This window comes from Mesorhizobium sp. B2-4-15 (assembly GCF_006658505.1).
Taxonomy (GTDB): Bacteria; Pseudomonadota; Alphaproteobacteria; order Rhizobiales; family Rhizobiaceae; genus Mesorhizobium.
Genome location: NZ_VFUZ01000007.1, coordinates 170154 through 225113, shown reverse-complemented (window position 1 = coordinate 225113; position 54960 = coordinate 170154). Strand labels below are relative to the sequence as shown.

The 54960-nt window shown below is 61.9% G+C and carries 61 protein-coding genes and 2 tRNA genes (1 of these 63 cut by a window edge); 38 read left to right on the top strand and 25 right to left on the bottom strand.

Translation table 11 applies throughout. The annotated features are described in order from the left end of the window. From FJ930_RS11405 to FJ930_RS11355, 11 genes are all read left to right on the top strand, one after another. Nucleotides 1–1640: the final stretch of an SPOR domain-containing protein gene (locus tag FJ930_RS11405; RefSeq protein WP_141837616.1), read on the top strand. The gene continues 1834 nt to the left of window position 1, outside the view; only the last 1640 of its 3474 coding nucleotides appear in the window; the start codon falls outside the window, past its left edge; it ends in the stop codon at nt 1638–1640. Between the two features lie 180 nt (nt 1641–1820). Next, nucleotides 1821–2840, top strand: coding sequence for a beta-N-acetylhexosaminidase (gene nagZ, locus FJ930_RS11400; protein WP_141837614.1), 1020 nt, complete (start codon nt 1821–1823; stop codon nt 2838–2840). Nucleotides 2841–2903: 63 nt separating this feature from the next. Next, on the top strand, nt 2904–3707 hold the full coding sequence (locus tag FJ930_RS11395) for a ScpA family protein (protein WP_140741282.1): 804 nt from the start codon (nt 2904–2906) through the stop codon (nt 3705–3707). After that, a complete protein-coding gene (scpB, locus tag FJ930_RS11390) occupies nt 3704–4471 on the top strand; it encodes an SMC-Scp complex subunit ScpB (RefSeq protein ID WP_141837612.1) in 768 nt (255 codons plus the stop codon). Before FJ930_RS11395 ends, scpB begins: the two co-directional genes overlap by 4 nt. 179 nt (nt 4472–4650) lie before the next feature. Continuing rightward, the gene (locus FJ930_RS11385) at nt 4651–4872 is read left to right on the top strand and encodes a twin-arginine translocase TatA/TatE family subunit (RefSeq protein ID WP_140607559.1); all 222 of its coding nucleotides are present in this window, start codon (nt 4651–4653) and stop codon (nt 4870–4872) included. Nucleotides 4873–4956: 84 nt separating this feature from the next. Beyond that, nucleotides 4957–5757 carry a Sec-independent protein translocase protein TatB gene (gene tatB, locus FJ930_RS11380; RefSeq protein ID WP_141837610.1) on the top strand — a complete coding sequence of 267 codons (801 nt, stop codon included), beginning with the start codon at nt 4957–4959 and terminating at the stop codon, nt 5755–5757. After that, on the top strand, nt 5754–6629 hold the full coding sequence (tatC, locus tag FJ930_RS11375) for a twin-arginine translocase subunit TatC (RefSeq protein WP_140741077.1): 876 nt from the start codon (nt 5754–5756) through the stop codon (nt 6627–6629). The genes tatB and tatC overlap by 4 nt, the downstream gene beginning before the upstream one ends. 204 nt (nt 6630–6833) lie before the next feature. Further along, entirely contained in the window at nt 6834–8138 is a 1305-nt protein-coding gene (serS, locus tag FJ930_RS11370) for a serine--tRNA ligase (protein ID WP_141837608.1), read from the top strand. After that, nucleotides 8138–8896, top strand: a complete 759-nt coding sequence (gene surE, locus FJ930_RS11365) for a 5'/3'-nucleotidase SurE (RefSeq protein ID WP_127281111.1) — start codon at nt 8138–8140, stop codon at nt 8894–8896. The genes serS and surE overlap by 1 nt, the downstream gene beginning before the upstream one ends. After that, nucleotides 8893–9546, top strand: a complete 654-nt coding sequence (locus FJ930_RS11360; RefSeq protein ID WP_140741081.1) for a protein-L-isoaspartate(D-aspartate) O-methyltransferase — start codon at nt 8893–8895, stop codon at nt 9544–9546. Before surE ends, FJ930_RS11360 begins: the two co-directional genes overlap by 4 nt. A 175-nt stretch (nt 9547–9721) precedes the next feature. Continuing rightward, on the top strand, nt 9722–11248 hold the full coding sequence (locus FJ930_RS11355) for a peptidoglycan DD-metalloendopeptidase family protein (protein ID WP_140741083.1): 1527 nt from the start codon (nt 9722–9724) through the stop codon (nt 11246–11248). 158 nt (nt 11249–11406) lie between these two features. On the opposite strand, the gene FJ930_RS11350 is transcribed toward FJ930_RS11355, so the two are convergent. Then, nucleotides 11407–12282, bottom strand: a complete 876-nt coding sequence (locus tag FJ930_RS11350) for an ATP-binding protein (RefSeq protein ID WP_140741085.1) — start codon at nt 12280–12282, stop codon at nt 11407–11409. Nucleotides 12283–12577: 295 nt separating this feature from the next. On the opposite strand from FJ930_RS11350, the gene yajC reads away from it, so the two are divergent. The 6 genes from yajC (at nt 12578) to FJ930_RS11320 (ending at nt 18255) form a co-directional block, all read left to right on the top strand. Further along, nucleotides 12578–12919 (top strand): preprotein translocase subunit YajC, encoded by a 342-nt coding sequence (gene yajC, locus FJ930_RS11345; protein ID WP_027043763.1) that lies wholly within the window; start codon nt 12578–12580, stop codon nt 12917–12919. 51 nt (nt 12920–12970) lie between these two features. Further along, entirely contained in the window at nt 12971–15520 is a 2550-nt protein-coding gene (secDF, locus tag FJ930_RS11340) for a protein translocase subunit SecDF (protein WP_140741087.1), read from the top strand. 25 nt (nt 15521–15545) lie between these two features. Then, entirely contained in the window at nt 15546–15941 is a 396-nt protein-coding gene (locus tag FJ930_RS11335; RefSeq protein ID WP_181763345.1) for an Mth938-like domain-containing protein, read from the top strand. 1 nt (nt 15942) lies between these two features. Beyond that, a complete protein-coding gene (locus FJ930_RS11330) occupies nt 15943–16791 on the top strand; it encodes a phytoene/squalene synthase family protein (RefSeq protein WP_181763344.1) in 849 nt (282 codons plus the stop codon). A 79-nt stretch (nt 16792–16870) separates the two neighbouring features. Then, nucleotides 16871–17305, top strand: coding sequence for a hypothetical protein (locus FJ930_RS11325; protein WP_141837604.1), 435 nt, complete (start codon nt 16871–16873; stop codon nt 17303–17305). Further along, nucleotides 17305–18255: a sterol desaturase family protein gene (locus tag FJ930_RS11320; protein ID WP_181763343.1), complete on the top strand. Its 951-nt coding sequence runs from the start codon at nt 17305–17307 to the stop codon at nt 18253–18255. Before FJ930_RS11325 ends, FJ930_RS11320 begins: the two co-directional genes overlap by 1 nt. Before the next feature lie 5 nt (nt 18256–18260). On the opposite strand, the gene trmFO is transcribed toward FJ930_RS11320, so the two are convergent. From trmFO to FJ930_RS11305, 3 genes are all read right to left on the bottom strand, one after another. Continuing rightward, a complete protein-coding gene (gene trmFO / locus FJ930_RS11315) occupies nt 18261–19679 on the bottom strand; it encodes a methylenetetrahydrofolate--tRNA-(uracil(54)-C(5))-methyltransferase (FADH(2)-oxidizing) TrmFO (RefSeq protein WP_141837599.1) in 1419 nt (472 codons plus the stop codon). 566 nt (nt 19680–20245) lie between these two features. Next, nucleotides 20246–20386, bottom strand: coding sequence for a DUF1127 domain-containing protein (locus tag FJ930_RS11310; RefSeq protein ID WP_141837682.1), 141 nt, complete (start codon nt 20384–20386; stop codon nt 20246–20248). A gap of 48 nt (nt 20387–20434) precedes the next feature. Continuing rightward, nucleotides 20435–20575, bottom strand: a complete 141-nt coding sequence (locus FJ930_RS11305) for a DUF1127 domain-containing protein (RefSeq protein WP_013531315.1) — start codon at nt 20573–20575, stop codon at nt 20435–20437. Between the two features lie 235 nt (nt 20576–20810). On the opposite strand from FJ930_RS11305, the gene FJ930_RS11300 reads away from it, so the two are divergent. Then, nucleotides 20811–21929, top strand: coding sequence for a DUF2157 domain-containing protein (locus FJ930_RS11300; protein WP_141837597.1), 1119 nt, complete (start codon nt 20811–20813; stop codon nt 21927–21929). Then, the gene (locus FJ930_RS11295; protein ID WP_141837595.1) at nt 21926–22510 is read left to right on the top strand and encodes a GDYXXLXY domain-containing protein; all 585 of its coding nucleotides are present in this window, start codon (nt 21926–21928) and stop codon (nt 22508–22510) included. The genes FJ930_RS11300 and FJ930_RS11295 overlap by 4 nt, the downstream gene beginning before the upstream one ends. A 24-nt stretch (nt 22511–22534) precedes the next feature. Here FJ930_RS11295 and FJ930_RS11290 read toward each other — a convergent pair whose 3' ends face one another. Next, entirely contained in the window at nt 22535–23239 is a 705-nt protein-coding gene (locus tag FJ930_RS11290) for a class I SAM-dependent methyltransferase (RefSeq protein ID WP_141837593.1), read from the bottom strand. A gap of 150 nt (nt 23240–23389) precedes the next feature. Next, nucleotides 23390–23474, bottom strand: a tRNA-Leu gene (locus FJ930_RS11285). 342 nt (nt 23475–23816) lie between these two features. Between FJ930_RS11285 and tig the strand changes: the two genes are divergently transcribed. The 5 genes from tig (at nt 23817) to FJ930_RS11260 (ending at nt 28830) form a co-directional block, all read left to right on the top strand. Beyond that, nucleotides 23817–25298, top strand: a complete 1482-nt coding sequence (gene tig / locus FJ930_RS11280; RefSeq protein WP_141837591.1) for a trigger factor — start codon at nt 23817–23819, stop codon at nt 25296–25298. A gap of 163 nt (nt 25299–25461) precedes the next feature. Beyond that, a complete protein-coding gene (locus tag FJ930_RS11275) occupies nt 25462–25986 on the top strand; it encodes a hypothetical protein (RefSeq protein WP_141837589.1) in 525 nt (174 codons plus the stop codon). A gap of 155 nt (nt 25987–26141) precedes the next feature. Continuing rightward, nucleotides 26142–26522 (top strand): cytochrome c family protein, encoded by a 381-nt coding sequence (locus FJ930_RS11270; RefSeq protein WP_140741107.1) that lies wholly within the window; start codon nt 26142–26144, stop codon nt 26520–26522. A 150-nt stretch (nt 26523–26672) separates the two neighbouring features. Further along, entirely contained in the window at nt 26673–27608 is a 936-nt protein-coding gene (locus FJ930_RS11265) for a heme o synthase (protein WP_141837587.1), read from the top strand. Between the two features lie 409 nt (nt 27609–28017). Then, complete coding sequence (locus FJ930_RS11260) at nt 28018–28830, top strand: DUF2189 domain-containing protein (protein WP_141837585.1); 813 nt, start codon at nt 28018–28020, stop codon at nt 28828–28830. Nucleotides 28831–28885: 55 nt separating this feature from the next. Here the strand turns inward: FJ930_RS11260 and FJ930_RS11255 are convergent, their stop codons facing one another. From FJ930_RS11255 to map, 10 genes are all read right to left on the bottom strand, one after another. After that, the gene (locus FJ930_RS11255) at nt 28886–29359 is read right to left on the bottom strand and encodes an aminoacyl-tRNA deacylase (RefSeq protein ID WP_140741115.1); all 474 of its coding nucleotides are present in this window, start codon (nt 29357–29359) and stop codon (nt 28886–28888) included. Between the two features lie 105 nt (nt 29360–29464). Next, nucleotides 29465–29863, bottom strand: a complete 399-nt coding sequence (locus FJ930_RS11250) for a cytochrome C oxidase subunit IV family protein (RefSeq protein ID WP_141837583.1) — start codon at nt 29861–29863, stop codon at nt 29465–29467. Nucleotides 29864–29872: 9 nt separating this feature from the next. Next, entirely contained in the window at nt 29873–30592 is a 720-nt protein-coding gene (locus FJ930_RS11245) for a heme-copper oxidase subunit III family protein (RefSeq protein ID WP_141837581.1), read from the bottom strand. A 13-nt stretch (nt 30593–30605) separates the two neighbouring features. After that, complete coding sequence (locus FJ930_RS11240; RefSeq protein ID WP_141837579.1) at nt 30606–31310, bottom strand: cytochrome c oxidase subunit 3; 705 nt, start codon at nt 31308–31310, stop codon at nt 30606–30608. Continuing rightward, nucleotides 31307–33076: a cytochrome c oxidase subunit I gene (gene ctaD / locus FJ930_RS11235; protein ID WP_141837578.1), complete on the bottom strand. Its 1770-nt coding sequence runs from the start codon at nt 33074–33076 to the stop codon at nt 31307–31309. Before ctaD ends, FJ930_RS11240 begins: the two co-directional genes overlap by 4 nt. Before the next feature lie 20 nt (nt 33077–33096). Beyond that, nucleotides 33097–33978 (bottom strand): cytochrome c oxidase subunit II, encoded by an 882-nt coding sequence (locus FJ930_RS11230; protein WP_140741125.1) that lies wholly within the window; start codon nt 33976–33978, stop codon nt 33097–33099. Between the two features lie 202 nt (nt 33979–34180). Beyond that, the gene (locus tag FJ930_RS11225; protein ID WP_141837576.1) at nt 34181–34402 is read right to left on the bottom strand and encodes a hypothetical protein; all 222 of its coding nucleotides are present in this window, start codon (nt 34400–34402) and stop codon (nt 34181–34183) included. 62 nt (nt 34403–34464) lie between these two features. Further along, nucleotides 34465–35235, bottom strand: coding sequence for a hypothetical protein (locus tag FJ930_RS11220; RefSeq protein ID WP_141837575.1), 771 nt, complete (start codon nt 35233–35235; stop codon nt 34465–34467). Nucleotides 35236–35552: 317 nt separating this feature from the next. After that, entirely contained in the window at nt 35553–36314 is a 762-nt protein-coding gene (gene radC / locus FJ930_RS11215) for a DNA repair protein RadC (RefSeq protein ID WP_141837574.1), read from the bottom strand. Nucleotides 36315–36370: 56 nt separating this feature from the next. After that, on the bottom strand, nt 36371–37198 hold the full coding sequence (gene map, locus FJ930_RS11210; protein ID WP_140607533.1) for a type I methionyl aminopeptidase: 828 nt from the start codon (nt 37196–37198) through the stop codon (nt 36371–36373). 277 nt (nt 37199–37475) lie between these two features. On the opposite strand from map, the gene FJ930_RS11205 reads away from it, so the two are divergent. The 8 genes from FJ930_RS11205 to FJ930_RS11170 all read left to right on the top strand — a co-directional run bounded on the left by FJ930_RS11205 (nt 37476) and on the right by FJ930_RS11170 (nt 41940). Continuing rightward, entirely contained in the window at nt 37476–37814 is a 339-nt protein-coding gene (locus tag FJ930_RS11205) for a hypothetical protein (protein WP_141837572.1), read from the top strand. A gap of 114 nt (nt 37815–37928) precedes the next feature. After that, nucleotides 37929–38165 carry a hypothetical protein gene (locus FJ930_RS11200; RefSeq protein WP_141837570.1) on the top strand — a complete coding sequence of 79 codons (237 nt, stop codon included), beginning with the start codon at nt 37929–37931 and terminating at the stop codon, nt 38163–38165. A 182-nt stretch (nt 38166–38347) separates the two neighbouring features. Then, nucleotides 38348–38644: a DUF982 domain-containing protein gene (locus FJ930_RS11195; RefSeq protein WP_140607530.1), complete on the top strand. Its 297-nt coding sequence runs from the start codon at nt 38348–38350 to the stop codon at nt 38642–38644. 168 nt (nt 38645–38812) lie between these two features. After that, nucleotides 38813–39076 carry a DUF6074 family protein gene (locus FJ930_RS11190; protein WP_141837568.1) on the top strand — a complete coding sequence of 88 codons (264 nt, stop codon included), beginning with the start codon at nt 38813–38815 and terminating at the stop codon, nt 39074–39076. Nucleotides 39077–39249: 173 nt separating this feature from the next. Beyond that, entirely contained in the window at nt 39250–39504 is a 255-nt protein-coding gene (locus FJ930_RS11185; protein WP_141837566.1) for an autotransporter domain-containing protein, read from the top strand. Between the two features lie 266 nt (nt 39505–39770). Then, entirely contained in the window at nt 39771–40997 is a 1227-nt protein-coding gene (locus tag FJ930_RS11180) for a pilus assembly protein TadG-related protein (RefSeq protein ID WP_181763342.1), read from the top strand. 6 nt (nt 40998–41003) lie between these two features. Then, a complete protein-coding gene (locus tag FJ930_RS11175; protein WP_181176318.1) occupies nt 41004–41444 on the top strand; it encodes a TadE/TadG family type IV pilus assembly protein in 441 nt (146 codons plus the stop codon). A 109-nt stretch (nt 41445–41553) separates the two neighbouring features. Then, on the top strand, nt 41554–41940 hold the full coding sequence (locus FJ930_RS11170) for a TadE/TadG family type IV pilus assembly protein (protein ID WP_141837680.1): 387 nt from the start codon (nt 41554–41556) through the stop codon (nt 41938–41940). Between the two features lie 70 nt (nt 41941–42010). Here the strand turns inward: FJ930_RS11170 and FJ930_RS11165 are convergent, their stop codons facing one another. The 9 genes from FJ930_RS11165 to phaC all read right to left on the bottom strand — a co-directional run bounded on the left by FJ930_RS11165 (nt 42011) and on the right by phaC (nt 49711). After that, complete coding sequence (locus FJ930_RS11165) at nt 42011–42262, bottom strand: hypothetical protein (RefSeq protein ID WP_246676869.1); 252 nt, start codon at nt 42260–42262, stop codon at nt 42011–42013. A gap of 139 nt (nt 42263–42401) precedes the next feature. Next, on the bottom strand, nt 42402–42947 hold the full coding sequence (locus tag FJ930_RS11160; RefSeq protein ID WP_140607525.1) for a J domain-containing protein: 546 nt from the start codon (nt 42945–42947) through the stop codon (nt 42402–42404). 550 nt (nt 42948–43497) lie between these two features. Then, nucleotides 43498–43740 carry a hypothetical protein gene (locus tag FJ930_RS11155; protein ID WP_141837564.1) on the bottom strand — a complete coding sequence of 81 codons (243 nt, stop codon included), beginning with the start codon at nt 43738–43740 and terminating at the stop codon, nt 43498–43500. Nucleotides 43741–43880: 140 nt separating this feature from the next. After that, entirely contained in the window at nt 43881–44027 is a 147-nt protein-coding gene (locus FJ930_RS30060; protein ID WP_181763341.1) for a hypothetical protein, read from the bottom strand. Nucleotides 44028–44487: 460 nt separating this feature from the next. Continuing rightward, nucleotides 44488–44769 carry a hypothetical protein gene (locus FJ930_RS11150; RefSeq protein WP_141837562.1) on the bottom strand — a complete coding sequence of 94 codons (282 nt, stop codon included), beginning with the start codon at nt 44767–44769 and terminating at the stop codon, nt 44488–44490. A gap of 838 nt (nt 44770–45607) precedes the next feature. Continuing rightward, nucleotides 45608–45901 (bottom strand): adenylate cyclase, encoded by a 294-nt coding sequence (locus FJ930_RS11145; RefSeq protein ID WP_141837560.1) that lies wholly within the window; start codon nt 45899–45901, stop codon nt 45608–45610. 191 nt (nt 45902–46092) lie between these two features. After that, nucleotides 46093–46167 (bottom strand) — tRNA-Glu (locus FJ930_RS11140). 249 nt (nt 46168–46416) lie between these two features. Next, nucleotides 46417–47661: a D-Ala-D-Ala carboxypeptidase family metallohydrolase gene (locus FJ930_RS11135; protein WP_141837558.1), complete on the bottom strand. Its 1245-nt coding sequence runs from the start codon at nt 47659–47661 to the stop codon at nt 46417–46419. A 214-nt stretch (nt 47662–47875) separates the two neighbouring features. Beyond that, the gene (gene phaC / locus FJ930_RS11130) at nt 47876–49711 is read right to left on the bottom strand and encodes a class I poly(R)-hydroxyalkanoic acid synthase (protein WP_141837556.1); all 1836 of its coding nucleotides are present in this window, start codon (nt 49709–49711) and stop codon (nt 47876–47878) included. 221 nt (nt 49712–49932) lie between these two features. Here phaC and FJ930_RS11125 point away from each other — a divergent pair, with 221 nt between their 5' ends. The 6 genes from FJ930_RS11125 (at nt 49933) to glpX (ending at nt 54744) form a co-directional block, all read left to right on the top strand. Next, nucleotides 49933–50202 carry a hypothetical protein gene (locus FJ930_RS11125; protein WP_246676868.1) on the top strand — a complete coding sequence of 90 codons (270 nt, stop codon included), beginning with the start codon at nt 49933–49935 and terminating at the stop codon, nt 50200–50202. Nucleotides 50203–50262: 60 nt separating this feature from the next. Continuing rightward, nucleotides 50263–51480 carry an LL-diaminopimelate aminotransferase gene (locus FJ930_RS11120; protein WP_140741153.1) on the top strand — a complete coding sequence of 406 codons (1218 nt, stop codon included), beginning with the start codon at nt 50263–50265 and terminating at the stop codon, nt 51478–51480. Nucleotides 51481–51522: 42 nt separating this feature from the next. Next, nucleotides 51523–52836, top strand: a complete 1314-nt coding sequence (locus tag FJ930_RS11115; protein ID WP_140741155.1) for a homoserine dehydrogenase — start codon at nt 51523–51525, stop codon at nt 52834–52836. 116 nt (nt 52837–52952) lie between these two features. Next, nucleotides 52953–53309 (top strand): hypothetical protein, encoded by a 357-nt coding sequence (locus FJ930_RS11110; protein ID WP_141837552.1) that lies wholly within the window; start codon nt 52953–52955, stop codon nt 53307–53309. A 68-nt stretch (nt 53310–53377) separates the two neighbouring features. Further along, on the top strand, nt 53378–53545 hold the full coding sequence (locus FJ930_RS11105) for a Thivi_2564 family membrane protein (protein ID WP_140610153.1): 168 nt from the start codon (nt 53378–53380) through the stop codon (nt 53543–53545). A gap of 215 nt (nt 53546–53760) precedes the next feature. Then, the gene (gene glpX, locus FJ930_RS11100) at nt 53761–54744 is read left to right on the top strand and encodes a class II fructose-bisphosphatase (protein WP_141837551.1); all 984 of its coding nucleotides are present in this window, start codon (nt 53761–53763) and stop codon (nt 54742–54744) included. Nucleotides 54745–54960: the final 216 nt, after the last annotated feature.

Sequence of the window (54960 nt, the reverse complement as noted above, 5' to 3'; positions counted from 1 at the left end):
CGGCATCCGGCTATGACGATCTTGACGCCGAGTTCGCCAGCCTTCTGACGGAAATGAATTCGGTGGACGTCGCGCCGGCTCCCGCTGCTGCCGCAAGCAGCGCGTCCCATGCGGATGAATCCTACAATGCGGGTTTCAATCCGGGATATGGGGGGCCCAATCCGGGATATGAGGGCCTCAATCCGGGATATGAGGGGCTCAATCCGGGATATGGGGAGCCCAATCCGGGATATGGGGAGCCCAATCCGGGATATGCGCTCAATCAGGGATACGAGCCCAAGCCGGCCTATCAGCCGGAAGCGCGGACCTATGTGGCGCGGCCGGCCGAAATGCCCGCCCGCGCGGCGGCGACCACAGGCTACGCCAATGCCACCGACGGCTTCGACCTCGACAGCCTGCCCGGCAGCCAGCCGGTCTCGCAGGCGGACGATTTTACCGTCGATGAACTCGACTACGATCCCGAACTGGACGAGGCCATGTCCGTTCCGGGGCTCGGCGAGCGGGAAGCGGCCAAGCCGTCGGGCCGGCGCGGCCTGTTCATCGCTGCGATCGTGGGTGCGGTGGCGGTTGCAGGCGGTCTTGGTGCCTTTGCCCTGTCTCTCGGCGGCAAGGGCGGCAGCGAGGCTCCTGTGATCGTGAAGGCCGACAATTCGCCGATCAAGATCAAGCCGGAAAATCCGGGCGGCACTGTGGTGCCGAACCAGGACAACAAGGTCTATGACGCGGTGCTCAAGGGTGCCAAGCCCGCCACGCCGGTGCAGCAGAAGCTTGTCACCAACACCGAGCAACCTGTGGATGTGCAGGCGAAGGACCCGGCCCGTGCCGTCGATCTTTCGTCTGACCAGAGTGCTGCCGCTGGCGCGACGGGCGACGGCAGTGCCGCCCCGACCTCCAATGCCGTCGCGACCGCCAATGCAGCACCGGCCGCCAGCGCGCCGGCCGACAATGCGGCACCGGCGCCCAAGTCCGAGGATCGCATCGCGCAGGTGCTGCAGGATACCGACAAGGGCACCAACACCGACGTCGTCGCCGTTGCGCCGCGCAAGGTGAGGACCATGGTGGTCAAGTCAGACGGCTCGCTGGTGCCGCGCGAGGATCCGGCACCGGCCGAACCGCAGGTGGCCGCCACTGAACCGGCCGATCCGGCGCCCCAGCATGTCGCCCCTTCGGGCCAGGCCGATGCCGACCAGACCGGTACCGTGGCGACTGCCGCCGCCCAGGCGGACGAGCCCGCGCTCAAGCCGGCAGCCAAGCCGCCGGCGAAGGCGCAGTCGGCCAACACGCCGGCCAAGGTTCCGGTGGCGCCGCAGCGTCCGTCCGACCAGCCGGTCGATGTCGTTGGCGAGGTCAAGCCCGATCAGGTCGCTTCCATCGATCCGGCAACGGCGGCGACCGGCGGTTCGTGGTCGATGCAGATCGCTTCGCAGCCGACCGTGGAAAGCGCGCAGTCGACCTACCAGGATCTGCAACGCCGCTACGGCAGCGTGCTTTCCGGCCGCACCGCCAACATCGTCAAGGCCGAGATCGCAGGCAAAGGCACATTCTACCGCGTCCGCGTTCCGGCTCAGTCGCGCAACGATGCCATCAGTTTGTGCACCAGCTACAAGGCAGCCGGCGGCAACTGCTTCGTGTCGCGTTAGACGCCGATCAACCATTCAAAAACCGGCGCGGCCCCAAGGCCGCGCCGGTTTTCGTAGAGGCGGCCCTTATGCGCCCGGCTTTTCATGTGCCCGTCTTTTTCGTGTGGGAGCGTATCTTGCGGACGCGGCCTGTGAGCCGAGATGATTCCCTTTGACCGCGCGAAGCCCTAGACTCCAGTCATGACCGAATCAAAATCCATGATCCTCGGCTGTGCCGGGAAGTCGCTCACCCGCGAAGAAATCAATTTCTATCGCAATGAATGCCCATGGGCCTTCATCCTGTTTGCCCGCAACATTGGCGAGACCGAGCAGATCCGCGATCTGGTCGCCGAGATGCGCGACTGCATCGGGCGTCCGGATGCGCTGGTGTTCATCGATCAGGAAGGCGGCAGGGTGCAACGCCTTCGGCCACCGCTGGCGCCAAACTATCCGGCGGGCGGGGCGCTTGGCGCGCTGTGGCGTGACGATCACGACGCCGGCGCCCGTGCTGCCTGGCTGATGGCGCGCCTGCACGCCTTTGACCTGCTGCGCTACGGCATCACGGCGGATTGCCTGCCGGTGCTCGACGTGCCGATCGAAGGCGCCAGCGACGTCATCGGCGCGCGCGCCTATGGCAAGGAGCCGCGCGCGGTCATCGAACTCGGCCGCGCCGCGGCCGAAGGCCTGATATCTGGCGGCGTGCTGCCCGTCATGAAACACATTCCGGGCCATGGCCGGGCCTTTGCCGACACGCACTTCGAGTTGCCCACGGTCGACGCCTCGCTCAGCGACCTGCAGCGGCATGATTTCGCCCCGTTCAGGGAGCTTAACCATCTGCCGATGGCGATGACCGCGCATGTCGTCTACAGCGCGATCGATCCCAAGAATCCGGCGACGACGTCCGGCAAGGTCATCGACGAGATCATTCGCCGCGACATTGGCTTTGACGGGCTCCTGATGAGCGACGACACCTCGATGAAGGCACTTTCTGGGGATTTCCCGACAAAGGCGGCCTCGATCCTTGCGGCGGGCTGCGATCTGGTCCTTCACTGCAACGGCGTATTCGAGGAGATGGCGGGCATCGCGTCGCGCACCAGGGGGCTTGAAGGCAAGTCGCTGGAGCGCGCAGAGCGGGCGATGACCTATATCAGCAAAAGCGACACGGCCGAGGAAACCGAGATACGCGCTGAATTCGCCACCTATTTCGATGCGGTGGCCTGACCAAGAGGAAGTGGAAGGACTGTGGCGGAAACATTGGAGAGCAAGGCCCCGAAGGCCGCACCGATGGACCGCCTGTGGGCCGAGAATGACGATTCAAGGCTGACCGGCGATCCGTCGCTGGTGGTTGACGTCGCCGGGTTCGAAGGTCCGCTCGATCTGTTGCTGCATCTTGCCCGCAACCAGAAAGTCGACCTGGCGCGCATTTCCATCCTGGCGCTGGCTGAGCAATATCTGGCCTTTGTCGAGACGGCGAGGGCGCTGCGCCTCGAGCTTGCCGCCGACTATCTGGTGATGGCGGCGTGGCTGGCGTTCCTGAAGTCGAAGCTTTTGATCCCCAAGCAGCCGGGCGAGGAGGGTGAAAGCGGCGAGGAGCTGGCGGCGGTGCTGCAATTCCGGCTGAAGCGGCTCGAGGCCATGCGCGACGCGGCGGCGCGTCTCGTCAACCGCAACCGGCTCGGCCGCGACGTGTTCGCGCGCGGCATGCCGGAAATGGTCATCATCGAAAAGCGCAACTCTTATTCGGCCTCGCTCTACGACCTTCTGACCGCTTACGCGCAGCAACGGCAGAAGCAGGCGATCACCAATGTGACGATCGCCAGGCGCGGCGTCTGGTCGCTCAAGGACGCCCGCGATATCCTGACGCGGCTGACCGGCTCGCTGCGGGACTGGACGGCGCTCGACAGCTTCCTCATCCAATATCTGACCAGCCCGGAAGAGCGGCGCACGGCGATCGCCAGCTCATTCGCGGCGACACTGGAGCTGGTGCGCGAGCGCAAGATGGACATGCGGCAGGACCAGGTGTTCGCACCGATCTATCTGCGCGACCACCGCGCACAGACAATCGAGCCAGTCGAGGTGGCATCATGAGCGAACGCGCCAACGCTTCGGTTATCCCCTTCAAGGTGGACGACGAGCAGGAAGAGGGCGAACTCGACCAGGCTTCAGCCCAGAATCCGGAACAGAATCCGGCCGAGCGCCTGCATATGGCCGAGGCCATGCGCATGGCCGAGGCGATCGTCTTCGCCAGTGCCGAACCGGTCAGCGAAAAGCAGCTTGCCGCACGCCTTCCAGATGGCATCAACACCGCGCTTGCGATGGTGGAATTGCAGCAGATCTACGCCCGGCGCGGCGTCAATCTGGTCCGGGTCGGCGATGCCTGGGCGTTCCGCACCGCCGGCGATCTTGCCTTCCTGATGAGCCGCGACACGGTGCAGCAGCGCAAGCTGTCGCGGGCCGCGCTCGAAGTGCTGGCGATCATTGCCTATCACCAGCCGGTGACGCGCGCCGAGATCGAGGACATCCGTGGTGTCGAAACCTCGAAAGGCACACTCGACACGCTGCTGGAGACGGAATGGGTGCGTATGCGCGGCCGCCGCAAAACGCCTGGCCGTCCCGTCACTTATGGTACCACCGAAACCTTCCTTGACCATTTTGCGCTCGAGGAAATCCGTGATCTTCCCGGCATGGAGGAATTGAAGGGCGCCGGCCTGCTTTCGGGCCGCATGCCGTCGAATTTCTCGATCCCGCTGCCGCCGGCCGACCCCGACGTACTGAGCGAGGACGAGGATCCGTTGACCGACATCGATCTCGAGGAGCTCGGCCTGCTGACGCCGCGCGTCACGGAAGATTGACCAAGGGCGCCTATCAAAAGCTGCTTTCCGGCTTTACATGCGCCGTTTGGTAGCGGGCCGCTTCGCTGAAAATGCGTGACATCCGTCACCCTTTCATAAACTCTGTCGCGGTTGTGTTTGAATCCCAACGCGAAAACGCATAGATCATCGCCAGGGAAAACATTCGAGAGAGATTTGCTATGGGTTCATTTTCGATTTGGCACTGGATGATCGTGCTGGTCATCGTGCTTCTGGTGTTCGGCCGCGGCAAGATTCCGGAGCTGATGGGAGACATGGCCAAGGGCATCAAGAGCTTCAAGAAGGGCATGGCCGACGACGACGTTGCCGACGACAAGCGCACCGTCGAGCACCGCGCCGACGAAACCGTTTCGGCAGCCAAGGAAAAAGTCAGCAAGAGCTGAGCCAACGGTGTTGCTTTGTGCATGTCGTTATCCCAAAACCGCTTCGCACTTTTGGGCGACAAGCACTAGTCGGAACTGATAGCCATGTTTGAAGTCGGCTGGACCGAAATGCTGGTGATCGCGATCGTCATGATCGTGGTCGTCGGGCCGAAGGATTTGCCCAACATGCTGCGCACCTTCGGCCGCACGACGGCGAAGCTGCGCACCATGGCGGCCGACTTCCAGAAACAGTTCAACGAGGCGCTGAAGGAAGCCGAGCTCGACGAGGTCAAGAAATCGGTCGACGAGCTCAGGGGCCTCAGCCCGGTTGCAGAGATCCGCAAGCAGCTCAATCCGTTCGAGCAGGCGGCGGCCGACGTGCGCGCCGGCGTCGACGCGGCGATGAAGCCGAAGCCTGCCGCTGATCCGGCGACACCTGCCGCCTCGGCACCGCAGGCGGCCGAGCCGTTGAAGAACGGTGCGACGGAAATGCCTGGTGTCAACGCGCCAGATGCCGCGCCGGCAACGCCGATTTTCCCGGCAATGACCGATGCTTCGGTGGTGCCGGCATCCACGGAACCTCCCGTGGCGCCGAAGGCACCTGCGGCAAAGAAGGCCGCCAGGACGGCGCCGGAGGCAAAAGGGCCGTCGAAGGCCTCGACACCCGCGAAGGCGGTGACGGCAAAAGCCGCACCAGCGCCCAAGGCGTCGGCAAAGCCCGTGACGGCGGCAAAGCCTGAGGCCGCCGCGACGAAGCCCGCCGCTGCCAAGACGACAGCTGCAAAGACGACTGCTGCAAAGGCGCCTGCTGCCAAGGTGACTGCGGCAAAGGCTGGGGCGAAAGCCGAACCGAAGCCTGCTCCGGCGAAGCCGGTGACCAGGAAGACGGCGGGAGCCGCCAAGTGAGCGTTTCGGACAAGGAAAAAGACGAGATCGAAAAATCGTCGGCGCCGTTGATCGAGCATCTCATCGAGTTGCGCCGCCGGCTGATCTGGTCGCTCGGGGGTTTCTTCGTTGCCTTCCTGGTGTGCTTCTTCTTCGCCAAGCGGCTGTTCAACCTGCTGGTCGTCCCGTTCAAATGGGCGACGAAATGGGCGGGGCTCGATCCGCACAAGGTCGAGCTGATCTACACCGCGCCGCAGGAATTCTTCTTCACCCAGGTCAAGCTCGCCATGTTCGGCGGCATGGTCATCGCTTTTCCGCTGATCGCCACGCAGATCTACAAATTCATCGCGCCCGGCCTCTACAAGAACGAGCGCAACGCCTTCCTGCCGTTCCTGATCGCATCGCCCGTCCTGTTCCTGATGGGCGCTTCGCTGGTCTATTTCTTCTTCACGCCGATGGTGATGTGGTTCTTCCTCGCCATGCAGCAGACCGGCACGGACGAGCAGGTCCAGATTTCGCTGCTGCCGAAAGTGTCGGAATATCTCAGCCTGATCATGACGCTGATTTTCTCCTTCGGCCTGGTGTTCCAGCTGCCGGTGGTGACCAGCCTGATGACACGCGTCGGCATGCTGTCGTCCAAGGCGCTTGCCGAGAAGCGCAAATGGGCGATCGTCATCGCCTTCGTCGTCGCCGCCGTGCTGACACCGCCCGATCCGATGAGCCAGATCGGTCTCGCCATCCCGACCATCCTGCTCTACGAGGTCGCCATCTGGTCGTCCCGGCTGATCGAACGCAGCCAGGAGCGCGAGCGCATGGCGCGCGAGAAGCAGGAGGCAGGCGAAACCGTCGCGGACAAGACCCCTGACGAACCTCCAGCGCCGGCAGCTTCGTAACGCACGCAGCTAGGCCCGAGACAGCGGCGGAAAACGACAACCGCCGCCCAGCCTCATCTTGCATCGATCAAGGATGCGGTTTACGCCCCTCAAACTGAAACGCATCGCCATCAAGGCGATGCGTTTCAGTTTTTGATTTGCATGTCGTTGTCCCAAAACCGCTGCGCACTTTTGGGCGACATGCTACCTGAGGACGGATAAACCATGCTTGACATCAAATGGATTCGCGACAACCCGAAAGCCCTTGTCGAGGCGCTCACCAAGCGCTCGTGGCCGGCGGGCGAGGCGCAATCCACTGTCGATGGGTTGATCGCCAGGGACGAGGCGCGGCGCGAACATGTGACCGAGCTGCAGATCAAGCAGGAGCGCCGCAACGCCGCCTCGAAGGAGATCGGCAACGCCATGCGTTCGGGCGATGCCGCCCTTGCCGAAAAACTGAAAGCGGAAGTCGGCGAGATCAAGACCTTCATCCAGAACGGCGAGGCGCGCGAGCGTGAGCTCGACAAGGCGCTCAATGATGCGCTGGCGGTGCTGCCCAATGTGCCGCTTGATGATGTGCCTGTCGGCAAGGACGAGCACGACAATGTCGTCAGGCATGTCGTCGGCAAGATACCGGCGCGACCGAACTGGGTGAAGGAGCATTTCGAGATCGGCGAAGCGCTCGGCATGATGGATTTCGAGCGGGCGGCCAGGCTTTCAGGCTCGCGCTTCACCGTGCTCAAGAGCGGCCTGGCGCGGATGGAACGGGCGATCGGCCAGTTCATGCTCGACCTGCATACGACCGAGCACGGCTATGAGGAAGTGATCCCGCCGCTGATGGTGCGCGACGAGGTGCTTTTCGGCACCAACCAATTGCCGAAATTCGAGGAGGATCTGTTCTTCACGCCGCACGGAGAGAGCAGGCTTGGCCTCATCCCCACCGCCGAGGTGCCGCTCACCAACCTTGTGCGCGAGGAAATCACCGCGCATGAAAAGCTGCCGCTGCGCTACACCGCGCTGACGCCGTGCTTCCGGTCTGAAGCGGGCTCGGCCGGGCGCGACACGCGCGGCATGCTGCGCCAGCACCAGTTCTACAAGGTCGAGCTTGTATCGATCACCGACCAGGAATCGTCGCTGGCCGAGCATGAACGGATGACGCAATGCGCCGAGGAAGTGCTGAAGCGGCTGGAACTGCCGTTCCGCACCATGGTCCTGTGCACCGGCGACATGGGTTTTGGCGCGCGCAAGACCTATGACATCGAGGTCTGGCTGCCCGGCCAGAATGCGTACCGCGAAATTTCGTCCTGCTCGGTCTGCGGCGATTTCCAGGCGCGCCGCATGGACGCCCGCTACAAGGACAAGGAAGGCAAGGGCAACCGCTTCGTCCATACGCTCAACGGTTCGGGCACAGCTGTCGGCCGCGCTCTCATAGCTGTCATCGAGAACTACCAGAATGAAGATGGCAGCGTAACCATTCCTGAAGTGCTGCGGCCTTACATGGGTGGCCTGGAAAAGATCGAATCGAAATAATGCGCATTCTCCTGACCAACGACGACGGCATTCATGCCGAGGGGCTGGCATCGCTCGAGCGCGTCGCCCGTACGCTGTCCGACGATGTCTGGGTGGTGGCGCCGGAGCAGGACCAGTCCGGTTATGCGCATTCGCTGTCGATCTCGGAGCCGCTGCGGTTGCGCAAGATCGGCGAAAAGCACTTTGCCGTACGGGGCACGCCGACCGATTGCGTCATCATGGGCGTGAAGAAGATCCTGCCCGGTGCACCCGACCTGATCCTGTCCGGCATCAATTCGGGCGCCAACATCGCCGACGACGTCACTTATTCGGGGACCGTCGCCGGCGCCATGGAAGGCGCGCTGCTCGGCATCAGGTCGATCGCTCTCAGCCAGGGCTACAGCTATGTCGGCGAGGACCGCGTTGTTCCTTACGAGACCACCGAGGCGCTGGCGCCGGCGCTGCTGAAGAAGCTCGTCGCGACGCCGCTGCCCGACGGCGTGCTGCTCAATGTCAATTTTCCAAACTGCCTTCCCGAGGAAGTCGCCGGCACCGTGGTCACCACGCAGGGCAAGCTGGTGCACAGCCTCTGGGTCGACGAACGCCGCGACGGGCGCGGCCTGCCTTACTATTGGCTGCGCTTCGGCCGTGAGCCGGTAGAGGGCAAGCAGGGCACCGACCTTTTTGCCCTGCGCAACCGTCTGGTGTCCGTGACGCCGTTGCAGCTCGACCTCACCGCGCATGAGATTCGTGACCAGCTGAGCAAGGCGCTTGCATGAACCATGGCATCGACGATCGCGAAGGCTTCGCCGCTTTCCTGCTGCGCCTGCGCGGCAGGGGGACCGTGCCGAAGGCGCTGATCGCGGCTTTCGAGGCGACACCACGGCGCGGTTTCCTGGCGCCCCACTTCCACCAGATCGCCTGGTCAGACCGAATGTTGCCGATCGAATGCGGCGAGGCGATCGAAGGCGCCGACATGCAGGCGGCGGTGATCGCGGCACTAGCCATCGAGCCCAGCAATCGTGTGCTCGAGATCGGCACCGGCTCGGGCTACACCGCTGCGGTGATGTCGCGGCTTGCCGCGCGCATCATTACCATAGATCGCTACAAGACCCTGACCGAACAGGCAAAACAGCGCTTCGAGGCGCTCGGCATCAGCAACGCCATTGCGCGCCAGGCCGACGGTTCCGCCGGTTTGCCCGCTGAAGGACCGTTCGATCGCATCGTCGCCTGGGCGGCTTTCGACAGCCTGCCGCGCTTTCTGCTCGACCAATTGTCGAGCGGCGGCATTGTCATCGCACCGATCGGCCCGGAGGAGGGCGAGCAGGTGCTGGCCAAGCTGACCAAGGTCGGCAGCCGTTTCGAGCGCGAGGATATCGGCCTTGTGCGCCTGCAGCCGATCCTGCGCAGCCTGGCAGCGGTGATGTAGCTTTTCGTCAGGCGCCGCCCGCCATCCGGGTGGGTTCAGCCTGCCGAAGTGCACGACCGGCCATCCTCAAATATTTTAAGAAAATTTATCTCGGATTCCATGGGGTTAACTGACCAGTAACATTAACGCGCTTTAATCCTGACCAGTTGGTGCAGAGTTTGTGCGGGTTAGTGCGATGCAACTCAATGTTTTGAAGGCAAACAGTCGCAATCTGGCGCGGGGCTGCGCTGTTCTCATGATTGCGGGCGCGGCGGCCGGATGCAGTTCCCAGGCTTCGCGGTTCAACAGTGTCGACGACGTTTTCACTTCCTCGACCAACAATCAGCGCGCGATCATCAACAAGCAGGATGCCGTACAGCCCTATCCGGGCGACGTCTCGGCAGCCCCGCTCGACGGCAGCCACACGCAATCGGTCGCCCGCTCCAGCCTTGAACCGGTTTCGAGCCGGCCGTTGCCGCCGCCGGTTTCAGCCCAGGCCGCTCCGGCGCTCGCGCCCGCCGCCAATCCGGTGCGTGTCGCATCGGCGCCGGCCCTGTCTCGGCCCGCTCCCCATGTCGACAGGACGACAACCGGCACCGTCGCGCCGGCCGCAAAGCCGTTCAAGAATGCCCAGCCCGACGAGCCGAAGATGGCCCAGGCCGGCACGCCGCACGCGACCGAGATCGTCGTCCGGGACGGCGAAACCATTTCCGGCCTGGCGGCGCACTACAAGGTGCCGGCCGAGGTCATCATGAAGGTGAATGGCCTGAGCCCGACCAAGGGGCTGAAGACCGGTCAGAAGATCGTCATCCCGGCCTATGCCTATTCGAGCAAGGCTGAATCGAAGGTCGCCGATGCAAAGCCGGCCAAGGACGGCAAGCACGACCTGCCGGCCACCGCGCCGGACAAGGTCGCCGTTCTGCCGCAGCAGCCGAAGCTCAAGGAGGGCAAGTCCGCGGCTCAGGTCGATGCGTCGGCCGCCACAAGCCAGCCCAAGGAGCCCAAGCCAGCGCAGGTGGCCAAGGCTGGCGGCGCCGCCGGCACCTATACGGTCCAGTCCGGCGACACGATGTCCTCGATTGCCAGGAAGACCGGCGTTGGCGTCGTTGCCCTGAAGCAGGCCAACGGCATGAAGGATGGCTTGCTCAAGATCGGCCAGACCCTGAAAGTGCCGGCCGGTGGAACCGCGACAGTCGCCAGCGCAAAGCCGGCCAAGGTCGACCCGGTGACCACGGCCACCACGCAGCCCGCCGCAAAGGCCACACCCTCGGAAACGCTGGCATCCTACACGCCGCCGAAGAAGGATGCGAAGGTCATCCAGCAGGCCGAGGACGACGAGGCGGTGGCGCCGGATGCCACGGGCATCGGCAAGATGCGCTGGCCGGTGCGCGGCCGGGTGATCTCCGGCTTCGGATCCGGCAGGGACGGCGTCGACATCGCCGTGCCCACGGGAACGCCGATCAAAGCGGCCGAGAACGGCGTCGTCATCTATGCCGGCGATGGACTCAAGGAATTCGGCAATACGGTCCTGGTGCGCCACGAGAACGGTCTGGTCACCGTCTACGGCCATGCCAGCTCGATCGAGGTGCAGCGCGGCCAGAAGGTCAAGCGCGGCCAGGAAATCGCACTCTCGGGCATGAGCGGCACGACGGACGCGCCGAAGCTGCACTTCGAGGTGCGCAAGAACTCGGCGCCGGTCGATCCCTCGACTTATCTCGAATAGAATAAAAAAAGCGATTTGCGGGCCGTCTGACCTCCAGTCCGGCCCGCCGGCTCAGCCCGTTCCGCAAGGAGCGGGCTCTTTCAGTTGGTTTCTTGGTTTAAGTCTTTGTTTCCGTGCATGTCGTGGTCGCGAGACCGAGCCCGCCTGGGCGACATGGATCAATCCTTCAATGGCTTGCCGAGCCGGCCCGCCAGGTCCTGGATGAACTGCCAGGCGACACGGCCCGAGCGGCTGCCGCGCGTCGTTGCCCATTCCAGTGCCTCGGCGCGAAGCTGCTCGGGGTCGATGTCGAGGCCATGATGGCTGGCATAGCCGTTGATCATATCGAGATATTCGTCCTGCGAGCATTTGTGGAAGCCGAGCCAAAGGCCGAAACGATCGGACAGCGAGACCTTCTCCTCGACCGCTTCGGACGGGTTGATGGCGGTCGAGCGCTCATTGTCGATCATGTCGCGCGGCAGCAGGTGGCGGCGGTTCGAGGTGGCGTAGAAGATGATATTGGCCGGGCGGCCCTCGACGCCGCCTTCGAGCGCCGCCTTCAATGACTTGTAGGACGTGTCGTCGTGGTCGAAGGACAGGTCGTCGCAAAACAGGATGAAGCGGAAGGGAGCGGCTTTCAGCAAACCCATCAACTTCGGCAGCGTGTCGATGTCCTCGCGGTGGATTTCGATCAGCTTCAGCGGCAGGTCGGACTTGGCCTTGGCGTTGATCTCGGCATGCACGGCCTTGACCAGCGACGATTTGCCCATGCCGCGAGCGCCCCACAACAGCACGTTGTTGGCAGCAAAGCCGGCGGCGAAGCGTTCGGTGTTGTCGACAAGGATGTCGCGGACGCGATCGACACCACGGATCAGGCCGATGTCGACGCGGTTGACCTTGCGCACCGGCTCCAGATAGCCGGGATCGGCCTGCCAGACGAAACAATCGGCCTCGCCAAGGCCGGTTTCAGGCACTGGCGGTGGGGCGAGGCGGCCGACAGCCTCGATCAGGCGGTCAAGTTTCTCGTTGAGGGCGTCGATGGTGCTGTCGGTCATTTCGGGTCTTCTTGGTTCGTCTCTTTGGGGCGGGCAGGTGGGACCCGTTCGATTCCGTCGGGTTCGAAACCGGCTCCAACCTTTTGTTCGAGCGTGATGTTTTCCGAAAACCGGCTCGCGCTTTTCGCGATCCTGCTCTAACACGGCCAAACAGGCCGGAAAAGCAGCCGATTTGCCCGGCCGCGCAGTTGCATTGACAACTTTACCGACTATATTCCGGCCAAATTTCGCGGGGCCGCCAAATTTTCACTGCATTCGGTTTGGCGGCCGTTTTTCAAAATTCAGGAGTACCTTGATGTTCGTGACACCGGCATACGCCCAAGGCATTGGCGGCGCCTCTCCCGATATGCTCATCAGCATTTTGCCGTTTGTCCTGATTTTCGTAATCATGTATTTTCTGATCATCCGCCCGCAGCGCACGCAGCTGAAGAAGCGCGGCGAGATGCTGGCGGCGGTCCGTCGCGGCGACACGGTCGTCACCGGCGGCGGTTTCGTCGGCAAGGTGACGAAGGTGATCGACGACAATGAACTCGAGATCGACCTTGGCGGTGGCACCAAGGTGACGGCGCTGCGCTCGACGATTGCCGACGTGCGCGTCAAGGGCGAGCCGGTAGCCAACCAGAACGCCAAGAAATAATCCAATTCCAGGCGGAGTGATCCGCGGGTACGCTCGGACGGACGACGCCATATGCTCTATTTTTCGCGCTTCAAGATGATCCTGATCTGGCTGGCCGTGGCCGCCACAGTGGTCCTCGCCGCGCCCAATCTCATCCCCGCAAGCACATTGGCCCAGCTTCCCAGCTGGGTGCCGAAGCGGCAGATGACACTTGGCCTCGACCTGCAGGGCGGCTCGCACATCCTGCTCGAGATGAATCAGAACGACCTGATCAAGGATCGGCTCGAGACGGCGCGCGATGAAATCCGCACGCTGCTGCGCGATGCCAAGATCGGCTACACCGGCCTTGGTGGAACGGGGCGGACCCTGCAGGTCCGCATCACGGACCCGGCCCAACTCGATGCCGCCAAGAAGGCATTGAAGTCGCTGACCGATCCGGTTGCCGCTGGCCTGTTTTCCGGCGGTTCCATCCAGGAAATGTCGCTGGATGATTCCGAGCCCGGCCTGCTGAAGTTCACCGTCACCGACGCCGGCATCAAATATCGCACGTCGACCGCATTGGCGCAGTCGATCGAGGTGGTCGGACGTCGCGTCAACGAACTTGGCACGACCGAGCCAATCGTGCAGCGGCAAGGCGAGGATCGCATCCTTGTGCAGGTGCCTGGCCTGCAGGATCCGCAGCGGCTGAAGGAAATCCTCGGCCAGACCGCGAAGTTGACCTTCCAGATGGTCGACCAGTCGATGCCGGTGCAGGACGCGCTCAAGGGGCGCCCGCCGGCCGGCGATTCGGTGCTCTATTCGCAGGACGATCCGCCAGTTCCCTACCTGATAGAGAACCGCGTCATCGTATCGGGTGAAAACCTCGTCGACGCGCAGGCGACTTACAATTCGCAGAACAACGAGCCGGTGGTGTCGTTCCGCTTTGATTCGAAGGGTGCTGCCCGGTTCGGCCAGGCCACCGCGCAGAATGTGGGCAAGCTGTTCGCCATCATCCTTGACAACCAGGTGATTTCGGCGCCGCAGATCCGCGAACCGATCCTTGGCGGAACCGGCCAGATCTCCGGCAATTTCACCGCCCAGAGCGCCAATGACCTGGCCGTGCTTCTGCGCGCCGGTGCGTTGCCGGCGACGTTGACGGTCATCGAAGAACGCACCGTGGGTCCGGGCCTCGGCCAGGATTCGATTCATGCCGGCAAGATCGCGGGCGTCATCGGTTCGATCCTCGTCGTTGCCTTCATGTTCGTCGCCTACGGGTTCCTCGGCTTTCTCGCCAACATCGCGTTGGCGGTGCACGTGGCGATGATTGTCGGGCTGCTGTCGCTGCTCGGCGCGACGCTGACCTTGCCCGGTATCGCCGGTATCGTGCTCACCATCGGCATGGCGGTCGATTCCAACGTGCTGATCTACGAACGTATCCGAGAGGAGCGACGCAACGGGCGCTCGGTGATCCAGGCGATCGATACCGGGTTCTCCAAGGCGCTGGCGACGATCGTCGATTCCAACGTCACATCGCTCATCGCAACGGTGGTGCTGTTCTATCTCGGCACCGGGCCCGTCAAGGGCTTTGCCATCACCTATGCCATCGGCATCCTGACCACGGTGTTCACCGCGTTCACCTTCACCCGAATGCTGGTGTCGATCTGGCTGCGCCGCGCCCGGCCGAAGGAACTGCCTCGGGCGCCGGTGACCTTCATTCCGCCCGGCACGAAGATCCCTTTCATGGGCATCCGACGGTGGACGTTCGCATTGTCGAGTGCGCTGTCGATCCTGTCGGTCGTGCTGTTCTTTACCGTCGACATCAATTACGGCATCGACTTCAAGGGCGGCTCGCTGATCGAGGTGCAGTCCAAGAGCGGTGACGCCAATCTCGGCGATATCCGCAGCAGACTGTCGGAGCTCAACATCGGCGAAGTGCAGGTGCAGCAGTTCGGCGCTCCCAACGACGTCCTGATCCGCGTCGGCACCCAGGGCGGCGGCGAAAACGCCGAGCAGACGGTGATCGACAAGGTTCGCGGCGAGCTGCAAGACAACTACGACTTCCGTCGCGTCGAGGTCGTCGGGCCGACCGTATCGGGCGAACTCGCAAAGCAAGGCACGATCGCGATGCTGGTCGCGCTGGTCGGCATCCTGGTCTATGTCTGGTTCCGGTTCGAATGGCAGTTCGCGGTCGGCGCTATCGTCGCGACCGTACACGACGTGGTCATGACGATCGGCTTCTTCGTCATCTCCGGGCTGGAGTTCAATCAATCATCACTGGCGGCGATCCTGACCATCATCGGCTATTCGTTGAACGACACGATCGTGGTCTACGACCGCGTTCGAGAAGATCTGCGAAAATACAAGAAGATGCCGTTGCCGCAGCTATTGAACAACGCCATCAACGAGACGCTGTCGAGAACGACGTTGACCTCTGTGACGACCAGCTTGGCGCTGCTCGCGCTGGTGCTGTTCGGCGGCGAGGTGATCCGCTCGTTCACCTTGGCGATGCTGTTCGGCGTTGTCTTCGGCACCTATTCGTCGATCTTCATTGCCGCACCGCTGCTGATCCTGTTCAAGCTGCGGCCGCAGGCTTCGGCCGACGAGGAGAAGCCGGTCAGCGGCGGCAAGGCGGTCGCGACCTGACGCGCGGCCCCGAAGGGGTGACAGAATGGTGACCGGCAAAGGCATCGTCATCCGCGAGGCGCATTTCCCCGGCCGCGCGCCGATCGAAGCCTACGGCAATGGCGGGTTTCGCTTTGCCGACATGTCGCATCGCGGCTCGCTGCTGTGCCTGCCATCCGGCATCCACGGCTGGGAGCCGGCGGACCCCCTGGCGCTGACGATGGCGGATTTCCACAAGCTTCTGGCTGAAGCGGACAAGATCGAGATCCTGCTGATCGGCATGGGCAGGGATCTCCGGCCATTGCCGGCGCCGCTGCGCGCTACGCTGAAAGAGGCAGGTATCGCGTCCGATGCGATGTCGACGGGGGCAGCGGTGCGGACCTACAATGTGCTTCTGGCCGAGGACCGCGCCGTGGCCGCCGCGCTCATCGCCGTCGACTGACATGCCGCAAAACACTGAGATCGTCATGAGCGCGGTGCGCGCCGCCGACCGCGACCGCTATCTCAGCGCGCTCTATGCGCCTGCCGACAAGCGCGACGCGCTGGTTTCGCTTTATGCCTTCAATGCCGAGATTGCGGGCATACGCGACCGCATCCACGAGCCGTTGCCCGGTGAGGTGCGGCTGCAATGGTGGCGCGATGTCATAGCCGCCGGCGCCGAGGCTGGCGCCGGTCACCCCGTCGCCGAAGCCTTGAACGCTACCATTGCCGCGTTCAACCTACCGAAACTGGCCTTCGAGAACATGCTCGAAGCCCGCATATTCGACCTCTACGACGATCCGATGCCGTCGCGCACCGACCTCGAAGGCTATTGCGGCGAGACGGCCGCGGCGCTGATCCAGCTTGCGGCGATGGTGCTTGATCCCGACGAGGCGCCCCGGTTTGCCGAACTGGCGGGCAGGGCAGGCTGCGCGCAAGCAATGACCGGCCTGCTGCTTCTGTTGCCGCTGCACCGCAAGCGCGGGCAGTGTTTCATCCCGGTCGACATCCTGGCGGCGGCGGGATCGTCGCCTGAGGAATTTGTTGCCGGCGATGGCGGGCCAGGTGCACAGCGCGCCGTGACGGCGATGAGAGCGCTGGCGCGCGAACACCTTTCCGCCTTCGAACAGGGCGCCGCGGCGCTGCCGGTGTCGTTGCGCCCGGCCTTTCTGCCCCTGGTCCTGTCGCGTGCCTATCTCGACAAGATGGAGGGTTCGCGCCATTCATCGCTTGATGGCGTCGTGCGGCTGTCCGCCTTGCGCCGGCATTGGTTGCTGTTGCGGCGCGCGAGCAGGGGCTGGCCGGCACTTTGACGTAAACGTCAACCGTGTTAAGGAGTCGGCCCAGCCGAGAACTGTCGCCGAAGACAGCAGGCCGGCCCGGAGGAAATCCATGAGTTTGCCTGTGCTGGTCGCGATCGTCGTCCTGGGCATTGCGCTGTCGGTTGCCGCCGTGCATTTCACCGGCGGCAGCAAGACGGCAACGCTATCCGGCGCGGATCAGGCACTGAGCCGCTTCGCGGAGGATTTTCCCGACGAGGCGGCCGCGAGCGTCCGGCTCACGGCTGACGCCAAGACCGCATTTCTGGACCTTGGGCGAGGACGCATAGGCATCGTCCACGGCATCGGTGACTGCTTTTTGACGCGGGTTGTCACGCCTCTGGATGTGAAAATGTCGCGCGTCGACGAGGCGAATACAGTTCTGCTCCGGCTGGCGGATTTCACCTGGAAGGGCGGGCGCTTCCGTTTTGCCAGCGCCGCCGATGCTCAGGCCCTGCTGAATACCCTTGGGCCGCAGCACCTACATTCCGTCTGGGAGGCCGCGTGATGGAGAGTTACGATTTTCCGCAGGTCACCCAACTGGCCATTCCGTTCTTCGTCGCCGCGATCCTGATCGAGCTCTGGCTCGTGCGCACCGGTCGCGCCAGCGGCTCGTTCGAGACGCGCGACACGCTGACCAGCCTGATGATGGGCACCGGCAATGTCGTCGCCGGGTTGCTGCTCGGGGTCGTCTCCTACTGGGCGCTGCTGTGGCTGTGGCAATTCCGCGTCTTTAATCTCGGCCTGTCTGTCTGGGTATTCCTGGCAGCCTTCCTGCTCGATGATCTGCGCTACTACGTCTATCACCGCATTGCGCACCGGGTCCGCTGGGTGTGGGCCGAGCATGTCAACCATCACTCGAGCCAACACTACAATCTGTCGACGGCGCTGAGACAAAGCTGGACCGGCCTGTTCACCTTCATGTTCGTGTTGCAGGCGCCGCTGGTGCTGCTCGGTTTCCATCCGGCGGTGATTGCCTTCACCTTCGGCTTCAACCTTGTCTGGCAGTTCTGGATCCATACCGAAACGATCGGCAAGATGTGGGGCTGGTTCGAATTCGTCTTCAACACACCGTCACACCACCGCGTCCACCACGCCACCAACCCGCGCTATCTCGACGCCAACTATGCCGGCACGCTGATCATCTGGGACCGCATGTTCGGCACCTTTGTCGAGGAGATGGAAGAGGACCGGCCGCGCTACGGCATCGTCAAGAACATCGGCACCTTCAACCCGCTGAAGGTGGCTTTTCACGAGTGGATCGGCATGTTCAAGGATGCGCTTTCGCCCGGGCTGACGCCGCGCGACCGCCTCAACTATCTGATCAAGCCGCCGGGCTGGAGTCATGACGGCTCGCGCGACACCTCGGAGAGCCTGAAGGCCGCTTATATCAGGCGCAATCCGGGTGAGGCGGGCAAGCCGGGACTGCCGTCGGCAAGTGTGGAGCCGGCCGAATAGGGATATTACTCCGCGGCTTCGGCGGCTTCCGTTTGCGCCGGTAACCCCAGCCATTCCCTGCAATCGGCCAGCGCGCGCGAGGTTATCGCGTGGCGCTTGGCGACGGTCTTGTCTTTCCCGCGCATCCGCTTGCCTTCGGTTTTGGGCGCCTCGACCGGCGGGAACAGACCGAAATTGACGTTCATCGGCTGAAACGAACGCTTTCCCGGTTCGTCGTCGGAAACGATATGGCCGCCGGTGATGTGGTTGAGCAGGGCGCCGAAGGCCGTGGTAAGCGGTGGCAGGGACGGTGTTTGGCCGAGCCGCTCGGCGGCGGCGAAGCGGCCGGCCAGCAGGCCGATGGCGGCACTTTCGACATAGCCTTCGCAGCCGGTAATCTGGCCGGCGAAGCGCAGGCCGGGCCGCGACTTCAGCTGCAGCGAGCCGTCGAGCAAGGTCGGCGAATTGATGTAGGTGTTGCGGTGCAGGCCACCCAGGCGTGCGAAATCGGCGTTTTCGAGGCCCGGAATGGTGCGGAAGATGCGCACCTGTTCGGCGTGCTTCAGCTTGGTCTGGAATCCGACCATGTTGTAGAGCGTGGCCAGCGCATTGTCCTGCCGGAGCTGGACGACCGCATAGGCCTTGACCGTCGGATTGTGCTGGTTGGTCAGGCCCATCGGCTTCATCGGCCCGTAGCGCAGCGTCTCAACGCCGCGTTCGGCCATGATCTCGATCGGCAGGCAGCCGTCGAAATAGGGCGTGCCTTCCCATTGCTTGAATTCGGTCTTCTGGCCGTCGACCAGTGCCTGCACGAAGGCGAGGTATTGGTCCTTGTCCATTGGGCAATTGATGTAGTCCTTGCCGGTGCCGCCTGGCCCGACCTTGTCGTAGCGCGACTGGAACCAGCAGGTCTCCATGTCGATCGTGTCGAAGTGGATGATCGGCGCGATGGCATCGAAGAAGGCGAGCGCATCGGCCCCGGTCGCTTCCGCGATCGACTGCGCCAGGGATGGCGCGGTCAGCGGCCCGGTGGCGATAATCGCCTGGTCCCAGTCCGCTGGCGGCAGGCCAGGCACTTCCTCGCGCTGGATGGTGATCAGCGGGTGCGCCTCGAGCTTTTTCGTCACGGCATCGGAGAACCCGTCGCGGTCGACGGCCAATGCGCCGCCGGCCGGCACTTGATTGGCGTCGCCGGCGCTCATGATCAGGGAGCCGGCCAGTCGCATTTCAGCGTGCAGCAGACCGACGGCGTTGTTCTCGGCGTCATCGGAGCGGAAGGAATTGGAACAGACGAGCTCGGCCAGCCCGTCCGTCTTGTGCGCATCAGTGCCGCGAACAGGGCGCATTTCGTGCAGCACAACGGGAACGCCGGCCTGCGCCGCCTGCCAGGCGGCTTCGGAGCCGGCGAGACCGCCGCCGATGACATGGATGGGATTTTTGCTCATGAGCGCCGGAATAATCGCTTGATGCCGCGATTGCAATTGCCGTGCGCAGGGTAGTGAAAGGTCAAGGGAGAAACCAACCCAGAAAAAACAACACCCGCCGGGGGAGGAGGTCCGGCGGGTGTCGTTTTGGGGGTCGACCCTCGGGAGGAGGTGAAGGCCGACCGTATTCGTCATCGCCGGGGAGGAGGTCGGCTTTGACGAAATCTCTTTCGCCTTTTGAAAAGGGGCGAAACCTCTGGAGCAAAATTCGTTTTGCTCCGGGGAAACAACGCCCGCCGCGGGAGGAGGTGCGGCGGGCGCCGTTTGGGTGGCCAACCCTCGGGAGGAGGTGAAGGTTGGGCCTATTCGTCATCGCCGGGGAGGAGGTCGGCTTTGACGAAATCTCTTTCGCCTTTTGGAAAGGGGCGAAACCTCTGGAGCAAAATTCGTGCTCCGGGGAAACAACGCCCGCCGCGGGAGGAGGTGCGGCGGGCGCCGTTTTGGTGGTCAACCCTCGGGAGGAGGATAAGGGCTGACCGTATTCGTCGAGGTCGGGGAGGAGGTCGACCTGGGCGAAATTTCGTCGGTTAGATCGCCTTGCGGGCGATGATCTTGATTTCGTCGCGGACGATACCGAGATCACGCAGCTGGCGGTTCGAAAGGCGACCCAGCTCGGTAACCGTCTCGCGATAAACGCGCCAGTTACGGTAGTTGCGGATCAGGTTCATTGTCATGCTCTTCTCAAAACTGGTTCGGACCATTCGCGGTCCGAAGGATTAGACCGCCTTGCGAGCGACGTAAGGGATATCGCTGCGGCTGATGCCGAGGTCGGTCAGTTCGCGGTTGCTCAGGCGGCTCAGCTCGGAAACGGTGTCCCGGTAGCGGCGCCAGTTGCGGTAGTTGCGGATCAGGTTCATGGTAGTTCTCGTTTCGTCTTTCTTGCGGATCATTCCGTTTGTGTACGAACCATAAATAGGCGGGCTCACATCGATTTAAAAGCGCTATGGCTGCATGGCAGCAATGCAAATTGTGCAATGCAACATTAACGCGCCTTCACGGACCTGACACAAAGAAGCCAAGAATCAGAAAGTGCCGTGACGTCAACGGTTTGGCAGCTTCGGCTGAAAAACCGGCCAAGCAGTGGGGGAGGATATGGCGGGCTATACGACACGGGTCAGGTCGGACATCGCACGATGGCAGCAGGCCGGCCTGATCGATGCCTCGACGGCCGATATTTTGGCGCGCGACGTCGAGGCCAACACGCGCAATTCGCTCAGCTTCGGCTCGATCGTGGCGATGATGGCGGCCTTGCTGTTCGGCGCGGCCATCCTGATTTTCGTTGCCGCCAACTGGGACGCGATCCCGCGACTGGCGCGGGTGGCAGCGCTCTTTGCCGTCATTCTTGGCGGCTATGTCGGCGGCGCGGTGCTGAAGACGCGCGACCATGCGGCGGCCGGCGAAGCCTTGTGGATCGTGGCGGCAGCCGCGTTCGGGGGCTCGATCGTCCTGATCGGGCAGATGTATCACTTGTCCGGCAACGAGGCTTCCGCGCTGATCACCTGGGGCACCGGCACGGCACTGGCGGCGGTCGCCTTGCGGTCAAACCCGCTGACCGTCGCCGCGGTCGCTATCGCCGACGCCTGGCTGTTCCTGAAGGAGTTCGACTATATCAATCGCAGCGCGTTTCCGCATGCCTTCGTTGCAATGGCGGCCGTGCTGTTCGCAGTCTCGTTCTGGACCCGCAGCCAGGCCGCGCGCCACCTGATCCTCCTATCGTTGCTCTTCTATCTCGTGCTGCTGGCCATGGACCACGCGACGCTGCCGGTGGCGATCCCCCTGGTCATTGTGTCTGTGGTGCTGTTCGCCACCGCCGTCTTTGCGCCGGAACCGGTCGACAGGATCGTGCGGCTCGGCGGTCGCTTACCCCTGCACGCGCTGCTCGGCTTTCTCACTGGGCTGGCCATCATCCAGTTCGAACTGGCCGATGAAAGCACCTACAACAGCGGTTTCGCCGTCGCCTCGGTCGTGGCGCTCGCCGGCATCGTCGCGGCTATCGTGCTGGCGGGGCGTGAGAGCCGTGGCCTGCGCTGGCTTGCCTATCTCGGCTTCGCCTTCGAACTCGCCATCATCTATGTCGTGACCCTGCAATCGATGCTCGACACCGCCGGTTTCTTCCTCGCGGCCGCCGTGCTGCTAGGCATCCTCGCACTCGTTGTCCTCCGCATCGAAAAGCGCATGAAGGCCCCGGTGGCCAGGGGAGCCGTGGCATGATGACCGGAAGGAGACTTGTCATCTTGGCGCTGGTGCTGGCGCTTGTCCAGATTGGCTTCCTGAGCTGGATCATCGGTGGCCGGGCGGCGATCCTGCGCAACGGCAAGGAAGTGCTCTTGAAGATCGAGCCAGTCGACCCGCGCGACCTGCTGCGCGGCGACTACATCGTCCTCGGCTACGATATTTCGCGCATACCGTTGAAAATGATCGCCAACATTCCGCCCGACAAAATCTCCAGCGACGACACGACGATCGTGGTGCGCCTGAAGAAGGGCGTCGACGGCTACTGGACGCCGACCACCGCCTGGTTCGGCAAGGCGCCGACCCCGGCCGCTGCCGACGAGGCGGACATATCGGGTCGTGTCGCCGAAGGCTGGGATCTGCGGAGCGAGGGAGCGACGATCGCGCCCGACTACGGCATCGAACGGTTCTATCTGCCGGAAGGCGAGGGACTGGCGATCCAGAACGACATGCGGGTGCGGCCGTTCGGGATACGCCTTGCGCTAGCCGCTGGCGGCAGCGCACAGATCAAGGCGCTGGTGGACGGCGACAAGACGCTGTTCGAGGAGCCGCTTTATTGATCCCCCTATCGTCCATGGTGTGATTTAGAGAAGCTTTCTGCGAAGCAGTCGAAAGTCGACAAGACGCAGGAGTCTGATTTTGTCGGCCATGAACTTGTCGAATGCGGCGTCGAAATCGTTACCAATCGCCCGCCATTCGTCTCGCAACCTGCGAGCGCGTCGGGCGCGCAGCCAGTTCTTTATCTTCGCAGCGGTTCCCTTGGGCTTCAGGATGACGCCACAGCCGTAGTCGGCATGGACAGTGAAATAGTCGAGATCCGGATTGCCCAGCACGAAATCAATGAACGCCTTGTAGGTCACGCCGCACCACTCACCGTGGAAAAAGGAGGGACTGGCTGCAGCCCGGTCCGGAGGCAGGCAGTCATGCACCACAACGGCGCCCCCGGGCGAGACCATGCGGAAGGCTTCCCTGATGTCGCGCGCCGAGCACTCGTATGTGTGATGCGGATCGACGAACACAATGTCGAATGTCTGCCCTTTCAGACGCGCGTCATCGAGACATGCCGCGATATTCTCATCCGCTGAGGTGAAATCGACAGGGAGGCCATCGAGCGGCGGTTCGATCGCCCGATAGACCAGGCGCATGCAGGGCTGAAACCCCAATTGCGATGCTTCCTTATATCGGAAGCCTGTCGTGCTCGTGTTGATCTCAAGGTAGCTCGTGAGCCCAAAGCGCACCGAGAGCAGCCCACAGATGTGCGCCTTGTTCCAGTATTCAAGCATCATCATTGTCCCGCCATTCCCGGCAACGAGTTGATCTCATCGTCGGCGATCCCTCAAGTGATCAATAGGCGGTGGACTCTGACCGACGCATGGCCAAGTCAACGAAGATCGAACTGGAGCCGGGAAGTGGCGGAGCGAAGCGGCCGCGCCGCTGCTTGGTGCGGATGAAGGGACTCGAACCCCCACGCCTTTCGGCACTGGAACCTAAATCCAGGGCGTCTACCAGTTCCGCCACATCCGCATGGTCCGGCAATCCCACGTAGCCATCATTCTGTCAATGTCGGAGCTGAAATGTTGGTTATTCGCCTAAACGCGAAGATGGTTGAAAATTAGGCTCGCCTGTGACAAAAGGCGTGTCGAATGTGACGGGACGCGACGATCCGCTTCTGCAGAATGTGATAAGAAGTAGGAAAAACAAGAACTTATTCACATCTTGGAACGCAGTTTGGAAGAGTTTGAGCCGTAATTTCGGTCAAATCGCCAGGTTCCGTACCAAAAGCCATTTCCGGCAAGACTATACCGGCAGGCTGTGAACGGCAGGGAGCCGTTTGGCAGCCTCATTGGTGAAAACAAAGGTTTTACGATGCAGGTCACCGAAACACTCAACTCCGGTCTCAAGCGCGAGATCAAGATCACCGTGCCGGCCGGTGACATGGAAGCCAAGCTGATGGCGCGGCTCACCGACGCCAGGAACAAGGTCCGCATCAACGGCTTCCGTCCGGGCAAGGTGCCGGTGCAGCACCTGCGCAAGGTCTACGGCAAGTCGTTCATGGCCGAAGTGGTCAACGAGATCCTCAACGATTCGACCCGTTCCATCATCACCGGGCGCGGCGAAAAGGCCGCCATGCAGCCCGAGGTCATCATGACCGAGGATGAGAAGGAAGCCGAGAAGATCCTGGCCGGCGGCGCCGATTTCGAGTTCCGCCTCAACTACGAGGTCATCCCGGCCATCGAGATCAAGGATTTCTCCGACATCAAGGTGACGCGTCAGGTATTCGACGTGCCGGATTCCGAAATCGACGAGCAGGTCAAGCGCGTCGCCGAATCGGCGCGCAGCTACGAGCCGAAGACCGGTAAGGCCGCCGAAGGCGACCGCGTCTCGATCGACTATGTCGGCAAGATCGACGGCGAGGCCTTTGCCGGCGGCGCCGGCACCGACCAGCCACTGGTGCTGGGTTCCAAGGAATTCATTCCAGGCTTCGAGGACCAGCTCATCGGCACCAAGGCCGGCGACGAAAAGCAGGTCACCGTGACCTTCCCGGAAAACTACCAGGCTGCGCATCTGGCCGGCAAGGAAGCCACCTTCGACGTCACCGTCAAGGAAGTGTCGAAGCCCGGCGAACTGGAAATCAACGACGAGACCGCCAAGAACCTTGGCTTGGAATCGCTCGAGCGCCTGCGTGACATCGTGCGCGGCCAGATCGAGAACCAGTTCGGCTCGATGACGCGCCAGAAGGTCAAGCGCCAGCTGCTCGACCAGCTCGATGCGGCCTACTCGTTCGAGGCACCGTCGAAGCTCGTCGAGGCCGAGTTCAACAACATCTGGGCGCAGGTCAACCGCGACCTGGAAGCCGCCGGCCGCACTTTCGCCGACGAAGAGACGACCGAAGAAGAAGCCCGCGCCGAATACATGCGCCTTGCCGAGCGCCGCGTGCGCCTCGGCCTGGTGCTGGCCGAGATCGGCGAAAAGGCCGGGGTCACCGTTTCGGATGAGGAGTTGCAGCGCGGCCTGTTCGAGCAGGTTCGCCGCTTCCCGGCCAACCAGCAGCAGGAAGCCTTCGAATTCTACCGCAGCAACCCCGAAGCGCTGAACGCGCTGCGGGCACCTATGTTCGAGGAGAAGGTGGTCGACCACCTGCTCGGGCAGATTTCGGTCACCGACGTCAAGGTCAGCAAGGAAGAGCTGATGGCCGACGACGAGGAAGCGGAAACCGCGACCAAGGCCAAGCCGGCGAAGAAGGCCGCGGCCAAGAAGACTGAAGCCAAGGCGAGCGAGGCCGGCGACGAGGCAGAGCCAAAGAAAAAGGCCGCGCCGAAGAAGAAGGCCGCCAAGGACGCCGAATAAGCTCCGCACCCGATGGAATCGATCAAGGCCGCCCCTGAGGCGGCCTTTTTCGTTGCGGAACTGCAACAGCTTATTTGCTTTGCGGGAAGCGGCCCTTGGCGATACCAAGCGTTGATCATTATCTGCGCTTCTGCTGCAAACCGTGTGGTTCCTGGAGGGGGCGTTGAGCCTATTCTTCGAAACGGGGCGTGCTGTCGCCTTGTCGCTTGTTCTGGCCTTCGCCTGTGATGTCGCCGACGCCGACGCGATTGGCGGCAGCTGGCGCTTTGCCACGGGTGACGATGGGCTTGCCACGGCTTCACTCCATGCCACCAACAAACTGATCACCGGGGGTGGCGCCTTGAGCTACAGCCCGGTCCTGACCATTGCCTGCCGGGCAGCCGGCGAACCGCGCTGGACCGAATGGCTGCAATTGAACGACGCGGTTTCGGCCGGCAGCAAGATCACAATGTCGGTTACCGTTGATGGTGGCGGCAAGTTCAACGAGAGCTGGTCGGTCGGGTCGCGAGGCCGATTGCTGATGCGCGACGGCGCCGACGGCATCAAGCGTCTTGTTCCCGCAAGCCGGCTGTTGCTCTCCTGGCGGTTCGGGTTGCTGTCGGGGCGCGGCCAGGCGGATTTCGACCTTGCGGGGCTCGATGAGGCGGTCGCGCAGATTGCCGGGAGCTGCAACACCGACCCGCCTTGAGCGCGCCCGGGTTCTAAACCTCAGCGATGCTTGGCTTTTTCTACCCGCCGCCTGGATTCCATGGTACATTGGTATCGCAATTCCACTGGGGAGGGCGGATATTCGGCCCAGACGCGATCGTCCAAGACACAAATGACGATCAGAGAGGAAATGCCATGCGCACTATAGCGTTTTTCGCTGCGGTGTCCGTTACGATCTTCGTCGCGCATCCGTCCCAGGCACAGGATGCCGCGGCTGGTGAGAAGGTCTTCACCAAATGCCAAGTCTGCCACATCGTAAATGAAGACAAGAACAAGATCGGGCCATCGCTGCACGGGGTCATCGGCCGCACCGCCGGGACGCATCCGGACTTTAAATATTCTGATGCCATGATTGCGGCCGGCAAATCCGGAGTCAAATGGGACGAACCAACACTCACGACCTACCTTCACGACCCAAAGGCTATGGTCAAAGGGACCAAGATGGCGTTTCCAGGCCTCAAGAACGATGCGGACGTGGCCAATGTCATTGCTTATCTGAAAACGTTTTCCAAGTGACCTGGCTTCTCCGCCATCCGTCCTTGCTCTACCGCGATTTTATCCGAACCGAAGGACAGCGTAAGCAAAAGCAGGGTACCAGTTCTCGCTTGCGCGGGCGTTCAGTTCGGGATCATGGCCCAGCTTGCCCGCTTCGATCGGTGGTCTGAGATGTCGACTGGGGAAAGCCGCCTCGACGATACCGTCATCCGCCCCTCGGAAGCGACGGCGGGTGATTTCTTCGCGCTTATGAAGCCGCGGGTCATGGCGCTTGCCGTATTCACCGCTTTCGTCGGTCTGATGGTGGCGCCTGGCGGGATGAATCCGGCCATTGCCCTGATTGCAATCGGCGCGATTGCGATCGGAGCGGGAGCGGCGGGGGCCCTCAACATGTGGTACGACGCGGACATCGACGCGTTGATGTCGCGCACATCAAGGCGGCCGGTTCCGTCGGGCCGCGTCACGCCGGGCGAAGCTCTCGGCTTCGGCCTTGTGCTTTCCGGGCTTTCGGTCATGACGCTCGGCGTACTGGTGGGCTGGCTTGCAGCATCGCTGCTTGCCTTCACCATCTTCTTCTACGTCGTCATCTACACGATGTGGCTGAAGCGCTCGACGCCGCAGAACATCGTCATCGGCGGCGCGGCTGGCGCCCTTCCTCCGATGATTGGATGGGCCGCCGCAGCTGGCGCCATCGGCATTGAAAGCCTCATCCTGTTTCTGATCATCTTTCTGTGGACGCCGCCGCATTTCTGGGCGCTGGCGCTGTTCAAGGTTGGCGACTACGCCGCTGCCGGCATTCCGATGATGCCGAATGTGGCAGGCCCTGCTTCAACGCGAAGGCAGATCCTTGCCTATGCGCTGCTTTTGGCGCCGGTCGGCGTGCTGCCTTGGCTCTTCGGATTCGCCAGCGGCTACTACGGAATTGCCTCGGCCGCATTGGGTGCCGCTTTCATCTGGCACGCCTGGAAGGTTCTGGCCGCTCCCGAAAAGGAACTGAAACCGGCCAAGGCGCTGTTTGCCTATTCAATCTTCTATCTTTTCGTGATCTTCGCCGCGCTGCTTGCCGACACCATTGTCACGCGCACTTTGATCTCAGCCGGAGTTTGAGCGCGGATCGCCGTTCGTGAACCGCTCTCCGGCGGCCGGTCGGCACGTGCCGTGCTAAAGGCGTCTTTGCGTCCATGGTCGTCACTTTCGACCAGCGCATGATCCTGAAAATCGGGATCGATTTTTGCTTCGCCGACCTCTGGTTGGGAAAGGATCATGCGCCAATCCAACGGGTACAGCGTCTTTGCGTGCCCCAAAAAGGGTGCGCGGCGCCGCACAAGCATATCGAAGAAGTGCCGCCAGAGGCAGCCGAGCCGCTCGGTCCTCCTATCCTTGCCAACAACGGGCGACAAGTCCCGCGCAGGGGAGTATGTTGATGGCGGTGCAGGTCGCGGTCTTGCGTGGCCAATCATGCAGACGACAGCACCGCGAGACCGCGACCTTCCGGACCCGGTCTGGAGGAACGGTCATGGCAAGCTTTCATGTGATAGCAGGCGCCAGCGAGACGCTGGAACATACCAAAATTCGGAAAATCGGTGTTTCCGACCTTTTCGACGCGCTCAAACGGGGCGTCGATGATTTCATGGTCAAACCGTCGCATATCGTCTTTCTCTGCCTGATCTATCCGCTCGTGGGCGTCGTGCTCGCCGCTTGGACTTCAGGCGCCAATGCTTTGCCGTTGTTGTTTCCGCTGGTTTCTGGTTTTGCGCTGATTGGCCCATTCGCGGCGATTGGCCTCTATGAAATCAGCCGTAGACGGGAGGCCGGACTCGACACCTCCTGGCGGCATGCATTCGAGGTCAGGAATTCTCCGGCGCTGCCGGCCATCGCGGCGGTCGGGATCATGCTGTTTGCAATTTTCATCACCTGGCTTTTGACGGCGCAGATGTTCTACCAATACCTTTTCGGCCCGGCTCCGCCGGAATCGATATCCGGCTTCATCAATGCAATATTCGCCACCGGACGTGGCTGGACGCTGATTGTCCTGGGACATGCCATCGGTTTCGTCTTCGCTGCGGTGGTGTTGTGCACGACGGTCGTCGCCTTCCCATTGTTGCTCGACCGCGATGTCGGCGCCTATGAAGCGATCTACACCTCGGTGCGCGTGGTCCTGGCGAACCCGATCGTGATGGCCGTCTGGGGGCTGATCGTGGCCGTCGGCCTGATCATCGGCTCGCTGCCAGTATTCGCCGGGCTCGCCGTCGTGTTGCCGATCCTCGGTCACGCCACCTGGCATGTCTACCGCAAGGTTGTGGGGCCGCCCGCCAGACCGGCGAGTTGAGGAGGTTTTGCGTCATCGCACCGGCCAGAGTGCCGGTGCGAGCTTGATCGACCCGTCAATAAGCCCGGTGACTGAAGCGGGCCTGATGTGCACCCATGGTCAGGTTGCGGAAATCCTTGCCGCTGACATGCACCAGCGTTCTGTGGTCGCCGCCTTCGAAGTAGATGTCGGCGGCATCGCCAAGGCTTTCATCGACAATCACCGGCACATCGTAGGCTGCGCCGATCGGCGGGATGGCGCCGGTGTCGCAATCACCGAAGAGCGAAATCACCTCGTCTTCGGAGGCGAGCCCGAGACGCTTGTCCATGACGTCTTGCAATGTGCCGAGTTCTATCCTGTGGGTGCTGGGCACCACGGCCAGCGCATAGCCGAGCTCGTGGTGAACAACCACCGATTTGGCCACTATGCTGCCGGGTACATGCGCGGCAATGGCGGCCTGTCTGCTGGTGGATGTGCGATGGTGGGCGACAGTGTCGTACGAGATTCCCTTCTGGTCGATAAAGTCCTTCAGTCTGGCTGCGATCGTCATCTTGGTCTCCCTTTGCCGGAGTTCATGACGCGTGGGGAAACGAGGGAAATCATTCTCCCAATGTCGTTTCGGGTACTAAAAATGGACCGGTGCTGATGGTTCGCGTCAGGGCCCGGCTCCGAAAAACGCCATCCGCGTGAAAAGCGTGTAATCCGCTTCGAAGACCATCATTGTCACAAACACCAGGACCAATATTGGCGGTAAGATGATGGCATATGCCAAAGCCAACCGTTCCCAAGCCATGTGCATGAAGACGGCGACGATCAATCCTGCCTTGAGGATCATGAAAATCAGGATCAGCGACCATCTGAGATAGCCGTGGAGGCCGAAATAGTCGACCAGGTAGGAGCAGGTGCTGAGGATGAACAGCCACGCCCACACCACCAGATAGAGCTTGATCGGGTGCTCCTGGTGAACCTCCGTATAGGTGATGCGAGTCGCCGGCGCTTCATGCGCGGCGTGAAGTGCGTCTTGCCCGAGGCCGTTTGCGGTTGCTTCAGCCATGTCTGCCTCTCACCAAAGATAGAAGAATGCGAAGATGAACACCCAGACCAGATCGACGAAGTGCCAGTACAGCCCCATGATCTCCACGTTCTCGTAGCGACCCGTACGGCTGGTGAAGAAGCCGCGCCGTCCGACGTCGTAGTCTCCGCGCCAGACCTTGCGCGCCACGATGATCAGGAAGATCACACCGATGGTCACATGCGTGCCGTGGAAGCCGGTAATCATGAAGAAGCATGAGCCGAATTGCGCGGCACCCCAGGGATTGCCCCAAGGCCGCACCCCTTCGGTGATCAGCTTGGTCCATTCGAAGGCTTGCATGCCGACAAAGGTCGCACCGAGTGCAGCAGTCAGAAGCATGAGAATTGCCGTCTTGCGGCGGTCGCGGCGGTAGCCGAAATTGACTGCCATGGCCATCGTTCCGCTGCTGGAGATCAGCACGAAGGTCATGATGGCAATAAGGATCAGCGGGATATCCGAGCCGCCGATACGGAGCGCAAAGACCTCGCTCGGATTGGGCCACGGCACGCGTGTGGAAATGCGTGCGGTCATGTAGGAGAGCAGGAAGCAGCCGAAGATGAAGGTGTCGCTGAGCAGGAAGATCCACATCATGGCCTTGCCCCAGGACACGTTCTTGAACGCACGCTGATCCGAGGACCAGTCGGCGGCAATGCCTCGCCAGCCTGCTGGCCGTGGCTCCGTCTGGCCGATATGTGTCAGTGTCTGTGCCATGCGCTTGATCCCCTTAGGTCAGCAACAGCCGGCAAATGTCGACGAACGTCGCGGCCCAGCCGGCCAGCAGGGCGAAGATGGCAAGCCAGACGAAAAGCAGGAAATGCCAGTACATGGCGCACAGCTCGACGCCGAGGCGAACCCGCTCCGGCCGCGCTCCAGTCCAGGCGCTGGTGGTGGTTCTGCCCAGACCCACCAGCCCTCCCAATATGTGCAGGCCATGAATGCCGGTTATCAGGTAGAAGAAACTGTTGGCCGGATTGGAGGCCAGAAGATAGCCGTCGGCGGTCAGCTGCCGCCATGCCATGAGCTGTCCGATCAGGAAGGCGAGCGCGGTGAGTCCGGCCGTGGCAAGGCCGAGCCTGACCGTGTCGATCTGGCCCCTGCGCGCCGCGACCGAGGTGCATTGCAGGGCTATGCTGCTCAGGACCAGCACGCCGGTGTTGAGCCAGAGCAGCCGCGGCAGCGGCAGCGGCTGCCAGTCCGGCACCGCCATCCGCATGAAATAGGCGCTGGTAAAGAGCGCGAAAAGGCAGCCGACGACGGCGAGAAAGACGCCGAGGCCGATCTTGGCGGTTGGCAGCGTTGACCGGTTGAGGGCGACAACATCTCCGGCCAGACCTTGCTCGAGCCATGGCTTCGACATCAGCCCCTGATGTGAAAGCCACCATCCGGCAAAGCCGGCGACGACGAACAGGAAGACTATGATGACGCTCATGTCGGCTCCCTCGATGGGCCGAAGGAGCCCGGCATGTTCTGCGGGATGAAATCCTCCTTGGCGCCCGGCACGCTGTAATCATAGGCCCAGCGATAGACGATCGGCAGGTTCTTGCCGAAATTGCCGTGGGCCGGCGGTGTTTGCGGCGTCTGCCATTCGAGGGTCGTAGCCCGCCACGGATTGCCGCCGGCCTCGCGGCCGTGGCGGATGCTCCAGATCAGGTTGAACAGGAACACCATCTGGGCAAAGCCGACGATGAACGCCATGATGCTGATGAACGAGTTCAGGTGGCGGGCCGACTCCGTCATGATGGTCATGTCGGTCAGTTCGGCATAGCGCCGCGGCACGCCCATCAGGCCGAGGTAGTGCATGGGGAAGAAAATCAGGTAGGCACCGAGGAACGTGACCCAGAAATGGAACCGGCCCAACGTCTCGTCGAGCATCCGGCCGGTGACCTTCGGGTACCAATGGTAGATCGCGCCAAAAACCACGAGAATCGGGGCGACACCCATGACCATGTGGAAATGGGCGACGACGAACATCGTGTCGGACAGCGGAACATCGACGACGACATTGCCGAGAAACAACCCGGTCAGCCCGCCGTTGACAAAGGTGACGATGAAGGCCAGGGCAAAGAGCATAGGTATGGTGAGATGGATGTCGCCGCGCCACAGGGTCAGTACCCAATTGTAGACCTTGATGGCGGTTGGAATGGCGATGATCAGCGTCGTGGTGGCAAAGAAGAAGCCAAAATAGGGGTGCATGCCGCTGACATACATATGGTGCGCCCAGACCACGAAGCTCAGCGCGCCGATGCCGACGATGGCCCAGACCATCATCCGGTAGCCGAAGATGTTCTTGCGGGCATGGGTGCTGATCAGGTCGGACACGATGCCAAAGGCCGGCAGCGCCACGATATAGACCTCGGGATGGCCGAAGAACCAGAATAGGTGCTGGAACAGGATCGGGCTGCCGCCATTGTGCGCCAGTTGCTGGCCCAGCTCGGAGATTGCCGGCATGAAGAAGCTGGTGCCCAGGACCCGGTCAAGCAGCATCATCACGCTGGCAACGAACAGCGCCGGAAAGGCGAGCAGCGCCATGACGGTCGCAGTGAAGATGCCCCAGACGGTCAGCGGCAGGCGCATCATTGTCATGCCGCGCGTGCGGCCCTGCAGCACGGTCACCACATAGTTCAGGCCGCCCATCGTGAAGCCGATGATGAACAGGATCAGCGAGGAGAGCATCAGGATGATGCCCCAGTCCTGGCCGCCTGGTGTGCCGCTCATAATGGCCTGCGGCGGGTAGAGCGTCCAGCCGGCCCCAGTCGGTCCGCCGGGCGCAAAGAAGCTCGACACCAGGACCAGCACGGCGAGCAGGTAGATCCAGTAGCTCAGCATGTTGACATAGGGAAAGACCATGTCGCGCGCGCCGACCATCAATGGGATCAGATAGTTGCCAAAGCCGCCAAGGAAGAGGGCGGTGAGCAGGTAGATCACCATGATCATGCCATGCATGGTGATGAACTGGTAATAGGCTTCCGGGGTGATGAAGTTGAACGTACCGGGGAAGCCGAGTTGCAGCCGCATCAGCCAGGATAGCACCAGGGCGACCAGGCCGATTCCCGTTGCTGTCGCCGAATACTGGACGGCTATCACCTTTGCGTCCTGCGAGAAGATGTATTTTGTCCACCAGCTGTGAGGATGGTAGAGTTCCACTTCCGCGACTTCGGCCGGTGGGATTCCATCTGCAGGCGTGATGTCGACCATGGGAACGCTCCGTGTTCTTTTCAGCGAGACCCGACCGTTTCGAGCTTTGCTGCAACGTTCAAACCTGACGCCATCGTGCCCGATGCCTGGTCCGCCGAGCCCGTTTTCTGGGGTGCCGACAGCTGCGCGAAAGTCTGCTGCTGACCAATCCAGGCCAGGTAGTCTTGTTGCGTGTCGACGACGACCACACCATGCATCAAAGGATGCCCTTGGCCGCAAAGTTCGGCGCAAAGGACCTGAAAGGTTCCGGTCTTGGTCGGGGTGAACCAGAAATAGGTGACCGAGCCCGGGACCATGTCCATCTTGGCGCGGAATTCCGGCACGAAGAAATCGTGCAGCACATCAATGGAGCGAAGCAGCATCTTGACCGGTTTGCCGACCTGCAAATGCAGGTCAGCGGCTTCGACCACGACATCGTCCTGACCATTGGGATCGCCGGGGATGATCCCCAGCGGATTGTCGGCACTGACGTCGCGTGTGTCCGACGTGCCGAGCTTGCCATCCTTGCCGGGCAGGCGGAAACTCCATTGCCATTGCTGGCCAATGACCTCGACCTCGGTCGCGTCGCTTGGAACGGTAACAAACCGGCTCCAGACGAACAGGCCGGGAACCAGCAACGTCGTGACCCCAACTGCGGTGACGATCGTCAGCCACGATTCGAGCCGCTTGTTTTCCGGTTCGTAGGCAGCTCGGTTGCCTTCCCGATGACGGAAGCGGAAGACGCAATAGGCCATGAATAGAACCACGGCGGCGAAGACGACGCCGGTGATCCAGAAGGTGATGATGATGGTGTTGTCGATATAGTCCCAGTTCGAGGCAATCGGCGTCCACCACCATGGGCTCAGGAGGTGAAACGACACTGAGCCCACTACAATCAAAACGAGTACAAGCGCTACGGCCATGTCCCGTCCCTCCGGCATTCCAGGGGCGCGAAGCCGTCCCGAAAAATACCAGCTGCATCATAGCTCGATTTGGGGTCGCAATTCCAGCGCCGACTATCTTGACGGGAAAAAATGCAGCTTTTGCGCTTCGAGGCGGGCCATTCCCCAGGTCGGCACCAGGTCCTTTATCATGGAATGGCGTTTCTCCACCCAACGATGATGGTCATGCGGCAATGCCTTGCCGCTTGGCCGGATCGACAATCTCCTTGGTCATCTCGATATCGGCATCTTCAACCACAGGGCTGGCGACGGTTTTCGCGCATGCGTTGACGGAAAAGCCGCCTATCTCCGATTTCGTGGGAAGATGTCCGGCGGGACAGGTGCGCGGGATAGCGGCAGACTGGTTTCTTTGGCCAGTTTTCTTCCCAAGGGCCAGAAATGGCAATGCCGCCGGGGGGCCGGCGGCATGTGTTCTTGGCTGACTATCGCCGCTTCGGCCGCAATGCGCTACGGGCCTGTCCCCGCTTGGATCGTGGCGGCCGCCTGATCGATCTTGCCGGCAAGGACACCCTGGGCCCAGGCAGTGACCTGGGCATCGACGGGCTTGTTGGCCATACCCGCCAGCGCTGCGTCGAGCGATGCCTGATCGGTGCCGACGGCCGCCGCGGTGGCTGCCGCCTGGGCCTGGGCCGCCGCCGCATTGTCCGTGTCGACAATGGCCTGCTGCGCGGTGATCTGGTCTTTCACAGCCTGGATCTGGGCAGTCGTGGCTGACGAATCCGCCTGCAGCGCGGTCAGCTGCGCGTTCAGAGTATCCAGTTGGGCCTGGGCGGTGGCCGCTGTCGCGGCCGCCGCGTCAGCCGCGGCCTGGGCGACCTTGGCTTTCGCGGACTGTGTCACATACGCCTGAATGGCAGCGAACTTCTTGCTCCTGGAATTCATGTAAGCGTTGATATTGCGCTGCAGCGAGTTCAGCCGGCCGAGCTTGGCATGGATGTTCTTGTCGTTGGGCACGGACGCGACCTGAGTCGTATCGACCGTGGTGTCGGTCGTTGTGTCCGTTTCCGTCTTGGCCGCATGCCCTGGAGCCGACGCAGACTTGCCATGCGAAGCGCCACTGTTGCCATTGCCATTACCCTTGCCGCCGCCGTTGCCTTGGCCGCCGCCGTTGCCGCCGGCATTGCCACCGCCATTGCCGTGCCCGTTGCCGGCGAGCGCCGGGGACGCAAGAAGCGCCAATGCGGCAAGTACCGCGAACAGAGTTTTTCGGCTTGTCATGGTGTCTCTCCTCGGGAATCGCCACTCCGCCCAACCGCTAAAACAGCCTCTTATGAGAAATCGCTAAAAGTACAGAATAAACTTTGGCTAAATGTGTCCCTAATCCCTTGGCCGGATCCAGAAGGCGCCGTAACCTCCTGATATTACTTCAAAATTGGCGCAGTAAAACTACTACTGTACTGAAGTCCCATACTGGCCGGACGATGGTCCTAGGCATCAACCCAGCGGTAAGGCAGAAGTGTGGGCTGGTTTGTGGGAAGCACGCTGAATTGTTGAAAGCCTGGCCACGGTACGACGCGCCATGCGAGCCACATGCGCTAGATCAGCAGCAGGCCCTTCATGCTGGAATGGCCTTTTCGCCCGATGATGATGTGGTCGTGCACGGCGATGCCCAGCCGCTTGGCCGCGTCGATGATCTCCTTTGTCATCTCGATATCGGCGCGTGATGGCGTCGGGTCGCCGGAGGGATGATTGTGGATCAGGATGATCGCGGTCGCCGACAGTTCGAGCGCCCGCTTGACCACTTCTCTGGGATAGACGGGTGTGTGGTCGACAGTGCCGGTCTCCTGCACTTCGTCGGCGATCAGCGCGTTCTTCTTGTCGAGGAACAGGATGCGGAACTGTTCGCGTGCCTCGAACGCCATGGCCGAGCGACAGTAGGCGAGCAACTGCGTCCATGACGACAGGACTTCGCGGCCATGGACTTCGCCGCGCGCCATGCGCTGCGCTGTCGCCGCGACGACCTTCAGGTCGAACGCCACCGCCGGGCCGACACCCTTGACCTCCTGCAACAGGTTGACGGGCGCGCCAAGCACCTCGGCCAAAGTGCCGAAGCGCGCCAGCAGCGCCTTGGCGGTCGGCTTGGTGTCGGCGCGCGGGATCAGGCGGAAGAGCAGGAGTTCCAGGAGTTCATAGTCGGGCAGGGCATCCGGACCCGCCGAGGCAAAGCGCTCGCGCAGGCGGTCGCGATGGCCGAGATAGTGTGGTTTCTCCTCGGATACCGACCTGGCTTTCGCCACGGGTGGTACCGGCACCTCGGAGAAGAAACTCCGCTCGTCGTCGTCGCTGACTTTCCCCATGCGCCCCCGCATCCGGCAATCAATCGAGCAAAACAGTCGCCCGACGTGTCAAAATATCAGGCCGGCAGGCCGGGGCGGTCGAGTTTTGCGGGCGAGAGCGTGAAAATCTCGCAGCCCGCGTCGGTCACGCCGATCGTGTGCTCATACTGTGCCGACAGCGAGCGATCACGCGTCACCGCCGTCCAGCCATCCGACAGGACCTTCACATGCGGCCGGCCCAGGTTGATCATCGGCTCGATGGTGAAGATCATGCCGGGCCGCATTTCCACGCCTTCACTGGCGTTGCCATAGTGCAGGATGTTGGGCGCATCATGGAACAGCTGGCCGACGCCATGGCCGCAGAAGTCGCGCACCACCGAGCAGCGTTCCGCCTCGGCATAGGTCTGAATGGCGGCGCCGATGGCGCCGGTGCGGGCACCCGGCCTGACCGCGGCAATGCCGCGCATCAGGCATTCATGCGTGACCTCGAGCAGGCGTTCCGCGGCGCGCTTGATGGTGCCGACGGGATACATGCGCGAGGAGTCGCCGTGCCAGCCATCGAGGATGTAGGTGACGTCGATGTTGACGATGTCGCCATCCTTCAACGGCTTGTTGTCTGGAATGCCATGGCAGACGACATGGTTGATCGAGGTGCAGGACGATTTCGTATAGCCGCGATAATTGAGCGTCGCCGGCAGCGCGCCATGGTCCATGCCGAATTCGAAGACGAAACGGTCGATGGTATCGGTCGTGACGCCGGGAGCGACCATAGGCACCAGTTCGTCCAGGCAGCGCGCGGTGAGGTCGCATGCCTTGCGCATGCCGGCAAACCCTTCCTCGCCATAAAGGCGGATCTGGCCGGTATTTCTGAGCGGTGCCGTGGCGGCGTCGAGATAGGTGACCATTTTGTCCGTGTAGAAGGTGGGGCGCTGCAGGAGTGCTGGCGTGAAGATCCCCCCAGATTTGGCACTTGGGGGCAAAAGGTTCAAGGAAGAACTGTCTGATACCGCCCGAGTGGGCGGGATATTGGTCTGGTCGGGGTCATCTCTGGTCGGTTTTGCACGGTTTGCTTTCTTTTCCGCCCATCGTGCGTTAGGGCGGGTTATGTTTTGGAGATCGCCTCCCTCACGCAAGTGCGCCAGATCGCTTGAAGCGCCGCTGACGGCAGCCTGCTCATGTCTGATGGGCCTGGTGCTGCTGGCGATGCTGTGTCTCGGCCGGCCTGATGTGCCAACCTTCGCGGACCCTGCACAGGGCGGCGTCAGCGTTGGTCTGGAACGGTCGGGCGAGTTGGCGGCACTGCCGCGTGTCACCAACAAGGCGCAGGCGCTGGAGGTTCGCGGCGCCCGGCCAGTGCTGGCCAAATTCGCCAGCGGCCATCCGGCCCTGCCGGCGCCGCAAGCTGTCTTCCTTCGGTTCGATCCGACGTTACCTGCCGTATTTATTGCCGACCATGGGGCGATCGGCGCGCCCAGCGTACGCAGCAACCAGCCGCGCGCGCCGCCGTCCACGCGGGCCTGAGCGGTCCAGGACCGCAGGTTTCACCATCATTTCCCATGCCATTCGCGTCGCGACCCGTGCGGCGGCCGTCAGCCGCGCATTGGTGGCGCGACGCGTCATTTCCGGATCAATTCAATGCAACGGATCAAGACATTCAAAAGCCTGTCGCGAGCGGCTTCGGCCGCCTCATTCCTCTCCGTCCAGGCGCTCATTTGCATCGGAACCGCTTATTGGGCGATCGCCGAGACGCTCTATTTGTCCGGAGCCGGAGCGCTTGTCCTTGGCGTCCTATTCGCGTTGCCGTCGGCCTATGTTCTGCTGACCGTGGTGCGCATGGCCTTCGACGCGGAGACCGACCCGGCCAACCAATGATCACGCTGCCGGGATGTATGGGGGGACCTGCCGGGCCGCTCGGCGCCGGTAGGTTTTCCTCGGCCCGTTGCGGCAACAACGACCGCTTCCGCAGTGACGACACATTTGCATGGCACGTCAGACCAAGCAACTTTTGACGACGAACGGCGTTGCTGGGGCGACGCCGGTTCTGGAGATGTCGGATGGATAGATTGCAATTCGAGGTGCCGGTGCGGATCGCGCCAGGGTCCGGCTTGCCCGTCGAGGAGATCTACAGCGTCGAGCAGGCGCTCGATTTTCTCCAGGACTGGCCGGCACGCCGGCAGGGACCGGTTTATCAAAAGGCTTTCAATGCCTGCTTCGGCGCAACGGTGGATGTAGTCAAGACCGAGGATGCCTGCCGGGCATTCATGGCGTTCTGCCGTGTCACCGGACTGATGGCCAGCGACATGATGGCGCCGCGCAAGCGTGGCGGTGAGGCCAGGGTGCTGCAGGCCTGAGGGCCGCTCCGTCTATCCCGATCAAACCAGCTCGACTTGATTGCACATGACGATCCGGCGACCGGATCGTCTCGATAGCGGCGTTAAGCTTCCGTTTCCACCTTCGCGGCTAGGCCATTGCTTGTTCAGCAATGGTTGATTCGTTGCGTCAGTCTCATGGTTCGGAAGATGTCCCCAGAAAAAGTCCGTGCGTTCCCGATCGACCGTCAGCTATTCTTGGTCAAAGAAGTTGCAGCCAATCTCGGCAATCTGCACGGCGAGACCGCCACCTCCTTCTGGAAGGCAAAAGCGGTCGAGTTGCTTGATCTTGTCATTGGATCCGGCAGGGACAGGGCGGCAGCCAGTGACGAAGTACGCAGGTTTTTCCTTGCGGTACAGAGAGAACTTTCGGCTGGCACGACCGCCGAAGCGACACCAGTTCTTTCAGCCTGAAGTAATATCCAACCCCCGATAACTCCACGCTATTTGCACGATAGCGCGCGAACGCGGGTCGTAGCTGAGAGTCGGCAAGCGATGGAGCGCTCGGGCCTCGACTTCGGCAGTCGCACGGTCATCTCGCTGCCGGTCTCGCTCGGCCTGCAGCTCGACACGACGGTCGGCCTTGGCTGGACGACGCTGCAGGCCCGGGCCGCGCGGCATGGCAGCATGAGTTCAAGCCGGACCGCTCGGTGGAACCCACCTTCCAGGCAGCACCGGGCTATGCTTTCGTCGTCCAGGGCGCTGGCGCTGCCGAGGACGCAGTCGCCGTCACCGCCGGCGTCAAGCTGAACTGGGGTTCCAAGACATCCGTCTTCGCCACCTTCGACGGCAAGTCGCCGACCGGGTGCATACCTATGGCGGCAATGTCGGGTTCAGGGTGAACTGGTAGGGGCACGGCGTCGGTACGAACCTGTCGCAGGCTGGCGGCTCTGAGGCTCGCCTTCGCCGCCCGTTGGCCCGCCCGAAAAGCGTGGGACGATGCCATAACCTCGTACCGGACCTTGGTCCCATGTTTGTCAGACATAAGTCCTATCGTGCGCCGATCGGCCGACGAAAATTCATTTTTTTGAGGCCAATAAGCCACCGATCAAAAAATGAACCGAACTTTTTAGCCGTTCGTTCATATGTGCGTGTCTTCTAATTTGTCATGACTTTCAAACGCTTCACCCGAATTCGGCTTATGGCGGACGGTATACGCCGGGGTACGAGCGCGAATGTTGCCACCATATTCGCCCTGACCTTACCGATCGTCGTCGGCGCGGCGGGTTTCGGTATCGAAACGTCCTATTGGTATTACAACAGCCTCAAACTTCAGGCGACGGCCGACGCCGCGGCCTATGCCGGCGCGCTCGAACAGATCTCGGGGTCCGACAAGCCGACGATCGTCGCGGCCGCGACCCAGTCGGCCGCCTCCAATGGGCTGGGTTCCGGCACGATCGTCGTCAACACGCCGCCAGCGTCCGGACCGAACACGGCGAAGAAAGCGGTCGAGGTCATCGTCAGCCAGAACCTCGACCGGATGTTCACTTCGATCTTCACGCAGGGTCAGGTTCCCGAAAAGGCGAGGGCGGTGGCCCTCATCACCAATGCCTCGAAGGCCTGCGTGCTAGCGCTCGATCCATCCGCATCGCAGGCTACGCTGTTTTCAGGCAACACCAGCGTGAAGCTCACCGGTTGCTCGGTGATGTCCAATTCGATTGCCTCGGATGCCATCAAGCTTCAGGGTTCGGCAGGCCTCCAGGCCGATTGCCTGATAACGGCGGGCGGCGTCTCTCTCAACAACCCCGTCACGACAGTTTGCGCAGCCCCGATCACCCAGGCGCTGCCGGCCGCCGATCCATTCGCCGGCCTGCCGACGCCGGCGGCCACCAACCCCTGCCAGAACAGCAACAAAGCGACGCTGGCGCCGGGTACGTACTGTAATGGGCTCAGTCTTAGCGGCAGCGTCGCCCTCCAGCCGGGCGTCTATGTCGTTCAGGGCAATCTCAAGATAAACGCCAACGCTGCCATTACCGGCACCGGGGTGACCATCTTCATGTCGGGCAGTTCGACGGTCAGCATAAACGGCAATGCCTCTGTGCAGCTCAGTGCGCCGACTTCAGGCACCTATTCAGGCGTTCTGTTCTATGGCGACAGGACAGGTAACAGCGCATCCAGCACCTTCAACGGCACGGCCGACTCGCTACTGACTGGGGCCATCTACTTCCCAAAACAGCAGATCAGCTATCTCGGCAATTTCTCGGGCAACAGCGGCTGCACCCAGGTCGTCGCCAACACGATCCAATGGTCCGGAAACTCAACCATCAATCAGGATTGCACGAGCCTTGGCATGCAAGATATTCCGGCCACGCAGTCCGTGGCGCTGGTCGAGTAGCCTGCCGTGGAGCGTCGATCGATCTCGTATCTTAAAGATGAGGCGGGCGTTGCGGCCGTCGAGTTCGCAATGATTCTACCCTTCCTGTGCGTTGCGCTGCTCGGCATCCTGGACGGCTGGTCCTACGTGACGAGTTCACTGTCGATGCGCGCCGGCGTCAAGACTGCAGCGAACCTGGTCATGGCAGGATCGACCAATGATACGGCGACCCAGGCCGTTGCCATTTCGAGTTGGGAGAAGCGGCCGGCGGATGGCCAGGTCACGCTAAGCCGGATTTACATGTGCGGGACGACCGTGGTCGACGCCGCCACCCTGTGCAGTGGGCCCAAGGCGCCATCGGTCTATGTTCAGATCCAGGCGTCGGCCACCTGGGTGCCGCCCTTCACCTTCGGCGCCTTTTCCACGTCCAGCGTCATCGGCCACCTGGAGGTGATCCGTGTCCGCTAGAGGCGTCCTTCGTTTCACGGAAACGCAGGCCCGCTCTATGTCCTTGCTTGGACGCAATTCCGGACGGAAAACCGCTTCGCACTTTTCCTGGACCTGCGCCAAGGCAGCCGTGTTCAGGCGGGATCGATCGGGCGGTGCCGGGTTGGAATTCGCATTGATCGCCCCCTTTCTCATCATGCTTTTGTTTGGCATCTTCGCCTTCGGCTGGTCGATGAACTCCATATCCAGTGTTCGCTATACGCTGGAGATGTCGGCACGCTCGCTGCAGCTTCAGAACACGCTGACCCAGGCCGACATCCAGGCTATCGCTACACAGAAACTTCAGGCCCTGGGTTTGAAGGATGTCGTCGTCACGATCGTCATCGATCCAGGGAGTGGTGGCTTCCGCATGGCACATCTGACCGCCAGCTATGCCTTCGTCATCAACTTTCCCTATTTCAGCGCCTTCCCGATCAACTACGCGACGACCGTTACCGTGCCGCTGGTCGGCGGGTAGGCACGGTCCGCCAAGCATGAGCTTTGGTGATCAAGGGATGTACGGCCCGTTGCCTTACCCTGGCGGGTCGCTATTGCGCGGCCGTCCGCATGATCGCCGTCGCAATCGGCCTCGTCGCCTCAATCCGTCCAAGGCAATGATCCGGAATATTCGGCCGAATTGCCTCGGCGCATTCTCTGTCCATGGCCGCGACAGCTTCGCCAGACACTACGTTCGCGGCGTGGGTAGTGGTGGATGATGCGAAAAGAACCGTCTGAGTTATGAGAGCCGAAAAGACGGCGACCTGTATCAGAACGGCGGCAAAGGCGATCTTCTTGAGCATGCGGCGAGAACGCGTGGCACTTCCACTGGTTCCCTCCATGTCACGCTCTTGTCGCGCGGGCGAGGCTTCCCATTATCCCTGGGAGACGGAGCGCCGTTGCCGTCAATGGAACGGCGGATCCTTTGCAGCAGCAAATGGTTCAGGCGCCACGGACATCACGGTCCAATAGTCGTATGGCGGGTTCACGACGATGTTCGGCATTGGCGCGATCGATGCCCTCCACGGTGATCGCGAAGGTGCCGTTTTCGACCCTACCTATCCAGCCTTTTGCTTTCAGATACCAAAGATGAAATTCGAGATGCTCACGAGGACAACCTGACAGGCGTTCAAGTTCTGTATCGCCAATGCCAGGATCGTTGACGTCTTGTCGGCGTTTGACGTAAAGAAGCGAGAGAAGTTTTGCCTGAATTACGACGTCACGCTCTATACCTTTGTTATTGCCGGTTTCCTCAATCAACTCGCGGCGAAGCTTCAAGTGGTCTTTGTACTTGATGTCGTACTGAGCGCGTTTGACCGGGTCTTTCAGGATGTTATGAGCTTCCACGATTTCGCTAAAGCGTGCCTCATCGCCGGTGTCTTGGTTGTCGGGATGGTAGCGCATGGCAAAGTAACGAAACACCCGCTCTAACGTTTCCGAGTTGGCGTTCGGGCTAATTTCGAGAATTTCATAATAGTCAATGAACATAGAGTTGGTTCCCCTGGCGCGCTTATATGCCGATTTACCAGAATACGGAATATCCAACGGCTCAGGATCAAGTCTAGGTGGAGATGTCAGAGCTTTGCTTTGCAAAATCCAGACCTTGGTTCACGGCGATGGACGGTATCAATCACCGCCACGGACAGATGTCGGGCGCCTGTTGGGCGAGGCGCTTCCGGGTGAGCGCTTGCCCAAGCAGACACCCAGATTCGCGACCCTGCACAGATCGCCGATTCGGCAGTGCAAGGTAGGTTTCATCGCGGAAGCTGCCTCTATCGAAGGGGGATTTTCATAGGGTGTTCGAGAGTGGCGAACTCATGGCGCGCTTCGCTGCTCAGACGCTTGGGCTGCTACTACCCCGGACAAGCCCCGGCAATGGGATGGCTCAACCAATCGCTGGCGACGAGCGCGAAGAGATCACTAGCGGGAACCTATCCGGTCGATCACGACCCGCTCGGATTCATCGGCGGTGTGTCATCGTTCCGCAGGAAACGTCCCAGGGAGCTTCGGTTCGCCAGGCGCATGCTGCGGAAGGAAATTAGAGCCCGAAAGAGAAAACCCAAGGGTTGGTATCGTACCCCAGGCGCGGCTTGGGTTTGCTTGTGTCAGTCTGTGATGAAATGGCGGTACCGGTTGCCGTACAATCCAATTTTGCTGCCTTTACCGCCTTGATCGACAGACCAGCACATGCGTTGGTGGTGACCTTTGCCTTCTTTTCGTGCGCCACGGCGGCACTTGACGCGGCAAGGACAACAGCCGCGCACGCGATAGCAGTTTTCATTAGAGGCTCCTATTTTAGGAAAAACTAATGAAAAGTTAACGTAACGTCAGATAACCGTCAACGGACAGGATCGACCCCGGTGGTGCCATCAAGGTCCGCGGTCGGTGCACGTGATTTCGGAAACCGAATTGTGCCACCACTCAGTACAACTCGACCCAAGGGCCGACGGCAAAAGTACGCGGCAGCCGCCAAAGGCGTGCCGAATCCGTGTTGGCTGCCGATACTCCAAAGACATTGTTGGTAATATAACGGCGATGAATGCGGTTCTCAAAGAGCTTGAGCGGCATTTGGCCGCTCCATTGGCCGCTGGCGATCGGGAACTACTCGAACGAGAAGCCGAAAAGCTCCGAGCATGATTACTTTGTCGACCGCCGGCAATGGAGTGGGATCTGAATCCTAAGCTTCAGTGCGCCAGGTGCGGAGGGAAGGCGGCCCGGCTGCCGGGGGTTTTTTCCTTTGGGGGACCAGCAGCCGAGCCATGCCGGAGTTCCTCCCGGCTGATTTGATCATGCTCCTATATTAGTAAGAACGCAAATACGATTTGGAATCTGATACGAGCGCTCCGGGAGACGCCAGCGCGCCCCAGAGGCCTCGGCGATGTAGGACAGCGGCGGCGGGAGACGCATGCTGGCGGGCTGCTACGCTTACAAATCCGTCAGATAGGTCTTCATCGCCCCGATGCGGCATGCCAGCTTCCTCGAACGCGTCGCCATAGGCTACGAAGCCGAGCTTCCTTCGTCCAGACGCTCAGTCGTAGATGATCTGGCTGCGCGATCCGTCCAACGTGACGAAGCCGATGTGCCGCCGATCCTGATAGAACTCGCACGACGCGACCAACCGACGGGGGGCATGCGCCTTGTTGCGGATTTCGAATTCGATCGTCACCTTCAGCGGATCAACTTGCTCCGTGACGCTGATGCGCCTGTAACTGTTGTGCCTCTCACCACCATGCAGTTCGAAAAAACGCAGAAAGTTCTCACACCGTGCGATTGGGGTCAGCGCCGGCTCCGAGGCTGCCGGCGAAAGCATCAATGCGTAGGCGCCCGAATCGCGGTCATTTCCTCAAACCTAACGCCGGCGCCGCCGTCGACCATCTGTCCGTCTTCGAGGAAGATAACGCCGGCTTCACGGAGCGGGCGTTCCAGGACGTCCAGTGTGGCGTTGCGGGGGTTGACATTCCAGTCTCGCGCGCAGCAGAACCTCGCCGACGCGGCCAAGGTCGGCGTTGCGACGCGTTCGAAACGATGGTGGCGATGTCGGCGGCGACGGTAAAGCACACCGAAATCAGCGATGAGGAGCTTTTCGGCCCGACTGGCGGGGCGACAGTCAATTGATTCACAGACTGGCCATTTTTTGGCCCGGCGATTTCGGCTTCCGGGCCTTTTGCATTCAACGGAACGAGATGCCGGGAAGCCGGTTAACTGGGTATGCCAATCAAGGTCAAAGAACCTCCGGCGAGGCCCGACCCGAAGAAGCCACCTGTCCGTCGTCCCGACGAGGAAGAATCGCCACAGCCCAAACATGTCGATCCGCCGCCGCGAGATGTGCGAGAGGCACCAGTACCAAATCCCAACGGCGATAAGAAATCCTAAGCGTTCCGCAAGCGAAAAAGGGCCCGACTGCTTCGGGGGGCGACATTGCTGTCTGTGGCGGAAAAATCACGCAACTCGAAAATCCAGCACTTCAACTGACGCGAGCTTATTATCCAGCTAAGCAAGGCGTACCGTTGTCCACGGGTAAAAGGGGACACTCCTCCCGAACTGGCGCCCGCTGCGGAAAAACGTGGTGGGCGCTCTCTTATTCCCCGAAAGGGCCCGGCGGCCACCGGCTTGCCGGGCCTTTCTTGTGCCTTGCAGGCTTGCGAGCGTCACTTGTGCGATTGCTGGAAGCCGGCCACGTCGTATTGAGATACGCTCTTCGGGTTCTTTGAGTTCTGCGGCTGCTCGCCGGCATAGTGTGTTCCCGCATTCCCATCGGGATTGAAGGCAGAACCCGGGGCAGAGCTGGCGTGGCCAGGGGTGGTGCTACCTGTTTCAGAGGTGCCGATCGTTTGGCTGGGCTGACCAGTCCTGCCTGTTACGGTATAGACGCTGGCAGCCAAAGCCGTGCTGGCGGAGGCTATGAACAAGCCGGCGATCATTGGCGTGAGGAGATGCTTCATGGTGTTCTCCTTTGCGTTTCAGGAAGGCGCTCGGGGTTAAGAGCAACCGGCATGAAGCACGAACGTTTTTCGGGCCGGCTTTTATTCCGGCGGCTTCGGCTTCCGGGCCTTTTTTGTCGGATGATTCTCGGCCCATATTGACCAAATCTTGGACAGAGGCCGGTAAAAATTCACTAAGTGCTTGATTTTGCTGGTACGCCCAAGGGGAATCGAACCCCTGTTACCGCCGTGAAAGGGCGGTGTCCTGACCGCTAGACGATGGGCGCGCTCAGATGAAAGCGGCTTATACTGACGTTGAACGCAACCGGCAACCCGTCTGTGGCCGCTCCCGACAACTTTTTTCCGACCTGCCGAAGCGATCGATTTGCGCGGCCTTGACACCAGTTTCCGGCCGCTGCCCCAACAAGACGACCGCGTCGATTTGCGAACTCTTTCAGGCGATTGCGAGCCACTTCGACGTTGGATCGCCCCGCGACACCAGATTCTGCCTGGTGTCCGGCTGGCCCACTCAGAAATCAGCCCTCGTCACCGCCGCCGCGCCTCCGGCAGCGCCAGTTCCAGTCGCGCTCGGGACCGACATCGACGTGAACCGATTCGGTGTGGCAGTAGGTGCCGACACCGCCACGGCCGGGCATCGTCCTGATGTAGCTCGCCAGCTCCCATTTGGAGACGCCGGGCACCTGGATGTCGGCGGCGGCGCAATACATGTGCAGCGAATTCTTGGCGCCGTTGGCGCGACGGTTGCGGGCAGGGTCGCGATAGCCCGAGGTGACGACCATCTTGCGGCCGTAATGGCCTTCGATCGTCTTCAGCACGCGCACCAGCGACGGCTTCAGGCAGGCCACATCGACGCTTTCGTTCTGCCTCAGCAGCCCGTTGGGCGCTAGGCGCGCCATGCCGGCGGCGGACGCAACCTGATAGGAGCCGCCTTCGTCCTCGTTGAGGTCGACGTCGCTTTCATCGTCGAGGCCGGATTTGCGCTTGATCTCGAACAGGGCCGTCTGGCGCACGCCGGGCAGGGCGTCGCTGCCCGTGATGTGACCGGCTTCGTCGCCGGTCGAAGCCAACTGTATCGGCTTTGCCGCGGAATCGGCGGAGGCCAAAGTAATGATCGGCTTTGCCGCCGCCGGCGCTGGTTTGGTTTGCGCGGCCGGCTGTTCGCCCGATCGCGTGTTGACCAGCGGAGCAGGCGTCGCCGAGGCAGGCGTGGCGCCAAACATCGAGGCCAGGAAGCCTCTTTTCTTCGGCGGCTCGGCTCGCGGTGTTTCACCCGCGGTCACATAGACCGGGTTGTTCATCACCGGCGCCGCGGCGGGCTTTGGCGCCGTCACGGCGGCATCGGCGGCGGCGATCTTTTGGGCGACCGCGTCGGTCTGCTGCGCCGTCTGCACCGGCTGCTGCAGGGACTGCGGCGTTTGTCCCGCGATTGTTTCAGCGCCGGCCGGCGCTATCAGCGGAAAGGTGGCTTCGGGCTTGGCCATCGGCACGTAGGCGACCGTTTCGGGTAGTGCCGTGTCACCTTCGCTCATAACGGTCGTTTGCGTGGCCGTCATCTGCGATGACGAATCGGCGGTGGCGACCGGCTTACTGGTGGTTCCCGCGTGGATGTCCAAAGAGGAGGTATTGTAGCCAGGCATCACGACCGACATTGTCGGGTCGCCAGCCGATGTGCAGGAGGCCAGGAGCACGGAGCAGAGCGCTGCCACGATGGCGCGGCGTTCTCCCTTTGCGAGGCTCCATCCTTTTGATTTCAAAGCCAAATTCCCCCTCGATGTCCGGTCGGTACTTCCTTGGCGGCGTGAGATGTCGCCGTCCAAGGTGACCTTTGTCTCCGATCCGGAAACGAGACCTGTGTCAAATCCGCAAGCTTGAAAATTTTTTTGCAGTGATTGCCGAATTACGGCTGCTTGATGGTTGACGACACCATTTCGCCCGCTTTTACGGGCCCGTCAACTCACCAGACATTACAGTCGGTTACACACGCACCTTGACATAGGTGCCAGGCGCATCGCCCAAGGTTTTCATATGCTTGCCAGGTTTGCGGGCCGGCACGCGGGTGTTGTCCTTGGCCTCTATCCAGCTTTGCCAATGCGGCCACCAGGATCCGGGATGGTCGGTTGCCCTGGCTATCCATTGGTCGAAGTCACCGATCGGCGCGCCGCCGGTCCAGTACTGGTATTTGTTGGAGGCGGGCGGATTGACGACGCCTGCGATATGGCCAGAGCCCGCCATCACATACTCGACCTTGCCGCCGAAATATTTAGAGCCGAGGAAGACGGACAGCGCCGGCGCGATATGATCCTCCCTGGAGGCGAGGTTGTAGATCGGGATGGTGACATCGCCGAGCGAGACCGTGTGCCCCGCCAGTTCCATCGTGCCGCGCGAGAGGTTGTTCTCGAGATAGCAGTTGCGCAGGTAGAAGGAGTGATTGGCCGCCGCCATGCGGGTCGAATCGGCATTCCAGTAGAGCAGGTCGAAGGGCAGGGGTTCCTTGCCGCGCATATAGTTGTTGACGACATAGGGCCAGATCAGGTCGCCGGAGCGCAGCATGTTGAAGGCGGTCGCCATCTTGGTGCCGTCGAGATAGCCCTTTTCATTCATCGACTTTTCCACCGCCGCGACCTGTTCCTCGTCGACGAACACTTTCAGGTCGCCGGCATAGGTGAAGTCGACCTGGGTGGTGAAAAAGGTCGCCGACTTGATGCGGTCGTCGCCTTCCTTGGCCATCAGCGCCAATGCCGCCGCCAGCAGCGTGCCGCCGACGCAGTAGCCGATCGCGTTGACATCCCGTTCGCCTATGGCTTTCTCGATCGTGTCGAGGCCGTATTGCAATCCTTCCCTGATGTAGGCTTCCCAGTTCTTGGCACCGTGACGCTCGTCCGGATTGATCCAGGAGATGACGAAGACGGTGTGGCCCTGCTCGATCGCCCAGCGGATGAAGGATTTCTGCGGGTTGAGGTCGAGTATGTAGAACTTGTTGATCCACGGCGGGCAGATCAGCAGCGGGCGTTTCAGCACCGTCTCGGTCACCGGCTCATACTGGATGATCTCCGCGACATCGCTGCGGCCGACGACCTTGCCGGGCGTGGTGGCGATGTTCTTGCCGATCTCGAAGGGAGAATAATCGGCCTGGCGCAGCTTCAGGTCGCCCTTGCCGGCGGCGATGTCCTCGGCCAGCATCTTCATGCCGCGCACCAGGTTCTCGCCGTTGGAGGCCACGGTTTCGCGAAACAGCTCCGGGTTGGTCAGAATGAAATTCGACGGCGAGATGGCGTTGGACACCTGCTTGACGTAGAAGCTCGCCTTGTGGCGGGTGTGCTCGTCCAGACCTTCGGCGTGCTCGACCAGTTCGGACGCCCAGCGCGAGGTGACGAGATAGGCCTGCTTGAGGAAATCGAAGAAGGCATTGCGGCCCCATTCCGGATCCTGGAAGCGCTTGTCGCCAAGCTCGGGCTTGACGGCATCGTCGGGACCTTCGGCGTTGGGGCTGACGCGCTGGATGGCGTTCGCCCACACAGTCATATAGCCGGCGAACAGCCGCGTCTGCGCTTCGAGCGCGCGCTGCGGGTCGGCAAGCCAGTATTCGCTGAGCTTGGAGAACGTCTTGACCATGTCGACGACCGGTTCGGCGACGTGGTCACGCACCTCGCCGCGTTCGCGCGGCTCGGCCCAGGCGGATGCCGCCTTGCCGGCCTGCTCGACCATGCGCGCCATATTCAACGCGAAGCGCTCCGGATCTTTCACCAGATATTGCTCGACGGTCGAAGGTCCGCCATCTTCCGCTTTGCCCGAATCGGGTGTCTTGGACATGGTGCGCGGGGTTCCTCCCGAAGCGTTTTCTTGACATATTACCATGGGACCTCCGACCGGGTCCAACGTCGCTCTACATCGGCTGCCAAGGAAACAATATGACGATTAACATTGGCGAGACTGTTTTTTTCGGCGCCGGTCACTTTTGCCGCATCGGTGCGGCAATCTTCCTCATTGGGGTTGCCGGGTGTTCGAGCACGAATACCAGCGGTCCGGTGCCGATGGCCGAGGATGCGGGCCCGAAGGATACCGGCACCTTTCCGAATCTGAACATCCCGCCGAAGGTGGCGAACAAACAGTTCACCGAAGCCGAGAGGAATGCGAAACTCGCTGAACTGAAGGCCGACGAGAACGCACAAGCGCCAAAAGGGGGCGCCCCAAAGGTCACCAATCAGGCGGCGCTGACGAATCTGGCCAAGCAGCATGGCCCCCAGACGCTGAAGCAGATCGAAGGCAAATGCGACCCCGCCCTCGACCCTACCTGCAAATGAGTATATAGCGCGCGCCCAACGCCCCTGAATGTCTGGGCTCTTTCGATGTCTGGAACCGTCATGGAAGAATTTCACAAGGTCCGCCGCCTTCCGCCCTATGTTTTCGAGCAGGTCAACCGGCTCAAGGCCAGCGCCCGCTCGCGCGGTGCCGACATCATCGACCTCGGCATGGGCAATCCGGACCTGCCGACACCCAAGGCGATCGTCGACAAATTGTGCGAAGTGGTGCGCGATCCGCGCACGCATCGTTATTCTTCCTCGCGCGGCATTCCGGGCCTGCGCCGGGCCCAGGCGGCCTACTATCAGCGCCGCTTCGGCGTGAAGCTCGACCCCGACACGCAGGTGGTGGCCACGCTTGGCTCGAAGGAAGGCTTCGCCAACATGGCGCAGGCGATCACCGCGCCCGGCGACGTCATTCTGTGCCCCAATCCGACCTATCCGATCCATGCCTTCGGCTTCATCATGTCGGGCGGCGTCATCCGTTCGCTGCAGGTCGAGCCCGATGACGGCTTCATTCCGGCGGTCGAGCGGGGCATCCGCCATTCGATCCCGAAGCCGCTAGCGCTGATCCTCAACTATCCGTCGAACCCGACGGCGCTGGTCGCTTCGCTCGATTTCTACAAGGACGTGGTGGCATTCGCGAAGAAGAACGACATCATCATCCTGTCCGACCTCGCCTATTCGGAGATCTATTTCGACGGCAATCCGCCGCCTTCGGTGCTGCAGGTGCCAGGCGCCATCGATATCTGCGTCGAGTTCACCTCGATGTCGAAGACCTTCTCCATGCCTGGCTGGCGCATGGGCTTTGCCGTCGGCAACGAGCGGCTGATCTCGGCGCTGACCCGGGTGAAATCCTATCTCGACTACGGCGCCTTCACGCCGATCCAGGTGGCGGCGGCACATGCGCTCAACGGCGACGGCGCCGATATCGCCGAGGTGCGTGACATCTACCACAAGCGCCGCGACGTGATGGTCGATGCCTTCGGTCGCGCCGGCTGGACCATTCCGGCCCCGGCCGCCTCGATGTTCGCCTGGGCGCCGATCCCCGAACCTTTCCGTCATCTCGGCTCGCTCGAATTCTCCAAGCTGCTCATCGAACACGCTGATGTGGCCGTGGCGCCCGGTGTCGGCTTCGGCGAACATGGCGACGATTTCGTGCGCGTGGCGCTGGTCGAGAACGAGCACCGGATCCGCCAGGCGGCGCGCAACATCAAGCGCTTCCTGTCGACCAGCGCCAAGCAGCCCAACAATGTGGTGCCGCTGTCCGCCCACCGGTAAGCCGTAAATAATTTCGATCTGACTTGAGGGACATCGCCGGCTATGGCTGAAGCACTGCGTGTTGGAATTGCCGGACTTGGCACGGTCGGTGCGTCGGTGGCGCGCGTGCTGCGCGACAAGGCAGCGGAACTGACCCGACAATGCGGGCGCGACATCACCGTCACCGCGGTGTCGGCGCGCGACCAGAAGCGCGACCGTGGCGTCGATCTCGGTTCGGCGACATGGTTCGACGACCCGGTCAAGATGGCGCAGACCGCCGACATCGATGTGTTCGTCGAGCTGATCGGTGGCGATGAGGGGCCGGCGCGCTCGTCGGTGAAGGCAGCGCTCGAAGCCGGCCGCCACGTCGTCACCGCCAACAAGGCGCTGCTCGCCAAACATGGCGTGGCACTTGCCGAAATCGCCGAGAAGAAAGGTGTGCTGCTCAACTATGAAGCAGCGGTGGCAGGCGGCATTCCTGTCATCAAGACGATGCGCGAGGCGATGGCCGGCAATTCGGTCACCCGCGTGTTCGGCATCCTCAACGGCACCTGCAACTATATCCTGACGCGCATGGAGGCCGAAGGTATCTCGTTCGACGCCTGCCTGAAGGACGCACAGCGGCTCGGCTACGCCGAAGCCGATCCGACCTTCGACATCGAGGGCCACGACACCGCGCACAAGCTGTCGATCCTGACCAGCCTTGCCTTCGGCACGAAGATCGCCGCCAACGACATCTACATGGAAGGCATTTCCAACATCACCCAGGCCGATATCCGGGCGGCGGGCGATCTCGGCTACCGGATCAAGCTGCTCGGCGTCGCGCAGCGCACCGAAAGCGGCATCGAGCAGCGCGTCCACCCGACCATGGTGCCGACGGCCTCTGTCATCGCGCAGGTGCATGGCGTCACCAATGCGGTGGCGATCGAAACCGACATCCTTGGCGAACTGTTGCTTTCAGGCCCCGGCGCTGGTGGCAATGCCACCGCCTCGGCCGTCATTGGCGACGTCGCCGACATCGCCAAGAGCCGCCCAGGCTTCCAGCACGGCCCTGTCTTCGGCCGGCCAGCGAAGGAGCTGAAACCCTACAAGAAAGCGCAGATGCGCAGCCATGAGGGCGGCTACTTCATCCGGCTGACCGTCCATGACCGCATCGGTGTGTTTGCCGCCATCGCCAAGCGCATGGCCGACAACGACATTTCACTGGAATCGATCGTCCAGCATGCGGTCAGCGGCGAGGCCGCGGCGCAGAAGACGGTCATCCTCGTGACCCACGAGACCACCGAGGCCGCCGTGCGCAAGGCCGTCGACGGTATCACCAAGGATGGCCACCTGACCGACAAGCCGCAGGTCATCCGCATCGAGCGGGCAGGGTAGCGCCCGAGCGCCGTCGGGCGGGGCCACGCCGGCGTTACTTCGCAGATAGCCGTGATCGGCCGGAACGAAACCGCGCCGGCGCCGTTCTCTTGGTCAACAACCAAGGGAGCCGTTTGATGGCCGACACCAACAAGTCCGACAGCCCGAATATCGACGACATCCAGAAGACGCTGGAAAAGCAGATCGCCGAACTGCGCAGGGAGATCACCAAGATCAACAAGAGCATTTCGGCGCGCGGCGCGGAAATGCTGGATGACGCCAGCGAGCAGGCTTCGGACTTCTACGAGACGGCCGCGGCCCGTGCGTCGCGAACAGCGCAGCAGCTGCGCAGCCAGGCCCAGGCGGTGTCAGACGTCGCACGCGAAAACCCGGGCACGACGACCGCTGTTGTCGGCATGATCGGGCTGCTCGGCTTTCTGGCCGGGCTTGCTGTCGGCCAGTCGATGAACGATACGTCGCGCCGCTGGTATTGAGCAACACTGAGCCGACGTCGCCGGCTCGGTTTCCCGATTTCAGGAATTGATTTTCAAGGAGGGGCACCATGGCGTCATCCGTGTTGATCGGCATACTGATCACGTTCCTGGTCATCATTCTGGTCCTCTATCTGGTTCAGCGCCTGCCGCTCGATGCCAGGATGAGACAGATCGTCCAGATTATCGTCATCATCATCGGCATCGTTTCGCTGCTCAGATATCTCGCGGTTTTCTAGGGCCAGTTTCGCGTTTTATGTGGGCTCGGTTCTGCCGCGCCGGGCTCACCTCGTTTCAAAGATGTGGTTTAACCTCGTTTCAAAAATGTGGTTTAATCGATTGATATTGCTTGTCTTTCGATAAAACGTCCGGCAGGTCTTGCCGTTGTCATGCTCGTTTGACAAAACAGGTCCGCCTCCGGCGGGAGGTGGTATTCGAACGAGGATTTCTCCCAATGAATGTGGCCCAGAACATTGTCGCCGGCCTTGACCGGATACTCACCATGGAGCTGGTGCGCGTCACCGAACGGGCCGCGGTCGCGGCCGCCAGGCTGCGTGGCCGCGGCGACGAGAAAGCCGCCGACCAGGTCGCGGTCGATGCCATGCGCCAGGAACTCAACCGGCTTGCCATCAAAGGCACTGTGGTGATCGGCGAGGGTGAGCGGGACGAAGCGCCGATGCTTTACATCGGCGAGGAGGTCGGCACCGGTAAAGGCCCGGCGGTCGATATCGCGCTCGATCCGCTGGAAGGCACGACGATCTGCGCCAAGAACCTGCCGAATGCGCTCGCCGTCATCGCGATCGCGGAGAAGGGCAGCCTGCTGTTCGCTCCCGACGTCTATATGGACAAGATCGCCATTGGGCCGGGCTATGCCGAAGGCGTCATCGACATCGATGCCTCGCCGGCCGAAAACATCGCCAGCCTGGCCAGGGCCAAGGGCGTCACGGTGTCAGACATCACGGCCTGTATTCTCGACCGGCCACGCCACGCCAGGCTGATCGACGCCGTGCGTGCCACGGGAGCCGCGATCCGGCTGATCGGCGATGGCGACGTTGCCGGCGTCATCCACACCACCGATCCCGACGAGACCGGCATCGATATCTATCTCGGCACTGGCGGCGCGCCGGAAGGCGTGCTGGCGGCCGCCGCACTGCGCTGCACCGGCGGCCAGATGCAGGGCCGGCTGATCCTCGATACGCCGGAGAAGGTCTCACGCGCCGCCAAGATGGGCATTTCCAATCCGAAGCGGGTCTACCGGGCGGAGGACATGGCGCGCGGCGACGTGCTGTTCGCGGCCACCGGCGTCACCGATGGCAACATGCTGGCGGGGGTCAAGTTCGGCCGCACCTACATCACCACTCATACGATCGTGCTGCGCTCGTCATCGCGGACCGTGCGGGAGATCAAGGCCCGGCACCAGGATCTGGATAAGTTCTAGACCCGCTTGCGAAGCCGCATCACAGTTGTTAGCCATTCGGCTGCTGCCGACGGTGGCGGCAAGGGTTAACGATAAGACCGTTCAACCGCCGCGCGGCCCTGATTTGAGGGGCCGGCGAGTGGTGCGGTCGGCCAATGGTTTCGGTGCGCGGCTGAAAGGCGGAAAGCGTAGTTCTTCTTGAGATCTCCCGCGACGGCGTACCATCCTGAACCGCTT

Bases quoted from the DNA above. Each gene is read 5' to 3' on its own strand.
- nagZ (WP_141837614.1), top strand. From the start codon at position 1,821: ATGACCGAATCAAAATCCATGATCCTCGGCTGTGCCGGGAAGTCGCTC.
- FJ930_RS11395 (WP_140741282.1), top strand. From the start codon at position 2,904: ATGGACCGCCTGTGGGCCGAGAATGACGATTCAAGGCTGACCGGCGAT.
- scpB (WP_141837612.1), top strand. From the start codon at position 3,704: ATGAGCGAACGCGCCAACGCTTCGGTTATCCCCTTCAAGGTGGACGAC.
- FJ930_RS11385 (WP_140607559.1), top strand. From the start codon at position 4,651: ATGGGTTCATTTTCGATTTGGCACTGGATGATCGTGCTGGTCATCGTG.
- tatB (WP_141837610.1), top strand. From the start codon at position 4,957: ATGTTTGAAGTCGGCTGGACCGAAATGCTGGTGATCGCGATCGTCATG.
- serS (WP_141837608.1), top strand. From the start codon at position 6,834: ATGCTTGACATCAAATGGATTCGCGACAACCCGAAAGCCCTTGTCGAG.
- surE (WP_127281111.1), top strand. From the start codon at position 8,138: ATGCGCATTCTCCTGACCAACGACGACGGCATTCATGCCGAGGGGCTG.
- FJ930_RS11360 (WP_140741081.1), top strand. From the start codon at position 8,893: ATGAACCATGGCATCGACGATCGCGAAGGCTTCGCCGCTTTCCTGCTG.
- FJ930_RS11355 (WP_140741083.1), top strand. From the start codon at position 9,722: ATGCAACTCAATGTTTTGAAGGCAAACAGTCGCAATCTGGCGCGGGGC.
- FJ930_RS11350 (WP_140741085.1), bottom strand. From the start codon at position 12,282: ATGACCGACAGCACCATCGACGCCCTCAACGAGAAACTTGACCGCCTG.
- yajC (WP_027043763.1), top strand. From the start codon at position 12,578: ATGTTCGTGACACCGGCATACGCCCAAGGCATTGGCGGCGCCTCTCCC.
- secDF (WP_140741087.1), top strand. From the start codon at position 12,971: ATGCTCTATTTTTCGCGCTTCAAGATGATCCTGATCTGGCTGGCCGTG.
- FJ930_RS11335 (WP_181763345.1), top strand. From the start codon at position 15,546: ATGGTGACCGGCAAAGGCATCGTCATCCGCGAGGCGCATTTCCCCGGC.
- FJ930_RS11330 (WP_181763344.1), top strand. From the start codon at position 15,943: ATGCCGCAAAACACTGAGATCGTCATGAGCGCGGTGCGCGCCGCCGAC.
- FJ930_RS11325 (WP_141837604.1), top strand. From the start codon at position 16,871: ATGAGTTTGCCTGTGCTGGTCGCGATCGTCGTCCTGGGCATTGCGCTG.
- FJ930_RS11320 (WP_181763343.1), top strand. From the start codon at position 17,305: ATGGAGAGTTACGATTTTCCGCAGGTCACCCAACTGGCCATTCCGTTC.
- trmFO (WP_141837599.1), bottom strand. From the start codon at position 19,679: ATGAGCAAAAATCCCATCCATGTCATCGGCGGCGGTCTCGCCGGCTCC.
- FJ930_RS11310 (WP_141837682.1), bottom strand. From the start codon at position 20,386: ATGAACCTGATCCGCAACTACCGTAACTGGCGCGTTTATCGCGAGACG.
- FJ930_RS11305 (WP_013531315.1), bottom strand. From the start codon at position 20,575: ATGAACCTGATCCGCAACTACCGCAACTGGCGCCGCTACCGGGACACC.
- FJ930_RS11300 (WP_141837597.1), top strand. From the start codon at position 20,811: ATGGCGGGCTATACGACACGGGTCAGGTCGGACATCGCACGATGGCAG.
- FJ930_RS11295 (WP_141837595.1), top strand. From the start codon at position 21,926: ATGATGACCGGAAGGAGACTTGTCATCTTGGCGCTGGTGCTGGCGCTT.
- FJ930_RS11290 (WP_141837593.1), bottom strand. From the start codon at position 23,239: ATGATGATGCTTGAATACTGGAACAAGGCGCACATCTGTGGGCTGCTC.
- tig (WP_141837591.1), top strand. From the start codon at position 23,817: ATGCAGGTCACCGAAACACTCAACTCCGGTCTCAAGCGCGAGATCAAG.
- FJ930_RS11270 (WP_140741107.1), top strand. From the start codon at position 26,142: ATGCGCACTATAGCGTTTTTCGCTGCGGTGTCCGTTACGATCTTCGTC.
- FJ930_RS11265 (WP_141837587.1), top strand. From the start codon at position 26,673: ATGTCGACTGGGGAAAGCCGCCTCGACGATACCGTCATCCGCCCCTCG.
- FJ930_RS11260 (WP_141837585.1), top strand. From the start codon at position 28,018: ATGGCAAGCTTTCATGTGATAGCAGGCGCCAGCGAGACGCTGGAACAT.
- FJ930_RS11255 (WP_140741115.1), bottom strand. From the start codon at position 29,359: ATGACGATCGCAGCCAGACTGAAGGACTTTATCGACCAGAAGGGAATC.
- FJ930_RS11250 (WP_141837583.1), bottom strand. From the start codon at position 29,863: ATGGCTGAAGCAACCGCAAACGGCCTCGGGCAAGACGCACTTCACGCC.
- FJ930_RS11245 (WP_141837581.1), bottom strand. From the start codon at position 30,592: ATGGCACAGACACTGACACATATCGGCCAGACGGAGCCACGGCCAGCA.
- FJ930_RS11240 (WP_141837579.1), bottom strand. From the start codon at position 31,310: ATGAGCGTCATCATAGTCTTCCTGTTCGTCGTCGCCGGCTTTGCCGGA.
- ctaD (WP_141837578.1), bottom strand. From the start codon at position 33,076: ATGGTCGACATCACGCCTGCAGATGGAATCCCACCGGCCGAAGTCGCG.
- FJ930_RS11230 (WP_140741125.1), bottom strand. From the start codon at position 33,978: ATGGCCGTAGCGCTTGTACTCGTTTTGATTGTAGTGGGCTCAGTGTCG.
- FJ930_RS11220 (WP_141837575.1), bottom strand. From the start codon at position 35,235: ATGACAAGCCGAAAAACTCTGTTCGCGGTACTTGCCGCATTGGCGCTT.
- radC (WP_141837574.1), bottom strand. From the start codon at position 36,314: ATGGGGAAAGTCAGCGACGACGACGAGCGGAGTTTCTTCTCCGAGGTG.
- map (WP_140607533.1), bottom strand. From the start codon at position 37,198: ATGGTCACCTATCTCGACGCCGCCACGGCACCGCTCAGAAATACCGGC.
- FJ930_RS11205 (WP_141837572.1), top strand. From the start codon at position 37,476: ATGGGCCTGGTGCTGCTGGCGATGCTGTGTCTCGGCCGGCCTGATGTG.
- FJ930_RS11200 (WP_141837570.1), top strand. From the start codon at position 37,929: ATGCAACGGATCAAGACATTCAAAAGCCTGTCGCGAGCGGCTTCGGCC.
- FJ930_RS11195 (WP_140607530.1), top strand. From the start codon at position 38,348: ATGGATAGATTGCAATTCGAGGTGCCGGTGCGGATCGCGCCAGGGTCC.
- FJ930_RS11190 (WP_141837568.1), top strand. From the start codon at position 38,813: ATGTCCCCAGAAAAAGTCCGTGCGTTCCCGATCGACCGTCAGCTATTC.
- FJ930_RS11180 (WP_181763342.1), top strand. From the start codon at position 39,771: ATGACTTTCAAACGCTTCACCCGAATTCGGCTTATGGCGGACGGTATA.
- FJ930_RS11165 (WP_246676869.1), bottom strand. From the start codon at position 42,262: ATGCTCAAGAAGATCGCCTTTGCCGCCGTTCTGATACAGGTCGCCGTC.
- FJ930_RS11160 (WP_140607525.1), bottom strand. From the start codon at position 42,947: ATGTTCATTGACTATTATGAAATTCTCGAAATTAGCCCGAACGCCAAC.
- FJ930_RS11155 (WP_141837564.1), bottom strand. From the start codon at position 43,740: ATGAAAACTGCTATCGCGTGCGCGGCTGTTGTCCTTGCCGCGTCAAGT.
- FJ930_RS30060 (WP_181763341.1), bottom strand. From the start codon at position 44,027: ATGCCGCTCAAGCTCTTTGAGAACCGCATTCATCGCCGTTATATTACC.
- FJ930_RS11150 (WP_141837562.1), bottom strand. From the start codon at position 44,769: ATGCTTTCGCCGGCAGCCTCGGAGCCGGCGCTGACCCCAATCGCACGG.
- FJ930_RS11145 (WP_141837560.1), bottom strand. From the start codon at position 45,901: ATGAAGCATCTCCTCACGCCAATGATCGCCGGCTTGTTCATAGCCTCC.
- phaC (WP_141837556.1), bottom strand. From the start codon at position 49,711: ATGTCCAAGACACCCGATTCGGGCAAAGCGGAAGATGGCGGACCTTCG.
- FJ930_RS11125 (WP_246676868.1), top strand. From the start codon at position 49,933: ATGGCCGAGGATGCGGGCCCGAAGGATACCGGCACCTTTCCGAATCTG.
- FJ930_RS11120 (WP_140741153.1), top strand. From the start codon at position 50,263: ATGGAAGAATTTCACAAGGTCCGCCGCCTTCCGCCCTATGTTTTCGAG.
- FJ930_RS11115 (WP_140741155.1), top strand. From the start codon at position 51,523: ATGGCTGAAGCACTGCGTGTTGGAATTGCCGGACTTGGCACGGTCGGT.
- FJ930_RS11110 (WP_141837552.1), top strand. From the start codon at position 52,953: ATGGCCGACACCAACAAGTCCGACAGCCCGAATATCGACGACATCCAG.
- FJ930_RS11105 (WP_140610153.1), top strand. From the start codon at position 53,378: ATGGCGTCATCCGTGTTGATCGGCATACTGATCACGTTCCTGGTCATC.
- glpX (WP_141837551.1), top strand. From the start codon at position 53,761: ATGAATGTGGCCCAGAACATTGTCGCCGGCCTTGACCGGATACTCACC.